This is a genomic window from Lysinibacillus sp. JNUCC-52 (genome assembly GCF_015999545.1).
Classification (GTDB): domain Bacteria; phylum Bacillota; class Bacilli; order Bacillales_A; family Planococcaceae; genus Lysinibacillus.
The window spans coordinates 3,452,060-3,509,730 of sequence record NZ_CP065546.1; the positions used below are offsets into that span (position 1 = coordinate 3,452,060).

Below are 57,671 nucleotides of genomic sequence, written 5' to 3' on the forward strand. Positions count from 1 at the left end.
ACTTGGTTGGACAGGTGATAACGGCGATGCAGACAACTTCCTTTACACATTATTAGACGCTGATAATATCGGCTCAAATAACTACACGTTCTATGACAACCAAGAGTTACACAAATTATTTGTTGCTGCACAAACAGAAGTAAATGAAGACAAACGTATTGAACTTTACAAACAAGCGCAAGCAATCATTTCTGAGGATGCTCCATGGGTTCCACTTGCACACTCAATTCCTATTTTAGCTGCAAGTACAAAAGTTTCAAATTACCATGCACATCCAACTGGCTCTGACCGTTTAGAAGCAGTAGATATGAATTAGACAATAGAGAAATGAAAATTGTCGCTTACTCATAGTGACGTAACAAGATTTTTACAGCTTTGGACTTTGTCTAGCGTTGTAAAAACGGGTTGTGACTATGTTGGTCGCAACCCGTTTTTCTGTATGAAAGACAAACTATCTAAACGGCTATCGTTTGTTGAAGGCTGTCCCTTTCTACAGTATGTGTATAGACTTCAATGCTTTTCATAGCAAAAGTATAATTAGAAAATTACAGAGAGGTGAAAAAGATGCTTCACTATATGGGAAGGCGTTTATTTCAATTAATCCCAGTTTTGCTTGGAATGACTTTTATCGTCTTTATGTTAATTCGTTTAATTCCTGGTAACCCCGCGCAAGTGATTTTAGGTCAGCAGGCGACGAAAGAGGCGGTTGAGGCATTAAACGCAAGTTTAGGATTAGACAAGCCATGGTACACACAATATTTTGGCTATTTAGGTGGTATTTTTCAGGGCGATTTAGGTGTTTCATTGCGTACAAAGTTACCTGTGTCACAAGAGATATTTCCTTATTTAGCGGCAACAGCAGAATTAGCCTTATTTGCAATGATTATTGCAATTGTTGTTGGAGTCAATGCAGGTATTATTTCAGCTTGGTTCCAAAATTCATGGTTTGATTATGTAGCGATGGTCATTGCTTTAATTGGGGTATCTGTGCCAGTCTTTTGGCTAGGTTTAATGGAACAATGGGCGTTTAGTATAAACCTTGGATGGTTCCCAACATCGGGACGTGATAATGTCCGTGACCCTATAACCGCCATTACGCATTTTTATTTGCTCGATACACTTCTTCAAGGGAGATTTGATCAGTTTACGGAAGTGTTAAAACGTTTAGTATTACCAGGGGTGGCACTTGCTACAATTCCAATGGCGATTATCGCAAGAATTACTCGCTCTTCCATGCTGGAGGTTATGCGCTCCGATTATGTTCGTACAGCTAGAGCAAAAGGACAAAAAATGTTTATTGTTGTTTATAAACACGCACTGAAAAATGCAGTTATTCCAGTGTTAACAGTAATTGGGTTACAAACAGGGTTACTGCTTGGTGGTGCCATTTTAACAGAAACCATCTTCAGTTGGCCAGGTATTGGTCGTTATATTTACGATGCCATTGGCTTCCGTGATTATCCAGTTATCCAATCAGGTATTTTAATCGTTGCGTTTATTTTCATTATGATTAATTTAATTGTCGATCTACTTTATACAGTGATAGATCCACGCATTAAATATAAATAGGAGGGAGATGCGATAATGACTGGTGCGATAGATATAAAAAAAGAAGCAGTAGCAAGTCGAGAGCGTGCGGCAGGTCCTTGGAGAGAAGGCTGGCGTAGCTTTAAAAAAAGTAAAATCTCCCTAGTTGGTGCTGGGATTGTAGTATTTTTTATACTTCTTGCTGTATTTGGTCCGTACATTGCACCACAAGGAATTAATGAACAGGATTTATCAAAGCGCTTATTGGCACCTTCAAGTGCGCATTGGTTTGGAACAGATGACTTTGGGCGGGATATTTTTTCTCGGATTATTCATGGTGCACGTATATCGTTAAGGATCGGATTTTTTGCCGTTATTCTTTCGGTAATTGTCGGAAGTACACTTGGAATTCTTGCAGGTTATTATGGAAAATGGATTGATACAATTATCTCTCGAATCTTTGATATTATGTTGGCGTTTCCTAGTATTTTATTAGCAATTGCTGTAGTGGCTGTACTTGGGCCGTCATTACAAAATGCTTTAATTGCGATTGCCATTATTAACGTACCAAACTTTGGGCGGTTAATTCGATCGAAAGTGTTAAGTGTAAAAGAAGAGGAATATATCGTAGCAGCAAAAGCCATAGGGATGCGAGATTCGCGTATTTTATTTTCTCATATTTTACCTAACTCTATGACGCCGATAATTGTACAGGGAACATTAGCAATTGCAACAGCGATTATTGAAGCTGCTGCACTAGGTTTCTTAGGATTAGGGGCACAGGCGCCAGCACCCGAATGGGGAAAAATGCTTGCGGATGCTCGAATCTACTTATTAAAAGCGCCATGGACAATGATTTTCCCAGGGTTGGCGATTATGTTAACCGTACTCGGCTTTAACTTAATGGGTGATGGTTTGCGAGATGCGCTTGATCCAAAAATGAAAAACTAATATTAAAATAGCCTTCTACTGAAAAGTTAGAAGGTTTTTTAATTGTTAAGATGAATAAATATCGTAAATAAAAATTTACAATTTCATCCTGGAGCCATTATTTGAATTTTATGTAATATTATTTTAGACTTAATTTATGCTGACATACATACTTTATTGACGTAACTACTGCTCTTTAATGGAGGGTTACAAGAAGCGTAAACCTAAAGTATTTAAAAGTTTATGCTGTAACACTGTAACAAGCCGTGTTGATTAGGAAAATATGTATGGATTAATCGTTATGCTATAAACTTTCTATAAAAATCTATGATTTATAGCAAAGGGCTATCACTTAGCGGAAAACCCCTTTACTATTAGTTTTATAATTGGATAAAATTAGTTAATAAACATATTAGATATTGTTAGTATTTTTTCAGCAGAGGTACATTCAATTAAGGAGGGCATTAAAAATGGGAATTAATTTACAAAAGGGACAGCGTGTAGATTTAACAAAAGGGAATGCTGGTTTAAATAAAATTAAAGTTGGCTTAGGGTGGGACCCTGTAAGCCAAGCAAAAAGTGGTGGCTTTTTAGGCGGCTTATTTTCTAGTGGTAAAACAGCAGGTAGAGATGTTGACTGTGATTCCTCAGTTTTAATGTTGCAAGATGATCGTATCGTTGCAGGAGATGATGTAGTTTACTTCGGCAAATTAGCAAGTAAATGTGGATCTGTTATCCATTCTGGTGATAACTTAACAGGAGACGGCGCTGGTGATGACGAAGTAATTACTGTTGAGCTAGGAGCAGTGCCTGCTCAATATAATAAATTAGTATTTGTCGTGAACATTTATGATGCAGCTGGACGTAAGCAACACTTCGGTATGATTCAAAATGCGTATATTCGCGTGTACGATGACAAGACAGGCAATGAACTAATTCGTTATAATTTATCTGATGATTACTCGAATTTAACAACACTAGTGTGTGGTGAAATTTATCGTCACGGTAACGAATGGAAATTTGCTGCTATTGGTAACGGTACAAATGATGTAAAACTTGGTGATGTAGTTCGAAGATATCAATAATTATAAATTTGAGGAGGAATACAAATGGGTATTTCATTACAAAAAGGTCAAAAGGTAGATTTAACAAAAACAAACCCAGGTTTATCGAATGTAATTGTAGGTTTAGGTTGGGATACAAACAAATATGATGGTGGACATGATTTTGATTTAGATTCCTCCATTTTTTTACTTGCGGATACAGGTAAAGTAGCAGATCAAAATGACTTCATCTTCTACAACAATACTATTGGTGGTAATGGCTCTGTTGAACACTCTGGCGATAACTTAACAGGAGTTGGCGAAGGGGATGACGAAATCGTTAAAGTTTCGTTAAAAGAAATACCTGCACATGTTCAACGCTTAGCTTTCACTGTTACAATCCATGACGCAGAAGCACGTAGCCAAAACTTTGGTATGGTGTCTAACGCATTTATTCGCATTATAAATGCTGCTACAAATGAAGAAATCATTCGCTATGATTTAGGTGAAGACTTTAGTATTGAAACGGCTGTAGTGGTAGGCGAACTATACCGTCACAATGGAGAATGGAAATTTAACGCGATTGGTGCTGGATACCAAGGCGGTTTAGCTGCACTTTGTAATGATTATGGCTTAAGCGTAAACTAACGGTTTAACTTTACACGAGAAAGGGAGTTTTTTTCTAATGGGTATTCAGTTAAGTAAAGGACAACGCATTGATTTAATGAAACAGGATCCAGGCTTAAATAATGTTGGGATTGGTTTAGGCTGGGATGTTAAACAATTCGATGGAGGAAGTGACTTTGACTTAGATGCATCTGTATTTTTATTGGATGCATCAGGAAAATGCCGGAATGAACAAGACTTTATTTTCTACAATAATCTAACAAGTCCTGATAAATCTGTCCAGCATATGGGTGATAACCGTACTGGTTTAGGTGACGGAGACGATGAAAAAATTCTTGTAAACTTAAAGCAAGTATCCCCTCAAATTGAAAAGATTGTTATAACAGTGACAATTTATGATGCTGAAGGTCGCCGTCAAAATTTCGGACAAGTTCTTAATGCATATGTTCGTTTAACGAACGAAGAATCTGGTTCAGAAGTTCTTCGCTATGATTTAGCAGAAGACTTCAGTATTGAAACTGCGGTCGTATTTTGTGAGCTATATCGACATAATGGCGAATGGAAATTTGCCGCTGTTGGCTCTGGCTATCAAGGTGGGCTCGCTTCGTTAATCAATGCTTATGGTCTAGAGTAATAAAAGGAAGATGGATATCAATAGTGGCCACTAGTAGGCATTAATTTATATCATGATGAACTTAACGGAAGGCACTGTATTAGTCTGTATAAACAGGTTGATGCAGTGCCTTTTTTACAAAGATCATTCTTTGATGAGGGAGAGAATTGGATGCAATATTTTGCAACAGAAGCGGAGACGATTTTTTATCAACGACCACGCACATTTACAAAACTAGATTCACCTGATATTTTATCGTATGCATTAGGTGCAACGTTATATATGCCTGCATCTAAGCCTAACATTATTGACATGGTACAATCACAAAAATATCAAGATTTAAAATCGTTTGTCATAGATTTAGAGGATGCAGTTGGGGATGCAGAGTTAGCGAGCTGTGAGCAAAAAATAATTGAAGATATAAGTGCTCTCTACACACTTTATGTCCATAACGAAATTTTACTTGAAGATTTGCCACTACTATTTATTCGTGTGCGAAGCGTTGAGCAATTTAGACTGTTGACTTCCGTATTAGGAAAGCGACAGGAAGTGCTTACGGGTTACGTATTTCCTAAGTTTACAGCTATCCAAGGAGCTGCCTACTTTGAATTGCTGGAGCAAACAATTGAACAGCATCAGCTAACATTGTATGGGATGCCTATTTTAGAAAGCCGAGATATTTTATACAAAGAGTCTCGAATGGAAGCTTTATTTGCAATTAAAGATGTGTTGCATCGATACAGAAAACGTGTACTTAATGTACGAATCGGTGCTACTGACTTTTGCGGGATTTATGGAATTCGTCGCCGAGTAGACTCAACAATTTATGATATAGCCGTTATTCGAGACTGCATTGCAGATATCGTCAATGTACTTGGTCGTGAGGATGAGGACTTTGTTATTTCTGGACCAGTATGGGAATATTTCAGCAATGAACGGGTATTGAAACCAACGCTAAGAGCAACACCTTTCAGTGAAAAGGGAGCTTTATATGCACGTAAGGCATTACTTGATGATTATTTGGATGGCTTGATGAAGGAAGTAATTTTAGATAGACAAAATGGCATTTTAGGTAAAACAATTATACATCCCAGTCACATTCGTATTGTCCATGCACTGTATGTTGTCTCTTATGAAGAATTTGTAGATGCCACTAGTATTATTGATAATGAAGGGCAAAAGGGTGTTTTAAAAAGCCAGTATGCCAATAAAATGAATGAAATGAAGCCACATATAAGATGGGCACAGAAAGTTTTACGCCAAGCACATATATATGGTGTATACAATGAATCTGCAGATTTTGCCTCTCTATTATTGAATGCAAGTGTAGGAGGAAATACGGATGACGAAACGCAACAACAAGTTGAACATTATTCAAGATTATAATATTGATATCAAGATTACCCACAACCTTTATAATTTTGCTATGACGGATTTATTCAAAATGGCGACACGTATTAATAAAAAGAGACAATTTTTATTTGTTAGTACTGTCCTTGGCAAACATTTAGCAGTTCGACCACAAGTGCCAATTCTTACTGGTACACTTTTAGCAATGATGTATCATGAAAAACTGGTTGGTCGTGAATCTTTATTAGTACAGCCAGTTGTACAGGCAATACAAAAGCAGCAAAACATGCAAGAGGTTTTACAGCAAGTAGAGGAGCAAAGACTGGAGCTATCGGAGGAAGTTTTATTTATCGGCTTTGCTGAAACAGCAACAGCTCTTGGGCATGCAGTTTTTAATGCTTTTAAGTCCAATGCAACGTATGTCCATACAACGCGAGAACTACTGCCAGAACTCGAGCCATTTGTCACTTTCGAAGAAGAACATTCACATGCGACGAGTCATCGCGTGTACTGTGAGCAACCTGAAAAATTACTTCAGGCAAAACAGATTGTGCTCATTGACGATGAAATAACAACGGGAAATACAGTGGTCAACATTATTGAAACACTACGCCAAAAATTCCCTACTGTTGAGCGTTATTCCGTTTTATCGATTTTAGATTGGCGTTCTCCACAGCAACAAGCAATGTTTGCGGAGCTAGAAGTTAAGTGGGGGGTAACGATTGATTTTGTATCGATAATGAGTGGTCAATTTATTTGTGAGGGTACACCACTATTAACAAATCATCAGGTACAAATTACATCGCAAGCAACAACTGAAATGAAGTTGCTTTCGGCGAATGAAACAGGTGCACAGAAACATTACTATTCTATCGCTGAAAACGGTGTGATAAATAAGGCTCCGTATATATTAGCAACAGGTCGTTTAATGCTAACGACTGAGCAACATGTGGTACATAAAAAGATGTATCAAACGATCGCAAACCAGTTACGTGCCCTTCGTACAGGGGGACCAGCACTTGTTATTGGTACAGGGGAGTTTATGTATGTGCCTATGCAAATAGCAAGTTGTTTAGGAGAGGATGTTTATTTCCAAGCGACGACACGTAGCCCAATTTATTGTGCAAATAATCCATCCTATACAATAACAGAAAAAATTGCTTTCGAAAGTCCAGAAAATAATGGTGTAGAAAATTACTTATATAATTTAAATAGCCATTCTTATTCAGAACTTTTTTTAGTTGTAGAACGTATAGCCAATAAAGAGGTAGTAGCACGTGCAGTACATGCATTAAAATCTGTTAGTAACGCAAATATATATGTGATTTGTATGCATGAATGGGGGACTGAATAATGCCTGAGATGAAGCAACCAGATAAAATGGGAAGCTATTCTGCAGAAGATGTTGTTTTTTTACTACGAGATATTAGTACCATTCACTTAGAAATAGCTAATGAACAGCGTGAACGACTTATTCAATCGGGTACCCACTATTCAGAAATGTTGCCAGTAGAGTATCTTCCTTCTGAAGCGTATATGAAGCTGTTTTATCTAACATTAGATGATTATGCACAACGTATTGCGCTTGCGGTTGGATTAGTAGCACAACAAATTGTAGAGCGTAGAGGCTTAGATAATTTAGTGCTTGTTAGTTTAGCGAGAGCAGGAACACCTATTGGCATTTTAATTAAACGTTATATAAAAATGCATTATAACGTGAGCGTTCCGCACTATACGATGTCGATTCTCCGAGGTCGGGGTATTGATGACTACGCTATACGATACATATATTCTCAGCACCCACTTGCACAAATACAATTTATTGATGGATGGACAGGGAAAGGCGCGATTACGAGAGAATTACAACAAGCTTGTGAAAGCTATAATGAGCAAAATAATGAACAATTGGATGCGACATTAGCGGTGCTTGCTGACCCAGGCCATTGTGCTGCAATCTATGGTACACGTGCTGATTTTTTAATACCATCGGCATGTTTAAATTCAACTGTGTCAGGCTTAGTTAGCCGCACAGTATGGAATGCACAGTTCATGGATGTAAATGACTTTCACGGAGCGAAATTTTATAAAGAACTTCAGCATGCGGATGTTTCCAATTTGTATATTGATCGTATTAGCGCCTATTTTTTACAAGTTGAGAAAGATGTAGAGCAACAGCTTCGAGCACGAATACCTTCTACTATTACATGGAAAGGGTTGGAATCGGTTATTGCAATTCAACAACATTATGGCATAACAAATAGTAACTTTGTGAAGCCAGGAGTTGGAGAAACAACACGGGTATTACTTCGCAGAGTCCCATGGAAAATATTAATTAACCCTACCTATGTGCATGAATTAGCACACATTTTACTTTTAGCAAAGGAAAAGAATGTTGAAATTGAGGAATATCCACAAATGTCCTATGCATGCTGTGGCTTAATAAAAGAAGTGTAGAGGAGGGAAGACATGCTACTATTTACATCTGATTTAGATCGTACGCTTATTTACTCTCAGCGCATGATGGATAAGTATCCACCCAATACAGCCCCAATTACGGTTGAGCGAAAAAATGGGGAAGGACTTAGTATGATGACAGAAGATACAATGTCATTATTGCAACAGGTTCACCAACAAACATTATTCGTACCTGTTACAACACGTGCATTACATCAATATGAACGAATACATGCAATAAAAGAGTTGTGTCCTACTTTTGCAATTACGAGTAATGGGGGTACAATAATAGAACAAGGACGCCCTAATGTGGAATGGGCCAAAATTTTACGCAAACGAATTGAAGATTCTTCCATTCCACAAGCAGATTTAGAACGCCAATTTAATAACATAAAATCACAATGTTGGCTTCAACAATCGTTCTATGTTGATGAGTTATTTTATGTACATTATGTGGATTGTCATATTTTGCAGCATGACGATGTGCAGGCTATGATTCAAGACTTTGCGGTACATGGTTGGCATGTACTCTTGCAAGGACGAAAATTGTACTTTATGCCAAAGGTGCTTACAAAAGAAGCCGCAATTTCGTATTTGAAGGAGCATTGTACATATACTATGCACTTGGCAGCGGGTGATTCCATAATGGATTATGGAATGCTCGCTTTGGCAGATAAAGGCTACACGCCATCGCACGGTGACTTAAAAGACAAACAACCACAAATACTAAAGAACACCCTATATTCGGCACATAGTGGTGAAGCATTTACAAAACATTTATTGGAAGATGTTTTACAATTGGCTGCCATGCAACCAATTGTGGAAGTATGATGTAAGGAGGTGATGCTTGTATGCAAACGGTCACAATTGAATCAGTATTAGAAAGAGATTCTTATGATTGGCTACAAGCCTTCCAAGAAGCAGCTAATGTGCGAGCAGTTTACGAGGTGACAGAACAACACGTTCGTTTTAGCCGTATTGCTGTACGTATATTAGGTGTCCCGCTAGAAGAAGATGAATATTTTAATTCTTTATATACAATGTCACAAAATCCAAATATCCATATTTTAAGCGAAGAATTAAATAAACATATTGAGCAAAAAGATTTTCAGGCATTGCAAACGATTATAGAGCAACATCAGCAATCCCCTAAAGGCTTGTCGATTAATCGACTAATTGCCATGATGTATGGTCACCAACTTATTCCTAAGCATGATGATCCTTCGATGAATCGTCATTTGCAGCTCGTGACGATGCGAGTAGTGGAGCGCTTCAGAGATCAGCAATCACTTGGATTACTAGCGAATGACTTTCGACGCTTTTTAATTGATATGGTGAAGTGGTTAAAAAACCATTGGATTCAGTGGACAAAAGCGATGAAGCCGACAGATGATTTCCCGAAGGTCATTTGGTATGGTGAAACAACAATTAGTCAGCGCTATTTCCTCCTATTATTAATGGAGCTTGGTTGCGATGTGTTAATCTTCCATCCAGCAGCGATTGATGAATTTGCTACAGTGGATTCAACAGATGCATTTTCTGTTACGCACTCCTATGTAAGTCAAACAACGCTACAGCCATTCCCTGATAAATTACGAGATCGTCAAGCAACAGTGGGCTATAGCTCTAGCCAACATTTTGAACAATTAATGCATGACCAGCATTCGGGTGTTTATCGACCATGGCAATTTAAAGACCATTTGCCGCGTTCACTAACACTACGTATGACATATTATGATATTTTTATTTATGAAAATGAAAAGGCGATGGTTCGTCCGAAATTTGAGGTGCTTAAAGATGAAGTCATCATTCCAGTAATTTTCGCAAAAGTTAGTGGCGTATCTAGTAACCGTGAAGAATATTGGGGAAATATGCATCGATTGCTTGCAAGCCCACAAGCGGTATTTGTGCAGGCGTTTCCATATGCGAAAACGAGTAGAGCTAATTTTCATTTTCATTATCAGCATTGTTTAGTGAATGGTGAACTATCTACAGAGCGGATTATGCAAAGTGATTGGTGGCAATATGAGGATTTGACATTGGAGCTACAATCAGCAATTGCTCATACAATGAAAACGTCCTGTGAGCAGCCTATGCTTAAACTGCAGCCAAATGAATCACAGTATGATTTGCAATTATTTATATTTAAGCAAATGACGATGATTCCAAAGGACATATTGCGCTTATTACAAAGTTTTGATTATGCTCAGGAAGTGCCAAAGCTAGTGCTCTATCAAGCACCGCAGCAGCCAGTATTATCTCGTGAAGATATTGCTTTATTAGCGTTTTTAAATCGTTTTGGTGTAGATATTATTTTTTACAATCCAACAGGTAAGCTTGATTTAGAAAAACATTTGCTAGAGGATACGTTTGATGGACATCGTTTAGAGCATATGGTGTTTGACTTACAATTTGAAGAGCCAAAGCAACAAAAGTCAAAGCCTGATAAAATGATTAAAAAATTATTTAACCGTTTCTTCTGACGGCTAGGAAAGGAAGGAGGAACATAATGTCAAGTAGAGCGATTGTACTTGAACGATTAACAGCTGAAACAGCAGAACAAACAAAACAACAGCTAAGTCATAGTCCAGAAGTACAGCATATTGCAAACCAAATCAATATAAAAAACAAGCTTGAATTGACGGAGCTCGGTAAGGAGCCAGCAGTTAAACTTTCACGTTTTTCAGACCAAATTTTAAGAACGATTGCCCATTCAAAAGTAAATGAATCCAACGAATTATTAAAGCAGCTCGAAGCCCTAATGTCTAAGTTTGATAAAAAGGAAGTCATTGAACAACAAGGCTTTTTAGGGAGATTGTTTAAACGTGCGCCGAAAAATAAGGAAGATTTATATGCTAAATATAATGTTCTTGGAAGAGATATTGAAAAAGTACATTATCAATTTGTCCTAATGGAAGAAGCATTGGCAAATGATAATCGAATGCTAGCTCGTCTTTATAACGAAAATTTGACTTATTATATGGAGCTTGAAAAATATATCGTTGCCGCTGAGATGAAACTAGATGAGATAAAGTCAACATTAATTCCAATGTATGAAAGACAAAGTGAAGCGGGCAATCAAATTGCAAAAATGGAGCTTACAACATTACAAGCAATTGCCGAAACATGTGCCCAAAAAATTGATGAGCTTGAGAAATCCAGAATGGTAGCGATTTTAGGGGCAACCCAAATGGATATGCTACGCAATGGCAATAGCGAGTTAATGGAGCAAATCAATGGAGCGTTTGTCACCACAATTCCTGTTTTTAAAATGGGGATTATGAATGCGGTGAATGAAAAGCGCCAACAGCTACAACAGGAATCTGCTGCTGCTTTTGAAAAGCGTATGAAGCAATTTGGTGAAAACAATAGTCATGCTGTTTTACAAAGTGTGGAATATGCTCAGCAAAGTGAGTCGACAATGACGCTCGAAGAAATGTGGGAAACGATTGTTACTGGTATTACAAGTTATCGTCAGTTACGTGCGGAACAAGCAACGAAGCGTCAACAAATAGAGCAGCAACTAATGGCTTTAAATAATGAAGCTTAAAAAAGCTGACACCATATTAAGGTGTCAGCTTTTTTAATAATTGTGTGAGTGCCTGGCACGCTAAGCGCCGCTAGTTGCAGCTTACATTAGGTGCGTTCCCACAGTTCAAAATTGTGTGAGTGCCTGGCACCTAAATAAACTCTTCTTCGATTTCCAAGTTGATTTCTTGGCCGTGATAGCTTTGATATGACACGATTAAAGTATCTAAGTGCTCTAAGTTTTCCTCGTAATCTAAAATCCGCGACAAAATATATAAAAGGTGATAGCTCGAAAATTCTGTATCGCCTTCTTGGTGTGCATATGTCACTTGATGGATAAAGATTTCCATTAACTGATTGCGTTGAATGTAGTCGATATGTGTGCTCCATTCGGAATGCTCAGGCTTTAATTTCCCTGTATATTTTAGCAACAGCTGCTCATGGTAGGTAAGCAGGAAGTCTAGACGCTCTTGAATCATTAAATGGAATTGTGTCGGTAAATGCGCTAATTCGTTTTCATGTTTATGCAGACGATGTAACAATTCTAGACTCTTTTTTGAAGTCGTAATCATTTGACGGTAAACCACTAATTTTCTTGCTTTAATGTATTTTTTGTTTTTAAAGTAATTTCGTTCTTCCTTGAAAAACTCATAGAGTGTATCGACTCTAAGCATACGTTCTCTAAATTTGTTTAAAGCAGTTTTAGTAGAAGTATGCTCAGACGCTTGACGAACAGCTAATCTCGTCCAGCGAATAATATCATCCTGTAAAAAGTAAATTTTACGGAAAAGCTTTACTTCGTATTTTGGTGGTAAAAACACAAGATTTACAACAAATGCTGCTAAAACCCCAACTAAAATTGTAAGAAAGCGAAATAAACTAAATGTAAGAAAGTCATCACCTTGAATCTCCATAATAGCGACAACGGAAACAAGTGCTAGAGAAAGTGATTTTTCAAGCTTGAATTTTAACATCAATCCTATTGCGATAATGACAGCAATACCTACAGCCACGACGTGATGGCCGAAAAGTAAACCGAAGATTACGGCAATGGAAGCTCCGATAATATTTGCTTGTACTTGTTCAACGATCGTTTGATAAGAGCGATAAATAGATGGCTGAATCGCAAAGATTGCTGCAATTCCAGCAAAAACTGGAGTTGGTAATTGCAGGAGCTCTGCAATAAATAGTGCAAAGACAATAGCTACGCCAGTTTTAAATACACGGGCACCTAATTTCATAATAAAATCGATGTCCTTTCTGTCTAATATTTTTAACTTGGCTCCTCTTTTAAAAGTGAGATTTAATCAAGTTAAAGGTCTCTGCGCAAGTCACAGAATTTAAAAGTAGCTTTTTTAAGAAAGCTCACAAAAATCTGGATACCATTATGCTAAGTCGTAATGAATGCTTCTTTACATTATAGAAGGAAGTTCTTAGAAAATACATAGATTTGTATATCATAATATAAAAAAGTTGACTTCTATTAATCATGCACAACATTGTTTAATCTACAAGCATAAAGGGAACAGCCAAAATGTCAACCCTCCCTTTAATATTAAACAAATTTTCGTGAATTGAAACCAAATAATCGTGTTGAAAGTGTACAACGAACATACATAAAGCTGTCGACAAAGACATTAGCATAAAGATTAATTGTTGCAAACAGTAGTCACTATTTAACGAAAATAATCTTTTTGAAGGTACTAGATGGCATATGTGAAATTTTGGAGATGAAAATTGGAGGGTTAAATGAATAATCAAAAATTTGATGAGTTTATTAAAATAGCTAAAAAACTAAATGATATTAAAATTATTCCATTGTTAATGGGTTCGGTTGGCTTAGAAGTAGTTACAGGGGAAAATTGGAAAGCTCAAGATTTAGATATTCATGTACCTGGAGATAAAAGAGGGTGGGAAGTTCCCCCTGAAATATCCATACATAACTGGATTGATATTGTGCAAATCATGGAATCAATGGAATATAGCTTAATTGATTTGCATGAACATGAATTCACTAAAGAGGGGCTATCAGTTCAGTTCGGTATTATTGACACTTTACCAAATTTCGCAGGAGTACAATTAGATGATTTAGAAATGCAGCAAAAGGAAGAGGTCAAATATTACTTATTAAATCCTGAGCAATATTTATATGTTTACAAGGCCTCATCTAAGGATAGTTATAGAGCAGACAAAAATAATAATAAAGATTTTATAAAAATAGATTTCTTAAAAAACATGGGATGCTAATTTAATTGTCCTAATAAGTGCTTTAATTGAAGAGATAACAAAATTGGCGTAGCAGTAAATTTGATTGCTGATGTACAAAAAGGATAGATGTAAGCAGGTATCCACCCGTTTCATCTATCCTTTCTTTTTTAGCTATATGTTGTTGGACATTATAACTATACTTTCATTATAACGTCCTTTGTAGTTTCTTAAAGTTGAGAAAATGCATAGTCGACAGCTTCGATTGTTTCACGAATATCTGCTTCTGTATGCTCAGTTGTTAAAAACCATGCTTCATATTTAGATGGTGCGAGGTTAATGCCTTGTCCAAGCATTAGTTTAAAGAATCGACCGAAAATTTCTCCGTCAGAATTTTCGGCTTGCGCATAGTTTTCTACTTTCACATCTGTAAAGTAAATCGTTAGTGCACCTTTTAGACGATTTAAAGTAATCGTTACGCCATGCTTTTTGGCAGCAGTTAAAATACCTTCTTCTAAAATCGCACCAAGTCGATCCATTTCATCGTAAACACCTGGAGTGGCTAATACTTCTAAGCAAGCTATACCCGCTTGCATCGATGCAGGGTTTCCAGCCATTGTCCCTGCTTGATATGCTGGTCCAAGTGGAGCAACTGTATCCATAATTTCTTTACGACCACCGTAAGCGCCGATTGGTAAACCACCGCCAATAACTTTTCCTAGTGCAGTAAGGTCTGGCGTTAAACCGAGTAGTATCTGTGCACCACCGTAATGGAATCGGAATGCCGTAATCACTTCATCATAAATTGTCAGTGCACCTTTTTCTTTCGCTGTTGCATGCACTAATTCTAAAAATCCAGGGTTCGGTTCAACAATACCGAAGTTGCCTACGATTGGTTCAATTAAAATCGCAGCGATTTGGTCACCCCATGTTTCCATCGCTTCTGTAAATGCTTGGGGATTGTTAAATGGTACCGTAATGACTTCTTCTGCTGTTGCAGTTGTTACACCTGCTGAATCTGGTGTGCCTAATGTAGCTGGACCAGAGCCAGCCGCTACTAATACTAAGTCAAAGTGTCCGTGGTAGCAGCCAGCAAACTTCATAATTTTTGTACGGCCAGTATAGGCACGAGCAACACGGATAGTTGTCATCACTGCTTCTGTACCTGAATTGTTAAAGCGTACTTTATCCATTGAAGGGATGGCTTCTTTTAGCATTTTAGCAAAAGTGACCTCATATTCAGTTGGCGTACCAAATAATGTACCGTTTTCAGCGGCATTAGAAATCGCCTTTGCAATATGTGGATGGCCATGACCTGTAACAAGTGGACCGTATGCAGCTAAATAATCAATGTAACGGTTGCCGTCAACATCCCAAAAATAAGCGCCTTTTCCTCGAGCCATTGCAACGGGCGAGCCCCCACCGACTGCTTTATATGAACGAGAAGGGCTGTTCACACCACCAACGATATGTAAAAGCGCTTCTGCGTGTACTGCTTCAGATTTTGAGTGATTCATAACTATGCCTCCTAAGTAATTATACTTAACCTATTGTAGACCTATCAGTGTAAGAAATCCAAAGAAAATAAGGGATATGACTTGATTTGTTACTTAGAGTAAAATAAGAAATGCAAAAGGAGGAGATTGTTATGACATTAGTAGAAGGACAGAAAGCACCGAATTTTTCACTTGTTAATGACAAAGGGGAGCATGTGCAATTAGCAGATTTTAGGGGCAAAAATGTCATTTTGTATTTTTATCCGAAAGACATGACACCAGGTTGTACAACAGAAGCATGTGATTTCCGCGATAAGCATGAAGACTTTAGCCAGTTAAATGCTGTTGTATTAGGCGTGAGCCCTGATAATGCACAAAAGCATACAAAATTTATTGATAAGCATGGGCTACCTTTTTCCCTTTTAGTGGATGAGGATCATGCTGTAGCGGAGGCTTATGATGTTTGGGTATTAAAGAAAATGTATGGACGCGAATATATGGGGATTGAACGTTCAACCTTTTTAATTGATACAGCTGGTAATCTTATAAAAGCGTGGCGCAAAGTACGCGTGAAAAATCATATCGAAGAAGTGTACACATATTTAGCAAATCAGGAGGAACATTCATGAGAATTTATTTTACATTTGAACCAAGACCCGATTTACGTGAACCGTTAGTAGAGGAATTTTCACAATGTGATTTCGTTTTTGAAAATGGTTTATCTACGGATGAACTTCAAAAAGCAGATGTACTAGTTACATATGGCGAAGATTTAAATGATGATAATATGCTGTATGCCACGAAACTAAAATGGATTTTCGTTGCTTCCGCAGGAGTAGAAAAAATGCCTGCTCAAGCAATTATTGATCGGGGGATTTTAGTATCTAATGTACGAGGTATTCATAAATCACCTATGGCTGAGTCGATGCTTGCTCATATTTTAGCCATTAAGCGTGCATTACCATGGTTATATGAGCATCAAAAGAAAAAAGAATGGTCGAAGAAAGGAAAGCAAACGGAATTACGAGATAATACAGCCCTTATACTAGGACCTGGAGCGATTGGCTCGGAAGTAGGTCGCTTATTACAAGCATTTGGTGTAACGACAATTGGTTGTAACCGTTCAGGTAAAGCTGCGCCTCATATGGATGAGATGGTAAGTTTCACTCAGCTAACAGAAGCTTTGCCAAAGGCAGATATCGTTATTTCCGTATTGCCAAAAACCGAAGAAACTACGCATTTATTGAAGGAAGAGCATTTTAGTGCAATGAAAAATGAAGCCATTTTCATGAATTTTGGACGCGGAAATTTAGTAGATGAAAAGGTTCTTATTCATGCTATGGAAACAGGTGAAATAGGCTATGCCGTATTAGATGTGTTTGAAAAAGAACCACTTAGTGCAAATAGTCCATTATGGACATGTCCGAATGTCATAGTATCTCCGCATGTTTCAAGTCATTCTTCTCGCTATGTAGAAAGAAGCTTAGCTATTTTTAAGCCGAGTTTGACAAAATGGTTAAATGGCGAGACAGCACTAGAAAATGTCGTGGATTTATCGAGAGGATATTAAAAAGTAATTTAATTTAGCTGATGCATAGGACGAAAGTTGACAGATGTTAGCTTAATTCGATACACTAATTGTAACAATTATAAATTAATAATACTTATGAAAAGGGGTGCATGACGATGTCTATACCGCATTTACAGGATGCACTTGACACGTTAAAAACAACTGGTGTACGCATTACTCCTCAGCGTCATGCTATTTTAGAATATTTAATTCAATCGATGACACATCCAACTGCGGATGAAATTTATAAAGCGCTTGAAGGAAAATTTCCAAATATGAGTGTGGCAACTGTCTACAATAATTTACGTGTTTTCCGTGAAGTAGGATTAGTAAAAGAGCTGACTTATGGGGATGCCTCTAGCCGTTTTGATTTTGTTACAAATGATCACTATCATATGATTTGTGAATGCTGTGGTAAAATTGTCGATTTCCATTACCCAGGTTTAGATGAAATCGAACACTTCGCCTCACAAGTAACAGACTTTGATGTGCATACACACCGTCTAGAGATTTATGGTACGTGTCCAGCGTGTAAAGATGTAGCAGCGAAAGTACAATAAGTTTTCTTGGAGTTTTTACGCAAGCGTATGAATGAATACGATTAAAAAGCAAGTGGGCAATTAGCTCGCTTGCTTTTTATTATGGCGTGCGAGAAATACTCTTAAAACAGACTGGAAATTTTCGATATTAATAATATGGGTGATGACACGAAGGTGAAGGGCTTTTTATTATACTGCGTCGAGGTTGTAGCTTATTAAACAAGTATCTCTTAAAACAATTAATTAGGAGGGATTTAATGAATGTACAATTAGGGAGTAGTAATTACTTTAGTACAGTAAAAAAAGAAGAACGATTGTCTGACAATTTATTTTTAGCAAACAAAAAAAGAAAAGCAACATACGAAATAATAAAAGAGAATGGTTATGTACGTCATATAGTAACGAAGGAAAATGGTGAAAAAGTAATTGTTAGAGAAGTGAAAATTCCAAAACATGAAATACAAGATCAATCCTCTGGTGACATCAACGATATGATTACGCAAAAGTTAGTAGCACAAATGATTAAATCGTTCGATGACAGACAGCACCTGCAAAATTCTTTTAAAACTGGCATAGCTGGTCAAAAGGAAAAACAAATTTCTAAATATAGAGTGAGCATATAATTCGGTTATTGCTATTAATAGTAGTGGTTGTAATACTAAAAAAATTCCTAGCTCTTATATGGGGCTAGGAATTTTTTGCTTTGTTATTATAAGATTGATCAAACTCTTTTCCTTCAAGTGTTGGATCTAGTGTTAATGGTTCGTTACAGTACATGCACATATCGACACGACCTAAAACTTTCGTATGCTTATGGCAATTTGGGCATTCTACTTGAACTGCTCTTGTTGAGAGAAGTCCGATCCAAGCATAGACAACTGTACTACCGATAATACATAGTAAACCAAGCGTCATGAAGATTAAGACAAGGATGGGATTGTTTTTGAAGAATATTCCCCCATACATAACAACAAAGCCGATGAAAATAAGTGCTAATGCAAAAGAACGGATTTTATTAATTTTACTTTTGTAAGGTTTCATACAATATCTTGCCTCCCAATCTAAAATCTACTATAACATATAAGAACAAAGTATTTTAGTTTTGACTAAAAGGCAAAGAAGGAATACTTTCAGAGTATGTCGAAATTTTAACGAAATAAAGTCATATAACAAATAGAGGAGGACTGAACATGGAGCAAGTTTTGCGCCCAATATATCAAGAACGTGCGAGTCAGTCTAATACGTTAGGTGTCATTTTAATGGAGAAGCGTGAGGAACAAAGTAATGTTACTGACACATTCGATACCATATTACTCATTATTGTAAAGGAAGCGGAGCAACCTGTTTTCTCAAAGCATTATTTATATGATGGGAATAAGGTGGCCTTACATACTGTTACAGAAAAATTGTTACGCAAGTGGTTACTAATTGGCTCTAACAAAAAAGTAGTTGATTGGATTTTCTTTGGCAGAGTATTGTTTGATCGTAATGAATTCCTTCATAAATTAAAAATTGAACTACAAGAGTTTCCGTTCAGCGGTAGGAAAATTAAGACGGGTATTCAATTTTCAAAGTTAATTCGACGCTATTTAGAAGGAAAAGAATATTTTGATAAGGGAAGCTATTTAGATGCCTACAATCATGTTGTTGATTCTTTGCATCACTTAGGGCGATTGTCCATTATAGATAGTGGGTTATATCCAGAAGTTACAGTATGGGCGCAAGTGAAAAAGATAGAGCCTGCTATTTATAAGTTATATGAAGAACTTGTTTTGAGCAGTGAGCCAATTGAAAAGCGATTAGAGCTTTTATTTTTAGCAAGTGAGTTTTTAATTCATTCACGAACACAGGATGGAGCTCAACATATATTAGAAGTCATGCAAACAAAAGAGACATGGACGATTCAAGAATTACATGATCATCATGAGCTTGTGAACTATTCTGTAGACTTAGAAGTATTTGTAGAGTATTTAGTGGATAAAGGCTACATACTTATTGAACCTGTCGTTGCAAAAAGCGAAATGATTTTCCATCGACACTATAAGGTGAACAAAGAGTCTATAGAATTTAAATAAGCCATATAGTATGCTAGTAATCGAGGTATAAAAAATACCTCGATATTTTTTCAAAAAAAGTATTGACGATTAATATATTGATATTGTATTATATTAATTGTCGCTAAGACATAACAAAAACACTTAGAAAAACGAGTGAAAAAACTTTATAAAAGTTGTTGACACAAAATGAGTGAGATGTTATTATAAAGAAGTCGCTGAAAAACGACGAACGATATGAACCTTGAAAACTGAACAAGCAAAACGTAATCAATATAGTTTTTAGTAGCTAACTTCGTTAGCGAACAAAACAAAATTTTGGACATCAAAATTGATGCCAGCAAAACAATTTGAGCTAATCAAATTTCTTTTATGGAGAGTTTGATCCTGGCTCAGGACGAACGCTGGCGGCGTGCCTAATACATGCAAGTCGAGCGGACAGATAAGGAGCTTGCTCCTTTGACGTTAGCGGCGGACGGGTGAGTAACACGTGGGCAACCTACCCTATAGTTTGGGATAACTCCGGGAAACCGGGGCTAATACCGAATAATCTTTTGTCTCTCATGAGACAATTCTGAAAGACGGTTTCGGCTGTCGCTATAGGATGGGCCCGCGGCGCATTAGCTAGTTGGTGAGGTAACGGCTCACCAAGGCAACGATGCGTAGCCGACCTGAGAGGGTGATCGGCCACACTGGGACTGAGACACGGCCCAGACTCCTACGGGAGGCAGCAGTAGGGAATCTTCCACAATGGGCGAAAGCCTGATGGAGCAACGCCGCGTGAGTGAAGAAGGATTTCGGTTCGTAAAACTCTGTTGTAAGGGAAGAACAAGTACAGTAGTAACTGGCTGTACCTTGACGGTACCTTATTAGAAAGCCACGGCTAACTACGTGCCAGCAGCCGCGGTAATACGTAGGTGGCAAGCGTTGTCCGGAATTATTGGGCGTAAAGCGCGCGCAGGTGGTTTCTTAAGTCTGATGTGAAAGCCCACGGCTCAACCGTGGAGGGTCATTGGAAACTGGGAGACTTGAGTGCAGAAGAGGATAGTGGAATTCCAAGTGTAGCGGTGAAATGCGTAGAGATTTGGAGGAACACCAGTGGCGAAGGCGACTATCTGGTCTGTAACTGACACTGAGGCGCGAAAGCGTGGGGAGCAAACAGGATTAGATACCCTGGTAGTCCACGCCGTAAACGATGAGTGCTAAGTGTTAGGGGGTTTCCGCCCCTTAGTGCTGCAGCTAACGCATTAAGCACTCCGCCTGGGGAGTACGGTCGCAAGACTGAAACTCAAAGGAATTGACGGGGGCCCGCACAAGCGGTGGAGCATGTGGTTTAATTCGAAGCAACGCGAAGAACCTTACCAGGTCTTGACATCCCGTTGACCACTGTAGAGATATGGTTTTCCCTTCGGGGACAACGGTGACAGGTGGTGCATGGTTGTCGTCAGCTCGTGTCGTGAGATGTTGGGTTAAGTCCCGCAACGAGCGCAACCCTTGATCTTAGTTGCCATCATTTAGTTGGGCACTCTAAGGTGACTGCCGGTGACAAACCGGAGGAAGGTGGGGATGACGTCAAATCATCATGCCCCTTATGACCTGGGCTACACACGTGCTACAATGGACGATACAAACGGTTGCCAACTCGCGAGAGGGAGCTAATCCGATAAAGTCGTTCTCAGTTCGGATTGTAGGCTGCAACTCGCCTACATGAAGCCGGAATCGCTAGTAATCGCGGATCAGCATGCCGCGGTGAATACGTTCCCGGGCCTTGTACACACCGCCCGTCACACCACGAGAGTTTGTAACACCCGAAGTCGGTGAGGTAACCTTTTGGAGCCAGCCGCCGAAGGTGGGATAGATGATTGGGGTGAAGTCGTAACAAGGTAGCCGTATCGGAAGGTGCGGCTGGATCACCTCCTTTCTAAGGATTTTAACGGAATGTTTCGTTTAGGACGAAACAATGATTACGTCTTTGCTGTTCAGTTTTGAAGGTTCATTCTTACGAATGAAATACTTCAAAATTTGTTCTTTGAAAACTGGATAAAACGACATTGAAATTGTAACAAACACATTTATTTTTTAAATTAAGTTTTTTAGGCTTAATAACTAGGTTAAGTTATTAAGGGCGCACGGCGAATGCCTTGGCACTAGGAGCCGAAGAAGGACGGCACTAACACCGATATGCTTCGGGGAGCTGTAAGTGAGCTTTGATCCGGAGATTTCCGAATGGGGGAACCCACTACGTTTAATCGCGTAGTATCTTGACGTGAATACATAGCGTCTTGAAGGCAGACCCAGGGAACTGAAACATCTAAGTACCTGGAGGAAGAGAAAGAAAAATCGATTCCCTGAGTAGCGGCGAGCGAAACGGGAAGAGCCCAAACCAAGAGGCTTGCCTCTTGGGGTTGTAGGACACTCTATACGGAGTTACAAAGGAATGAGTTAGATGAAGCGACTTGGAAAGGTCCGCCAGAGCAGGTAAAAGCCCTGTAGTCGAAAGTTTATTCCCTCCAGAGTGGATCCTGAGTACGGCGGAACACGTGAAATTCCGTCGGAATCCGGGAGGACCATCTCCCAAGGCTAAATACTACCTAGTGACCGATAGTGAACCAGTACCGTGAGGGAAAGGTGAAAAGCACCCCGGAAGGGGAGTGAAAGAGATCCTGAAACCGTGTGCCTACAAGTAGTTAGAGCCCGTTAATGGGTGATAGCGTGCCTTTTGTAGAATGAACCGGCGAGTTACGATTACGTGCGAGGTTAAGCTTTAGAAGGCGGAGCCGCAGCGAAAGCGAGTCTGAATAGGGCGAATTAGTACGTGGTCGTAGACCCGAAACCAGGTGATCTACCCATGTCCAGGGTGAAGGTGAGGTAACACTTACTGGAGGCCCGAACCCACGCACGTTGAAAAGTGCGGGGATGAGGTGTGGGTAGCGGAGAAATTCCAATCGAACTTGGAGATAGCTGGTTCTCTCCGAAATAGCTTTAGGGCTAGCCTCGTGATGAGAATACTGGAGGTAGAGCACTGTTTGGACTAGGGGGCCATCCCGGTTTACCGAATTCAGACAAACTCCGAATGCCAGATATTTATACACGGGAGTCAGACTGCGAGTGATAAGATCCGTAGTCAAAAGGGAAACAGCCCAGACCACCAGCTAAGGTCCCAAAGTAATCGTTAAGTGGAAAAGGATGTGGCGTTGCACAGACAACCAGGATGTTGGCTTAGAAGCAGCCATCATTTAAAGAGTGCGTAATAGCTCACTGGTCGAGTGACGCTGCGCCGAAAATGTATCGGGGCTAAACGATTCACCGAAGCTGTGGATTGACATCTACGATGTCAGTGGTAGGAGAGCGTTCTAAGTGCGTTGAAGTCAGACCGGAAGGACTGGTGGAGCGCTTAGAAGTGAGAATGCCGGTATGAGTAGCGAAAGACGGGTGAGAATCCCGTCCACCGTATGACTAAGGTTTCCTGAGGAAGGCTCGTCCGCTCAGGGTTAGTCGGGACCTAAGCCGAGGCCGATAGGCGTAGGCGATGGACAACAGGTTGATATTCCTGTACCACCTCCTCACCGTTTGAGAAATGGGGGGACGCAGTAGGATAGGGTAAGCGCGCCGTTGGTTGTGCGCGTCCAAGCAGTAAGGCGTGTGTGTAGGCAAATCCGCACACTGTAACGTTGAGCTGTGATGGCGAGTCCGTATGGACGAAGTTCCTGATTTCACACTGCCAAGAAAAGCCTCTATCGAGGTGAGAGGTGCCCGTACCGCAAACCGACACAGGTAGTCGAGGAGAGAATCCTAAGGTGTGCGAGAGAACTCTCGTTAAGGAACTCGGCAAAATGACCCCGTAACTTCGGGAGAAGGGGTGCTCTTGAGCGTGCAAGCGCACGAGAGCCGCAGTGAATAGGCCCAGGCGACTGTTTAGCAAAAACACAGGTCTCTGCAAAACCGTAAGGTGACGTATAGGGGCTGACGCCTGCCCGGTGCTGGAAGGTTAAGAGGAGTGGTTAGCGCAAGCGAAGCTGCGAATTGAAGCCCCAGTAAACGGCGGCCGTAACTATAACGGTCCTAAGGTAGCGAAATTCCTTGTCGGGTAAGTTCCGACCCGCACGAAAGGCGTAACGATCTGGGCACTGTCTCAACGAGAGACTCGGTGAAATTATAGTACCTGTGAAGATGCAGGTTACCCGCGACAGGACGGAAAGACCCCGTGGAGCTTTACTGTAGCCTGATATTGAATTTTGGTACAACTTGTACAGGATAGGTAGGAGCCAGAGATCTCGGAGCGCCAGCTTCGAAGGAGGCGTCGGTGGGATACTACCCTGGTTGTATTGAAATTCTAACCCATGCCCCTTAGCGGGGCAGGAGACAGTGTCAGGCGGACAGTTTGACTGGGGCGGTCGCCTCCTAAAAGGTAACGGAGGCGCCCAAAGGTTCCCTCAGAATGGTTGGAAATCATTCGTAGAGTGTAAAGGCACAAGGGAGCTTGACTGCGAGACCTACAAGTCGAGCAGGGTCGAAAGACGGGCTTAGTGATCCGGTGGTTCCGCATGGAAGGGCCATCGCTCAACGGATAAAAGCTACCCCGGGGATAACAGGCTTATCTCCCCCAAGAGTCCACATCGACGGGGAGGTTTGGCACCTCGATGTCGGCTCATCGCATCCTGGGGCTGTAGTCGGTCCCAAGGGTTGGGCTGTTCGCCCATTAAAGCGGTACGCGAGCTGGGTTCAGAACGTCGTGAGACAGTTCGGTCCCTATCCGTCGTGGGCGTAGGAAATTTGAGAGGAGCTGTCCTTAGTACGAGAGGACCGGGATGGACACACCGCTGGTGTACCAGTTGTCTTGCCAAAGGCATCGCTGGGTAGCTATGTGTGGACGGGATAAGTGCTGAAAGCATCTAAGCATGAAGCCCCCCTCAAGATGAGATTTCCCATTACGCAAGTAAGTAAGATCCCTCAAAGACGATGAGGTAGATAGGTTCGAGGTGGAAGTGTGGTGACACATGGAGCTGACGAATACTAATCGATCGAGGACTTAACCAAAAAAGTTTGTAACATTCAATGAACCGTTTATCCAGTTTTGAAAGAATAAAAAAGTATTTCTTAGATACTTGTAATTATAATACTATATGTTATAATAGGTAATGTCTTTCAAATAGTCTAGTGATGATGGCAAAGAGGTCACACCCGTTCCCATACCGAACACGGAAGTTAAGCTCTTTAGCGCCGATGGTAGTTGGGGGCTTCCCCCTGTGAGAGTAGGACGTCGCTAGGCTATACATAATAAAATCATTCCGAAGTAGCTCAGTTGGTAGTAGCACCTGACTGTTAATCAGGTTGTCGCAGGTTCGAGTCCTGCCTTCGGAGCCATTCTTGGAGAGTTGTCCGAGTGGCCGAAGGAGCACGATTGGAAATCGTGTAGGCGGTTAACACTGTCTCAAGGGTTCAAATCCCTTACTCTCCGCCAGCACTTACGATTCCAATTAGTAAGGCCCCTTGGTCAAGCGGTTAAGACACCGCCCTTTCACGGCGGTAACACGGGTTCGAATCCCGTAGGGGTCACCATTTATAACGAATACCCAGATGGAGGATTAGCTCAGCTGGGAGAGCATCTGCCTTACAAGCAGAGGGTCGGCGGTTCGAGCCCGTCATCCTCCACCATTTTATAAAATTAAATTAGTATTGTCGCGGGGTGGAGCAGTGGTAGCTCGTCGGGCTCATAACCCGAAGGTCACAGGTTCAAATCCTGTCTCCGCAACCAAATAAAGGTCCCGTGGTGTAGCGGTTAACATGCCTGCCTGTCACGCAGGAGATCGCCGGTTCGATCCCGGTCGGGACCGCCATTTTTCAAATAATAAATATGGGTCAGTAGCTCAGTTGGTAGAGCATTAGATTGAAGCTCTAAGTGTCGGCGGTTCGATTCCGTCCTGACCCATCGTTTTTTTGCCGGTTTAGCTCAGCAGGTAGAGCAACTGACTTGTAATCAGTAGGTCGTGGGTTCGATTCCTATAGCCGGCACCATGTTTTCCTGGAGGGGTAGCGAAGTGGCTAAACGCGGCGGACTGTAAATCCGCTCCTTAGGGTTCGGCGGTTCGAATCCGTCCCCCTCCACCAGTTTTTATTTAATAGGGGCATAGTTCAACGGTAGAATAGAGGTCTCCAAAACCTTTGGTGTGGGTTCGATTCCTACTGCCCCTGCCAATTAATTTTATGGCGGTTGTGGCGAAGTGGTTAACGCACCGGATTGTGGTTCCGGCATTCGTGGGTTCGATTCCCATCAGTCGCCCCATTAATATAAAATTAAAATTAAAATTAAAACTATAAAGCAATGGCGATTGTGGCGAAGTGGTTAACGCACCGGATTGTGGTTCCGGCATTCGTGGGTTCGATTCCCATCAGTCGCCCCATTGTTGGGGTATAGCCAAGCGGTAAGGCAACGGATTTTGATTCCGTCATGCCCTGGTTCGAATCCAGGTACCCCAGCCATTTATGCGGAAGTAGTTCAGTGGTAGAACACCACCTTGCCAAGGTGGGGGTCGCGAGTTCGAACCTCGTCTTCCGCTCCAATAATATGGCGGCATAGCCAAGTGGTAAGGCACAGGTCTGCAACACCTTTATCACCGGTTCAAATCCGGTTGCCGCCTCCATATTTTTTTCTTAATCGGATACTCCGATTTTTTTTATCTCTAAAGTATTATGCCGGTGTGGCGGAATTGGCAGACGCGCACGACTCAAAATCGTGTTCCTTTGGAGTGTCGGTTCGACCCCGACCACCGGTATCCAAAGTGAATTTAAAAGACTTCAACAACTTTGTTGAGGTCTTTTTTGTTTTTAAATAATGGCAGATTACAAGCGCAAAGTAATAGGTATTTGATATAATAAAGTTTGTATATTCAGAATTATTATATTTTTAGATGTTAGGTTTGGAGGTAATACTTATGAAAAATAAACTATTATCATTTTTACTACTCTTAGCAGCTATTTTTTTATTTCTAGATGCCTTTACAAATATATTTAGCGATTATGCAATGGTTAAAAAAATAGTTGCTATCGTGCTTATTTGTTTAGCAGGTACTTTCATCTATTTTTCTTTAATTTTTACAAGTGAAAAAAGGGGGAGATGAATTGGGTCGAGTAATAGGGTTTGAACTAAATAGTCAAGATCCTGAAAAAGCAGCGAATTTTTATTCTAAAGTTTTTGCATGGGAAATTGCGGAGCCTCGTTGGGATTACTGGGCTGTCACAACAGGTGCCAGCGAGCAAAATGGTATTGACGGTGGAATTGGTAAAGGTCCAAGCGATTATCCACATGGAGTACGTGTGCAAATTGAAGTAGATTCGATTGATGACTCTATTGCGAAAGCTATGGAGAATGGGGCTACTATTGTCCGAGAAAAAATGGAATTTAATGATTTTTTTCTTGCCTATTTAGTAGACCCTACTGGACTAGGTTTTGGTTTAATTCAAAATAAGTAAAATGAATAAGCTTTAACGCCTCTGCAAAGTTGCAGGGGGTTTTTTATTTTACAAGAGTTATGAAGTCTATTAGAAGTGTAAGCGTATTTTGAAACGGGTATGGAATGATTAGTGTTAATTGCAAGAAAACTATTAAAAATATCTTTTTAGTTAATATTTATTTTACTTGATGAATAGGATAACAAGGATGGGAGTAAATATAGGGGGAATAGCATGAAGAAAATAAGTAGGATCTTAATTGTAGTTGTGATTTTTGGGTTATTACAGATTCAGCCAGTATACGCAGCTAGTTTTAAAGATGTGTCATCTGATAATACGTTAAGTACCGAAATAGATTACTTAGTTGAGCGGGGGATTATTAAAGGTTATCCTAATGGCACTTTCAAACCAAATGACTATGTAACTAGGGCACAGGTAGCTGTCATGTTAACTCGTGCGGTAGGGTTGAAAACGACGAATGTTAAAAATCCAAAGTATCAAGATGTGCCGACTTCACATATCTATTATAAAGAAATCGCTGCTACCCAAAATGCGGGGATATTTGAGGCAACGAAAAAATTTAATCCGAATGGGACGCTGACGAGAGCAGATATGGCTGTTGTTTTGCAACGTGCATTTAAATTAAAGGGAGCGAGCCCTTATTATTTTACAGACGTTACAGAGAAGACGCCAGGCTATAAGGAAATATTAGCGGTAGCGAATAATAATATTACGAGCGGTTATCAGGATGGTTCATTTAAACCAAAATTGCCGTTAACACGTGCGCATTTTTCAGCATTTGTTGCACGTGCCATGACCCTTTCAAAGCCGAATTTACAAAAGGATCCTGCATATAAATACACTTATGCATTTTACTCACCAGATGATGGCTTACGATACACATTAAATTATCAATACAGCCATAATGATAATAAAAACGATGTTTGGTCAATTGCTAATACAACGAATAATAAGCAGTTTAATGATGAGTTATTATATTATGATGGCTCTGTATATGCACAAGCAATTGCTCAGGAATATAGCTCACATTACGACTTTTATATAGGGCTACCTCTTAGAATTGGTGTAATAGTTCACGAAGACGATGAAGGTCCAGTTAACGGCAATCGTATAACAGTTCAAACGACGGATGGAACGGTTCGAGCAGGTGGTGTTAATTATAAAAATGTAGCTGTATTAGAAGAAAGTTTTAAATATATTGATGTAGTGAAAACCTATTATTTTGTAGACGGTATTGGTTTAGTCAAGGAACTGCACAATGGCGAAGTAGTATATGAGTTGCTAAAACGAACAGCAAATTAAAAGCGTAAAAGGATGCATCCAACAATGCATCCTTTTTTTAAGTGATCGATATATGAAAATAACGTTCAAGTGCTTGTTGCCACTCTTTCTCAGTGTGGGTTGTATACGTAGTTAATGAGTGCCCTTCATATATACGGAATTCATTATTGAACATAGTATGTCGACCTGAAGAAGTGCGAATCATTGCGATTTTATTTTTTTGTTGAGAAAGTCGTGGGGCAAAATTAGCATCATTATCATTATCTGTGAAGTTATAAAGTAGGCGCCAATTGTGTGGTGTTTGCTCATAAAGCATCCATCCGTACGTGTCATCCCATTCAATTTTATATAGCTCTTTCCCTTCTCGATGTTCATGGTGAGCAATTAATGGAACTGGTTTACAAGGGGCTAGTGCACCTACTCCAACGTCCGAGATATAAGGTACGCCGTCAAATTGGACGAGAAGTAGCTGATGCATAGGAACTTCTTCAAGTGGTGTATCCGCATCCATATTGCGCCAAAATTGTGCATAGCGATTCGTTACAGAAAAACCGAGCTCACGAAGTAACCAGCTATATAAAATATTTAGCTCGAAGCAATTGCCTCCGCGTTGTTGAACGATAATTTTTTGAAAAAGATCAGGAATAGCAAAGGAGATGCCACGTTTCAAGGCAACGTCTATATTTTCATAAGGTATCGTATGTAGATGTTTTGTTTGTAATTGACCAAGTAGTTTTATAGACGGCTCTATAGATCCTTGAAATTGAAGATAATTTAAATATTGTTGTATTTGAGAATTCATAAAATCGCCTCACTTCCTTACTATTTAACATAACCGAAATAGCAATAGAATACACGTAAAAAAATTGATAAAGAAAATAATAGAAATGCAGCTAAATAACTTGTAAAATTAATATATTCACTACTAGATAGTAATGAATTTCCCATTTTTAGTTAAAAATAACGATTCTAAAGGTAGGTATATAAATGACGAATGCAATAAAGTGGATAGAAGTAAATTCTTACGATGAAATGAGTGAGGTAGCTGCACATATTTTTACTGAGCAACTACAAGCAAAACCAGCAAGCATTTTAGGACTAGCAACAGGTGGTTCACCAGTTGGAATGTATAAAGAATTAGTGAAGCATCAACAAGCTGGTAATATTTCCTTTAAGGAAGTTACAACATTTAATCTTGATGAATATGTAGGTATAGAACAAACTAGCCCTGCAAGTTACTGGACGTTTATGCATGAGAATTTATTTAATCATGTAGATATCAATGAGGAAAATATACATTTACCAAATGGTAAGGCAGAAGATTTGGCCGCTGAATGTGTAGCATACGATGCACGGATTGCAGAGGCTGGTGGAATTGATTTACAGCTGCTTGGTATTGGGGTAAATGGACATATTGGCTTTAATGAGCCTGGTACATCATTTGATTCGCTTACAAACATTGTAGAACTTACAGAATCAACTAGAACTGAAAATGCCATTTATTTTGATCGTCCAGAAGAAGTACCTACACATGCGATTACAATGGGTATTCAATCTATTATGAATGCAAAGGCAATTGTTTTAATTGCATTTGGGGAAAAGAAGCTAGAAGCTATTGAAAAGCTACGAAGTGGGGAAGTGACAGAAGCGTTCCCAGCTAGCAGATTATTAAATCATCCGAATGTTACTGTGATTTATGGTGGTACAAAATAAAAAACAAAGCGTAGACTTCATTTTGTAGTCTACGCTTTTTAATTTTAGTCTGATAAATGATGCGTATGCTAGAATGAGAGATAGAATTGGAGGGGGTAGTGTGATAAGTACAGTTGCACATTTAGAAAAAGGCGATACAGTTGGACTAGTATGTTTGTCCAGTGTTATGGAGCCAGAAAAATTAGGGGATGCATTAGCGTTTCTAGATGAGTTAGGCCTCCGCTATAAAATAGGGGACACGATTACGGCAAAGCATGACTACTTAGCAGGTAGTGATGATGTGAGACTTGCTGATTTTCATGCAATGGTTCAAGACCCTGAGGTGAAGGCAATTTTTTGTGTAAAAGGTGGATATGGCTCTGCTCGTATTGCTAGCAAAATTGATTATGAGCTATTAGCGGAAAATCCAAAAATTTTCTGGGGCTTCTCTGATCTTACTTATTTGCATTGTGCAATAAATGAATATGCAAATATCGTAACCTTCCATGGACCAATGCTAAAGGCTGCAAATAAAATGGATGAGTTATCGAAAAAAATGTTTTTACAGCTATTTTCTCCAATGGAAATACAGTATACAGAAAGTATTTCTCCATTAACAACGATTGCACCTGGGATAGCACGTGGACCTATTATTGGTGGTAATTTACGTCGCCTTGTCAGCACCTTGGGCACAAAATTTGAGGTTCGTACTGAAGGTAGAATTTTATTGATCGAAGACATTGGAGAAACGATTCCACGGATTGATTCGATGCTACAGCAGTTAAAGCAAGCAAGAAAGCTAGAACAATTAGCAGGTGTCGTTATTGGCTCATTTACGCAAACAGAAGCAAGTGACGATGGTCTGCTATTGTTAATGAAAGAGTATTTTAGCGACTTAGGGATACCAGTCGTCGCAGGTTTTAAAATCGGGCATGAAACAACGAATATTGCCATTCCATTAGGTGTCGAAGCCATTTTAGATGCACAGGAAAAAGTGCTCCGTCTTTTACCTGGTGTTTATTAAAATTGTTTGAGTGCCTGTCACTTTAATTTCAAAAGAAAGACGCAACCATCGCTAATGCGTGCTGGTTGCGTCTCACATTTTGTGTGTTCCCACAGGTGTCTAAATGAATCATTTTTGTTCTGAAAATTCAAAATTGTTTGAGTGCCTGACACTTTAATATGGTTCGGCATCGTGCCCTTTGTCGACAGCCTCTTTCGGTGCATTATCACCGTCAATATTACCGAGAGGCTTTGCAGAAGATGCATTTGTTTGCGCCATTTGTAAGCCTTCATTTAATAAGCGTCCGTATTCTTCATCGGCCTCAGAAGCTAATGCAATCATCGCCTCTTGAATAGCGGTATTACAAGTCGATAAATCTCTGATTAAGTTTTCCAGCAGTTCATCTCGTTCCCATTGCTCAAAATTACGATAGGTTTCACCTGCTTGTTTCGTATTGCTTTGGCGATCAATAGATTCTCGAACAAGATTTCCTTCAATAAATGGTGTATATTCCTTGGCCGTTTGAGCGGCTTCTTTTAAGCCATTTAACATCGATGGCTCGTAGTTAATATGTGGATTTTGTCCAGGTGCTAAATCACGTTTATACATCATTTGCCCACCACTCTGATTGGTTGCTACTCGCTTCTTAGGCGCATTAATAGGAAGTTGTAAATAGTTGGCACCAACTCGGTGACGCTGCGTATCAGAATAAGAGAAGGTACGCCCTTGGAGCATTTTATCGTCTGAGAAATCCAAGCCATCGACAAGGACACCCGTACCGAAAGTAGCTTGTTCGACCTCAGCAAAGTAGTCTTCAGGGTTTTTATTTAATACCATTTTTCCTACTGGATACCAAGGGAACTTGTCATTAGGCCAAAGTTTCGTATCATCCAGTGGGTCAAAATCAAGCTCGGGATGAGGACCGTCCTCCATAATTTGCACGTTTAACTCCCATTCAGGATAATCACCACGTTTAATAGCATCGTATAAATCTTGTGTAGCATGGTTGAAATTTTTCTGTTGGATTTCTTCTGCTTCTTTTTGTGTTAAGTTTTTAATGCCTTGTATTGGCTCCCAGTGGTACTTAACGAGAACAGCTTTACCCTCACTATTAACCCATTTATACGTGTTAACACCAGAGCCTTGCATCATCCGATAATTGGCCGGAATGCCCCAAGGTGAATACACAAAGGTTACCATATGGAAGGATTCTGGAGAACTTGCGCAGAAATCAAAGAAACGCTCAACATCTTGAATATTTGTAATCGGGTCGGGCTTAAACGCATGAATCATATCAGGGAATTTCATAGCATCACGAATAAAGAAAATTTTTAAGTTGTTACCAACCAAATCCCAGTTTCCATCTTCCGTATAAAATTTTACTGCAAAGCCTCGCGGATCGCGTAAAGTTTCTGGAGAATGCCCTCCATGGATAACTGTAGAGAAGCGGACGAAAACGGGTGTTTGTTTGCCTTTATCCTGAAAAACTTTTGCTCTTGTATACTTAGAAATGGGGTCATTACCGACAACGCCGTATGTTTCAAAGTAGCCATGTGCTCCTGCTCCACGAGCATGTACGACACGCTCAGGTACTCTCTCACGGTCAAAGTGACTTATTTTTTCAAGGAAATCATAGTTTTCAAGCGTCGCTGGCCCTCGATTTCCAACAGTTCGTAAATTTTGATTGTTTGTAATCGGGTGGCCTTGGCGATTTGTTAATGTATCATCTTTTTCATGAGAATGGTTCATTACGATTGCTCCTTCCAATTGTACTAAGCAAAGTTTGTCCAAGTGATTGGCAAAATAGACATAAAAAAACTCTCCTACACACAAGGTGCAAGAGAGCTTACGGATGGCGTTTTTTTAATGATTATATGCTCGAGTTTTGTTATGCCTTTGCCAATGGTTGGTTATAGGTCATCGGTCATAAAGTAACAGGTCACATGTTATTGGTTTATTCTAGTTGTCTACCTAAGTAGTTTTGAAAAAACAGCCATCCGACTCGGTTTGGAGTCTCACCGCCCCGAGCTTAGAAGTAGCGAGAATCGTCGAATTGTATTTCAACACTATAGTTTTTGGCATTAATTAAATTAGAGAGCTTATGTGCTTCTTTCTCAAGTTGAAGAGAACGTTCACGGTATGCATCAGGTTCGTACATAGCAATATCATAGAGCATTGTACTTTCGCCATAACCCATGCGTACACTTTCTTTCTCATGTGTGCCAAAATGTTTACATAGTTCTGCTTCCGCGCGAAGCTGTGAAGCCAATTCGATTGCCTCTACAAGTGCGAGCTTCTCGCCCTTAAAGTCTACCGTATTTTTAATATTCGCTTCATAGACAAGACGATCTAATGTCCGTATATCAAGACGTACTTGAGCTAGCTCACTTTCAACAACAGTCATGGGACGATTGCTCGTTTTAGGTGCTTGTCCTTTTTCAACAGTCACAAAGGCACTACGGTGTAACTCACTAATAAGTTCCTGAACCTTTTTGGCTAAAATGCTTTTAAGTTTAACTGCTTCTGCAAGATTAATCAAGAAAACACGTCCTTTTATAGAGTAGTAGATGGTGTTGTAGTCGTTAAAAGGGCAATTTGATAGTCTCCACCATGAATTTGGTTGAACATTTTACCAGCAGACGCAAGAAGCTTTTGCGCATCCTCAGTTGAAAGAGAGGGGCGAAGATAGAAAATATGTAGCGCTTCCGTTGTCGCCTCGGAGACCGCCGTACGTTTTGAATCGACGAAAGGTGAACCAAATGGTCCCACCTCATCACGGCTAAACATTATATTATTCAACGTATTAAAGCGTCCATTTAAGCCTTCATAGCTGGTTTCTTCATTGCCAAGTGCAATTTCAACGTTACCTTTGAGATGAGCTAAATCATAGATGCCAACGGGAATTTCATATTGAAGAGAGAAAAAATTATTTACATCTACACCTGAATGAAACGGTGTTAAATAATTTTGCTTACTAACTCTGCGCATTAAGCTTTCCGCTGAGTGACGATAACGGTTCGGATCTGCGCCAAGCTTTTTCCAAAGTTGTCGCCATTCTGCAATGCCTGAGCGCTCTGTTACAGGTTGTTCCTGCATTTCTAAATAGAGGTTTTCTTGATACAATTGCAGGCGACCTTTAATCATTTGGGGCGATTCTGCTACGACAATTTTGGTATAATGAATAATGCCGATTTTCAGCTCTGGAAGTTGCGTTAACAACGATGGATTAAGTGATACTTCCATAAAAAATCACCTACTTTATTTATTTTAATTATTATATCATGTAAGGAGTTGGAAATAAAATGAACATACATGAACTGCAACGAGAATTTGTGGCGTATGCAATGTCCATTGGCGTTGATAAAATAGGTTTCACAACGGCAGCTCCCTTTACAGAATTAAAGAATAGACTGCGTCGTCAACAAGAGCTCGGTTTCCAATCAGGCTTTGAAGAAAGTGATATTGAAAAACGAACGGAACCCCTTCGATTGTTAGACAGTGCAGAAAGTATAGTCGCTATAGCGGTCGCCTATCCTTCGCGGATGAAAGATGCACCTATTGGTAAAAAGGGCGCTCGACGCGGCATATTTTGCAGAGCTTCTTGGGGCATCGATTATCATACTGCATTACGAGAGCGTTTAACATTACTAAAAGCTTGGCTGGAAGAACGAGTACACAATGTGCGCATTGAGTCGATGGTAGATACAGGTGCGCTTTCAGATAGGGCAGTAGCAGAGCGTGCAGGTATAGGTTGGAGCGGGAAAAACTGTTCAATTATTACTCCAGAGTTTGGCTCATACGTGTATTTGGGAGAATTAGTGACAAATATCCCTTTTGCGCCAGACAAGCCAATGGAAGATGAATGTGGAGATTGTCGTTTATGCTTGGATGTTTGTCCAACAGGTGCGCTAATCGAAGGTGGGCAGCTAAATTCACAGCGTTGCATTGCCTTTTTAACACAAACAAAAGGGTATCTTCCAGACGAATTCCGCTCACATATAGGGAACCGCTTATATGGCTGTGATACTTGCCAAACCGTTTGTCCAAAAAATAAAGGGAAAATCAATTGGATACATGAGGAATTTAAACCTGATCCAGAGCTTGCAAAGCCTTTACTAACACCCCTTTTAACAATTTCCAATCGGGAGTTCAAAGAAAAGTTTGGACATGTATCGGGCTCATGGCGTGGTAAAAAGCCAATTCAACGCAATGCTATTTTAGCGTTAGCCCATTTTAAAGAGGAAGCGGCAGTACCTGATTTAGTTGGGCTTCTGGAAAAAGATGAACGACCAGTGATCCGTGGAACGGCAGCATGGGCATTAGGCAAGATTGGCGGGGAGCAAGCAGAAATAGCATTACTTGCTGCAAAGAAAAAGGAACAAGACGAGGAAGTCCTCGTTGAGATAAACAAAGGATTACAATTTTTTAGTTAAGGAAGTGTGTCGTTATGCCATTGCATATCGTTTTATATCAACCAGAAATTCCAGCAAATACAGGGAATATTGCACGTACTTGTGCTGGTACTAATACCTCACTACATTTAATTCGTCCACTTGGTTTTTCGACGGACGATAAAATGCTTAAACGTGCTGGCTTAGATTACTGGCATAGTGTCAACGTGGTGTACCACGATTCACTTGAGGATTTTTTAGATACATCTAAAAATGGTGATGTATATTTAATTGAAACATATAGTGAAGAACCATTTACAACGCATGATTTTAGTAATAAAGATCGGGACATTTACTTTATGTTTGGCAAAGAAACAACAGGGTTGCCTAAGGATTTTGCCTATGAGCGCAAAGACATGTGCCTACGAATTCCGCAAAGTGAACATGTCCGTTCATTGAATTTATCGAATACAGCTGCCATTGTTATTTACGAGGCTCTACGACAACAGGGCTATCCTGGTTTACAGTAAGAAAAGAAAAAAGTGTTAGATTGACTGCATTCAATCTAACACTTTTTTGCTTCAGCAGAGTGCATAAGTTGATGGTAGTAAAGGCGGTGATTCCTGCGGGAACGCATGCACCGTAAGACGCAACAAACCGCGCGTTAGCGAGGGTGGCGGCTTACGGTGTGCCCGCTGAAAGCATCCGCCATAGCGGACATCAACTATAGCAAAAACTATGAACATCTTTGCTCATGTGTCCTATCCTCTTTTTTACATTGATTTACTCTTTTAGTGCTTTATTGACCGCTGGCATAATGTGCGTGCCAAGTAGCTCAATGGATTTAGCTACTTGATTAAATGGAACTGCACCAATATCGAGCTGTGCCATAAAACGAGAGTGACCAAATAGTTCATGCTGCATTAATATTTTTTCTACAATTTCATTTGGACTACCAACAAATAGAGCGTTATGACCAGCCGTCATGCTATCAAAGCTTTCTTTAGATAAATGATACTGCATACCGCGCTGCGCATTAACATAATGCCAATAATTTGAGTAGTATGGATAAAATTCTTCCTTAGCTTGCGCTAAACTTTCAGCAAAGTAAGCGTGACCTGATACTGTGATTTTCGCTTTATCCATATCATGTCCTGCTGTGGCCAATGCTTCACGATAGACATCAACTAAATGTTTAAAGCGGCTTGGATCTCCACCTAAAATGGCTAAGTTTAAGCCAACTCCATAGCGTCCCGCGCGAATGGCGCTTTGCGGTGTTCCACCAACTCCAACATGAATAGGAATTTCACGACTAGCACGTGGTGCAATTTCAGCATTTTGAAGCGGTTTGCGATATTGACCACTCCACGTTACACGCTCTTCTTTGTTTAACTTTAAAAGTAATGCCAAGTTTTCCTCAAAGAGTGCATCATAATTATCTACATCATAGCCGAACAGCGGGAAAGATTCGATAAAGGCTCCTCGTCCAACGGCAATTTCTGCTCGACTATCTGATAATAAATCGAGAGTTGCGAAATCTTCGTATAAGCGTACAGGATCAACCGTACTAAGCACAGTCGTCGTACTCATTAATTGGATGTTTTTTGTTCGCTGTGATAGCGCTGATAATACAACGGGTACTGCTGAAATCGCATAATCTAAGCGGTGATGCTCTCCAACACCAAATACTTGAAGACCTGCTTCATCAGCAAGTTGCCCATATTGCATAACTTCTTCTAATCTTTCTTTAACGGTTGGCATATAGCCATTCACTGGATTTTGTCCGATATCTGCTAATGTATATACACCAAATTCCATAAGATAGCCTCCTTAAAATTGAAGTAAAATTACATTACCAGCAGGGTCCACTGTTTGGAAACCGCCATTCATATCAGTAACAGCTGCGCCAATTTGACGTAAGTTTGCTTTTATTTTATCTGCTTGCACTTCATTATCCAAACGAAGCGTATACGATTTTAAACCAATTTGATTTTCCCCAAGATTTGGTGCGCCTTCAGAATACCAAGTATTTAAGCCGATATGATGATGATAACGTCCCGTAGATATAAATAATGCTTGCTCACCATAGCGTGTGACAATGTCAAAGCCTAAGCCTTTTGTATAAAACACCTCAGCAGCAGCCAAGTTTGATACAGATAAATGAATATGTCCCATTACTGTATTAGCAGGAAGCCCTTCCCATGCCCCATTAACTTCGACTAATATCGAAGGAATATTAAGTGGCTCAGTTACCATATGCACTTGGTCGTTTCGCCAAGTCCAGTTATTTTCAGGACGATCTACATAAATTTCAATACCATTTTCGTCTGGATCTCGTAAATAAAGTGCTTCACTTACATCATGATCGGATGCGCCAAAATATACTCCTGATTGACGGAAATGAGTAATGATATTTGCTAAATCACGACGTGTTGGTAATAGTAATGCAAAGTGATAAAGCCCACTTGTAGTGCGCGATTTTTGCTCAACTGTTTCTAGTTGAACAATAGTTAGCAATGCAGTTTTACCATCAGCAGTTAAGGTAGCTCGAGTAGATTCCTGTTGTAAAACTTTAAAGCCTATAATTTCTTGATAGTATGCTAGTGAGCGATGTAAATCACTTACTTTAATTTCAACATTTGTAACATATGTGTTCGGTTTTTCATGAAAATGCATAGAAGTAAACCTCTGTTTTTTAGTTATGATTAATTATCAAGTTACTTTATGTAAGTAAGTATATTTAATAAAGTAGAGTAAGTCAAGTAATTACGAAGTCACAAAAAAAGAAGTAACCGCAATGGCTACTTCTGTAAAAATAAGAAAATCACTAAGTAGCATACTTAGTGATTTTCTTGAGCATTATTTGTCCGCTTTGTAGTCGCCTTCGTACCCAGCAGTGAAAATAGCAGCTAAGAAAGCAACAGTTACACCAATAATTAATAATAACTTCATGGAAGAACCCTCCTCATGTTTATAAGCAAATCTCTTTTTAGTATAGCCTATCTATTATAAAAATGAAACGACCTTGCTAAATAAAATATGTCAGAAATGGTTCAGACTTTAATATTTCGGGAAAACTATTATAGAGGTGATAAAAATGGAAAAAAAGGTTCCAAATATAGAAAACGGCACAATGGCGAGAAATTTTAAAGAGCTGCAAGATCTCGGTAAACAAATGGAGCATCTTCGTGATGGACAAGAACTTGCTGAGGATGACCGTATTGCAGACCCGATTCAGGTAGATGAAGAACCCGAAGACAAGCAATAGGAAAGCGACTCTCACAGTATGCGTGGTTAGCTATGGTAAAAGTTGATTCCGCGGAGCAGCGAGAGGTTTCTGCTGAGCAGGGCGAGGCGTGGATTCCGCGGAGCGGGGCAAGGATTCCGCGAAGCAAGGGGAGAATTCCGCGAAGCAAGGAGAGAATCCCGCGAAGCAATGCGAGGATTCCGCGAAGCAATGCGAGGATTCCGCGAAGCGGAGCAAGGCAAGGATTCCGCGAAGCAGAGCGAGGAGAGGCAAGGATTCCGCGAAGCAATGCGAGGATTCCGCGAAGCGGGGCAAGGCAAGGATTCCGCGAAGCGGGGCAAGGATTCCGCGAAGCAATGCAAGGCGTGAATTCCGCGAAACAATGCAAGAATTCCGCGAAGCAAGGAGAGAATCCCGCGAAGCAAGGCAAGGATTCCGCGGAGCAAGATGAGAATCCCGCGAAGCGGGGCAAGGATTCCGCGAAGCAAGACTATAATCCCGCGAAAACGTTGCAAAATACCCGCGCGACAAAAAACATTATTTTTAATCCAATTTTTTGTATAATGTAACTAGGGAAAGAAAGGGGCTGATGTTTTTGAATTTACAATCTACAAAAACGTTAACAAATGGTATTGAGATGCCTCGTTTTGGTCTAGGCGTATACAAAATGACAGAACGTGATGAAACGTTACAGGCTATTGATAAGGCGTTGAAAGTGGGCTATCGTGCAATTGATACTGCTTCGTTATATGGTAATGAGGCAGAGGTAGGTGAGGCGATTCGTCACTCAGGCATTAAACGTGAGGATATTTTTGTGACGACAAAGGTTTGGAATACTGACCAAGGGTATGATGCAACGCTGCGTGCTTTTGAAGTATCATTGAAAAAATTAAATATGGATTATTTAGATTTATATTTAACGCATTGGGCAGTGCCTGAAACATTTGAGGAAACATACAGAGCGATTGAACGTTTGTATGATGAGAAGTTACTGCGGGCAACAGGTGTGTCGAATCATCATGAACATCATCTACAAAAACTATTATCAAAAGCCAATATTGCGCCAATGGTCAATCAGGTAGAATTGCACCCATACTTACAACAAGATGCACTTAAAACATTTTGTGCAGAGCATGGAATTGCTGTAACAGCATGGTCACCGTTAGGTCGTGGAGGGGTGCTTGATAATTCAACAATTCTTGAAATTGCACAAGAGCTAGGGAAGTCTGCTGCACAAGTAGTGCTTCGTTGGCATTTGCAAAAGGATACATTGATTATTCCAAAATCAGTGACACCAAGTCGTATTGAGGAAAATGCACAAATTTATGATTTTGAATTAACGCAGGCACAGATGGATAAAATGGCAACGCTAAATAACAATCAGCGTTTTGGTCAAGATCCTGATAATTTTAAATTTAATTTTTAACGATAAAAATCCCGCTATCAAACTTGCTGAAGCGGGATTTTTTGTCGTATTATTTAGATTCTTTTACATAAGGAATGTAGTTAGAAAGCATTTTTGCCATATGTGCACGTGTAGCATTGTTATTCGGCATGAATTTGCCATTTGAACCGCTAGCAATTTTTAAATCTTGCATAAGTGCGATAGCGTTTTGTGTTTCTTCATTGTATTTAGAAATATCGCTGAAATCAGCAGTTAATCCAGTTTTTGCATCATGTTGTAAGTTATAAGCACGTGCAAACATTAAAGCAAGCTGAGAACGAGTTACTTTTGCTGTAGGATTGAATTTGCCATTTTGACCTTGAACAATTCCTGCTTCAGCAAGTGCAGTAATCTCTTTTTGTGTCGCTGCTTCTAAACTAGTAATATCTGAGAATGTTGCTTCACCTTTAGCTTCAAGTTTTAAGACACGTGCAATAAATGATGCAGCTTGTGCACGAGTTAAGTTAGCATTTGGTGAATATGTTGTTGCAGATGTACCTTGTGTTAAATCACGGTAGTAAAGATCACGAACGTAACCTTCAGTTTCAGAACCTTTTGCAATATCAGTAAATGGAATTGTAGCAATAATGCGACCTTCTACTTTAGCATCTACTTTTTTAAGTGTGTTTAAATGATTGATGAACATTTCAAAGTCAACTGTACCAGGTTCACTTACACGACCATCTGCATATGCTTTTGCTAATGTTTCGTAGCCGTCTCCACCTTTAGCAGTGAATGTGTTTGTTGCACCTTTATAGTAAGCTGCTTTATCTAGTTCTTTACCATTTAATTTAATAGATTTCACACGTTTGCCTGCTGGTGCTTTACCATCAAATTCTACTTGTAGACCAGAGAAATGAAGGAAGCCACCTGATTCTTTCGGGAACTCTTTCACACTATGTTCAGCAATTTCATAGAGTTCAGCACCAGTTAATTTTACGATACCAAGTGCATTACCGAAAGGCATTACTGTCATTACTTCACCAACAGTGATGTCGCCAGCGTCAATGCTCGCACGGATACCGCCACCGTTTTGGAATGCGAATTGTACTTCAGGATCAATCTTTTTAGCTCCAGCAAGCATACCATCAGTAATAACGTTACCTAGATTCGTTTCACCTGCACGTACACCCCAAAGTCCACGTTTACCATCAAGTTCTGTAACAGCTGTAGTGCCTGTTGATTGTTGTTTAACTGCTTCGATTTTTGCACTATATGGTGCTAATAATTTAGTTGCTTCAGCGTCTGCTGCTACAGGATTTTCTTTATCATTTAAAGCATGTAATTGGCCGAAGTATTCAACAACAGCACCATTATCATCGAAAGTTAAATCAAGCTCACCTAAGTTTTCGCTGTATTGACCAGTTTGTACGATAATTGTTGGGTTTTTGAATGATGTTTCTGCTTTCACAGCTTTATCTAATTTCGTATGTGTATGACCACCAACGATTACATCGATACCTTCTACTGCTGCTGCAAGTAATTTATCATTATCCCAATCAGTAGAATCGTCATAGCCGATATGAGTAAGTGCAATAATTTTATTTACGCCTTGTTTTTCAAATTCAGCTACTGCTTTTTTCGCAGAGTCGATATAGTTAGCAAATTGTACGTTTGCAACACTTGAAATTGAAGGTGTTTCTTCAGTTGTTAAGCCGAAAATACCCACTTTTTCTCCATCGATTTCTTTAATAATACCGTCATAGATTTTACCGTTTTGGAAATCTTCTACTACTGTTTTGAATTGTAAGCCATCAAATAATGAATCTTTAGAGAAATCTAAGTTGCCACCAAGTAATGGGAATTCTGCACCTTTAACAAATTTTGCAAGAGCAGCATGGCCTTCTGGGCTTGACCCTAAATCGAACTCATGGTTACCAAATGTCATTGCATCGTAGCCCATTAAGTTCATTAACTTCATTTCAACTTCTCCAGTAAATTCGTTAAAGTAAAGCGTACCAGTTAATGCGTCACCTGCATCTAATAGTAGTGAATTTGGATTTGCTGCACGTAACTCTTTTATTTTTGTTGTACGTTGCGGTGCATATTCTGCGTGTGAATGTGTATCATTGGAATGTAAAATTGTTAAATTGAAACCGTCCTTTGTAGCAGTTGGCGCAGATTCTGCCGCATGTGCAGCAAATCCAGGTGTAGCTAGTAAACTTGCAGCTAGAGTTGTTGCTGCAATACTTTTAACCCATTTCATAATAATGATTTCCTCCCTCATTTATATGTCAGATGACTGACAATTTACTCTATTCTAACATGAAAGAAATCTATCGTCATTACCAATATTGGAAAATCAATATTAAAATTATTGTAAAAAACATATGAAGTAAATGTGAATTCGTAATTTTATACTTTAAATAGAAACAAAGTAAAAAAAAGGTTTATACATAAACGACTCATAATCAATAAATATACCAAAAAGTGATATTTTCCATAAAAAAAGTACAAACCCTGAAAGTGGTTTGTACTGTAGCATTATAGCTATTCTTTATCTTTTACTATAATTAATTTATTTAAAAACGGGTGGTCAAATTCTAATTGAATGGCATGTAGTTCATAATCACCGCTAGCTGTTTCGCGTGCACCATACATCGTATCGCCGATAATCGGATGACCGATATGCGCCATGTGAACACGAATTTGGTGTGTACGACCTGTTTCTAAAACAAGGTGGACAACACAAGAATGTTTATAGCGTGCAACAACCTCATAGTGTGTTACAGCATGCTGACCTGTGTTTGATACGACACGTCGTGTGGGATGATGACGGTCTTTACCAATAGATTCAGCAATAGTTCCCGATGTAGTACGAAGGTTTCCTTGCACCTCTGCAGCGTACGTACGAATAATTGTCTTTTCTTCAATCATGCGATCAAAAATGGATTTTGCAAGTGGATGCTTTGCAACTAAAAGTAAACCTTCTGTTCCTTTATCAAGGCGATGAACATGTTCTGCATAGTCTCGACCTTGCTCTTTCATATGAGCCATAACGTGATTCATACAAGTGTGCGTATCGCGCTCATCATTAGGATGAGTGGACATGCCCTTTGGTTTAGAAACAATTAAACAGTGATCATCTTCATACACAACATCAATTGCACAAACAGGCGTCGGCTTATAGCTAGAGGCAGGGATAGGAAATGAAAATTTAATGATTGTTCCTGCAGGAAGTGGGTCCTTCCATTGTAATGGTTCTCCTTCAAGTGACGTGACTGCCTTCTCCATACGTAATTCGTGAACTAGCTTTTTCCCTAGGCGCCAATTAGTACGTAGCAGCTCCTCAATCGTTAGATGATTGTCTTTTATTTCATATTGAAACATCTATTTTCCTCCATGGAATGAGCGTTATCGAACACCCTTGTCATTTTTTTAGACAAAAAAATCCGCTCCCTTTCTGCACAAGGACGATTCACAAAATACCAGATGTTAAAGCCACAGCATAATCTGGCTTGAATCGCTATCCCGCAGGCATATCGCGAATTTTTTGTCGGACACTATGTGGTAAATCAAAAAATACTTATCGCATTATTTAGCAGTTTTTGAAGCTTTAATTAAATACAAGCTTGCGCCAACAATTAAAATAAATGCTGTTAATGCTAAAAACGGGATGGTAATGAAACCAAGCCAGTTTATGTATTGACCAGTGCAAGACACGGCACCACAAGAAGGTGCAGAAGCAGCTAAAAAGCTTAGTTTCTGAATTCCATAATGATAAAGTGATACAGAGCCACCAATTACGGCAAATACTGCCGTTGTTACAGCGATACGAGCATTTTTTTGAATAAAGGCAATAGTAGTCATTATTGCTATAGGATACATAAAAATACGTTGGATCCAACACATTTTACAGGGCTCGTAGTGACGAATTTCAGAAAAATATAATGAGCCTAGTGTTGCAACGACAGAGACAATCCAAATAAACAATAAGCTATTTTCCTCTTTTTTTGACATATAAAAACTCCCTTTATGCTAACGATGTACTTGTTACGATTATAGGTGTTTTGAATTTAGAAGTAAAATGTTTCAATTATAGAGTTTATCTAATGCTGTCTCGTTAGTATATTCACACAATTATATATAAAAACAATGGAATTTCAGTCTAAAGTATGAACGGCTCAGGCAGACACCTTTGACTTGGAAATGTTATCATTAAAATACGTAATGCCAATAAAAAGAGGTGTTTTTGTGAGAGAGAACGAGCACTCCAATATTAGTATTTTAAAGGAAATTGCTGAGTTATTGAATGAAGAAACAGAAATCAACACTACATTAAAAGGCGCGCTTGTAAAGTTTTTAAATGGTACGAATTTTGAAACGGGCTGGATATTTTTTATTGATGAAAAGGGACGATCAGAGCTTGTTGTCCATGAAAATTTACCAGAGGCACTTGAACATAATAATTGCCATTATTTAAAAAAAGGAGGCTGTTGGTGTGTATCTCGTTATCGTAATGAAGAATTAAAAAAAGCTTCTAACATTATTGAATGTCAACGTATCGAAAGTGCAATTGCTGCAAATGTTGGCGATCACGAAGGAATTACACATCATGCTACGGTACCGCTACAATCAGGACAGGAACGTTTTGGTGTTTTAAATGTAGCATCCAAAAATACAGTGCGGTTTTCAGAGGAAGAGCTTGCCTTACTGGAATCGGTTGCCTTTCAAATGGGCTCTGCCATTAAGCGCATATTATTGACTAAGCAGGAGCAGGAAATGGCGCTCGTGAAGGAACGTAATCGTCTGGCACGGGACTTACATGATTCAGTAAATCAGCTTCTTTTCTCTGTAACATTAACGGCGAGGGCTGGCATTGAGATGAGTAACGACACTGAGGTAAAAGAAACATTTAAGGAGATACAGCATTTAACACAAGATGCTTTAACAGAAATGCGTGCACTCATATGGCAACTAAGGCCAAAAGGGTTAGAGAATGGACTGTTAGAGGCGATAAAAGTATATGCTGAAATGCTTGGATTAAAGCTTCATGTAACCGTATCTGGTGTTTTACAGTTTCCATCTCGTATTGAGGAAACGTTATTTCGTGTTGCACAGGAGGCGCTTAATAATGTGCGTCGCCATGCTGGTGTACTTGAAGCGGCACTTTATATTACGGTAACAGCCACTGATATATTATTAGTTATTCGTGACGAGGGACGAGGCTTTGTTATTGATCATAATACTAAGCTCCTATCCATAGGCTTGCAATCGATAAAAGATCGAGCTAAATCGGTGGGGGGGACAGCTGACTGGGTAAGTGAAATTGGTAAAGGCACGGAGCTGCTAATCCGCTTGCCATATTAAGGGGGGAATAAAATGATTCGTGTTCTAATTGCAGATGATCATCATGTAGTCCGACGAGGATTATTATTTTTTTTAAAGACACAGAAAGATATTGAGGTTGTTGGGGAAGCAAAAAATGGTGTGGAAGCAGTTGCGCTAGCCGAAAGCATACAGCCCGATATTATCTTAATGGATTTAGTAATGCCTGAAATGGATGGTATACAAGCAACGAAGCGCATAAAATCTAAGTTTCCGCACATTGAAGTTTTAATGCTAACGAGCTTCTCTGATCGAGATCATGTTGTCCCCGCAATGGAAGCAGGGGCAGCAGGATATCAGCTAAAGGATATTGAACCTGATGAGTTAGTATCATCGATTCGTCGCATTATGCAGGGGGAACATACTTTACACCCAGAAGCAACTTCAACACTTGAGATGGATCGTCAAGAATCGGAAAATGCATTACATGTTTTAAATCCATTAACTCCACGGGAGCAAGATGTACTTGCAGAGCTTACAAAAGGAAAAAGTAATCGAGAAATTGCTTCATCTTTATTCGTTACTGAAAAAACAGTAAAAACGCATATTTCTAATATTTTTACGAAGCTACAAGTACAGGATCGAACACAAGCCGCTCTCTATGCAGTAAAGCATGGATTGACTGAAGGCAGCGGCCAGTAGGCAATCAATAAACGTGGCTGGGACAAAAGAGAAAAAGTGTTAGATTGACTGCAATCAATCTAACACTTTTTTGCTATGCCGTTGATGTCCGCTACGGCGGATGCTTTCCGCGGGCACCCCGTAAGCCGCAACCCTCGCTAACGCGCGGATTGTTGCGTCTTTCGTTGCGTGCGTTCCCGCAGGAGTCACCGCCTTCGCGACCATCAACTAGTGCACGCTGCTAATTTATTATTCTTACAAAAGAAAGAGATGTGGATTTCAGATAATCTAACACTTTTTTGCTATGCCGTTGATGTCCGCTATGGCGGGTGCTTTCCGCGGGCACCCCGTAAGCCGCAACCCTCGCTAACGCGCGGATTGTTGCGTCTTACGTTGCGTGCGTTCCCGCAGGAGTCACCGCCTTCGCTACCATCAACTAGTGCACGCTGCTAATTTATTATTCTTACAAAAGAAAGAGATGTGGATTTCAGATAATCTAACACTTTTTTGCTATGCTGTTGATGTCCGCTACGGCGGCTTTCCGCGGGCACCCCGTAAGCCGCAACCCTCGCTAACGCGCGGATTGTTGCGTCTTACGTTGCGTGCGTTCCCGCAGGAGTCACCGCCTTCGCTACTATCAACTAGTGCTATTTGAGAAAATTATCTATTGCTAAGGATAATGAATAGCTAAAGTTCTTTACCATAGTAAATAGCAGCAAAAAATACGAATGTTTTGCTACTGTTTCTAAATTTAAAAAGGTTGGCATGCTTTTCTTTCCATGTAATTTATTGATTATAACTAAATAATTTCTTCGACATTTCTAGTAAAGTGGAGCTCGGAGTAAGTGCTAAGTCTTCTTTTAATTTTTGTTCATAGGATAAAAAAATAGTGTATGCCTGTGTATGAAATCCCGCATTAATTAACAACTGTAAATATTGTTCAAGCTTATGGTCATTATAAGGATCAAACTCTATTAAACGTTTGAGATAGTCAATAGCTTTTTCCGTCTCAGTTGCTATGCTCGTTTGAAATCCTTTCTCTAATAACTCTATGTATGATTTAGTAAGCTTATCTCTATCAGAGGTAGCCCATTCATAATCATCAAATACGAGTAAGCCGTCCTTATAAATAGCAAGACATTGGTTAATTAATGTAATCGGAGGATAATCGGACTTCTTAAAATCATTAAAACAATCTTGGAATTCGTATAAATCACACAAAATATTTGGTTTCTCAAAAATGTAATATTTATTAGAAAATATTATACAGTTCGTATAGCCCATATTATTTAATGTTTTTCTTAAATAAGATAGTGCTGTATGAAGATTAGATTTGGCACGAACATAATCTAAATTAGGCCACAGAATTTCAATTAACACATCTCGATGAATAGGCATGTTAGGATGCAATATAAAATAGGCGAATAATTCTTTTGTTTTCTCCGTTTTAAAGGAAACGAGACTATTGTTGCTATAGGTAGCAAATTGATTAAAGCATTGGACGTTTAAAATCGTATTAGAAGTTTGTTGTACCAACTGTTGCATAGAAAATTCATGTTCAATACGTGATATTGTTTTTTGTAAGCGTGCTTGGCTAATCGGTTTAAGTAAATAATCAAGTCCTCCTATTTCATATGCTTGGATTGCAAATTCTGAATACGAAGTTATAAATATAACAATTACATGTGGATGATTGCTTTTTATAATATCAGCTACTTCAAGTCCATTCAGTTCATCAAGCTTTATTTCTAAAAAAATTACTTCAAATTCCAGTGATGGAAGGCTATTTAAGAATAGCTTTACACTAGTGAAGGTTTTGATAACCTCTATTTGTTGAAAGTTTTGTAGCTTATTTTGAAAATAGTGTAAAGCTAGAGGTTCATTGTCTATTAAAACGGCTCGAATCACATCAAAATCTCCTTTATACAATTAAATTGAAAACCATTAAACTCTAGTACATTGTTTTTGAAAAGGTCTCCCCATTATATAGAGGATAAAAGTTTTTTATGTAGTGTTAAGAGAATTGAAATAATTGTATAAGCGTTTATTATTAAACTATTTTACAAAAAGAGAGTTGCGATAGTTAAACTAGAAAATTGACTGAAGGGATTTAAAGTTTCTTTTTTCTTATTTTGTAAAAACATTCTAATGAATGTATTATGTAATAGCGGTTATTATAGTACATTTGACTTAAAGAAAACTCAAAAGGTACTTAAAAAATACTTAAAAATAATAGGATATAAGTAATTGAAAATTACTTTGTTGTGGAAAAGTAGTGTGTGTTTTAAAAATATGTACAAAGTTGAGGAATTAGACAAATGAAATTAGACCGTTTATTAACGATGACTATGATTTTAATTAATCGTAAAAAAGTAAGAGCTCAAGAATTGGCAGATTTATTTGACGTATCCGTTCGCACAATTTACCGCGATGTTGAAACCCTCAGCTTTGCAGGGGTACCTGTTGTAAGTCAGCAAGGAGTAAATGGAGGAATTAGTTTAATCGATGGATATAGAATGGATAAGCAAATTTTAACGAAGGAGGAACTAACCTCTCTATCGATTGCGCTCAAAAGTGCCTTGACGTCATATGAGGATACACATGCTAAAGCCGTTTTAGAAAAATTAACGGGGATAGCAGATGACAAAGTGAAAAAATCGATGGACCATGTATTTATTGACCTCAGCCCTTGGGGACAAAACGTTATATTAAAAGAACAAATAACGTTATTGAAAAAGGCAATTGAGGACGAGCAATGTGTCAGCTTCTTGTATTCAACTGCGCATGGGACGATGACAAAACGCTTAATAGAGCCACATACTTTAGTACAGAAGGGGAAAGTGTGGTATATCTATGGCTATTGCACATTAAGAAATAGTTTTCGGTTATTTAAAATTTCAAGAATGAAGGATATTAAAGAGGCATTCGTATGTTTTGAACGGAAGGCAGTTCATTTAGCAGAACTTCCTTGGGATAAAGCTTGGCAGCAACCACACAACTTAGTGGCAATCACGCTGTCATTCGATGAATCAATTCGAACACTAGTGGAAGAAACATTTGGAGCAGAACATATAGATAATGAAAAATCAATCGTGCAAGTGTCATTGCCTGAAGATGAATGGCTCTATGGATTTTTGCTGAGCTTTGGGAATCGAATAAAGCTTATTGATCCACCTTATTTAGTTGATATTGTGCACAAACGGGCACAGGAAATTGTCGCATTATATCAGGAAACAAAAGGTGAGAAATAACCTTTCAATTGATGACATACAGATGTCAAGTTTGCTTTGTTATAGTGAATACAAATGAACGAAGGGTGGAAGTAAAAGATGCAAAGTTATTGCCAAAGCTGTGGAATGCCATTAGTGAGCGCGGAATTATTAGGAACAGAAAAGGATGGACAAGTATCTCAGGATTATTGCATATATTGCTACGAATTAGGAGAGTTTAAACAGCCAAATATAACTGTTGATACGATGATTTCTTTATGTGTACCGCATTTAAAAGAAGAAGGTATGGTAGAAGAAGAGGCACGACAAATGTTAGCTTCGTTTTTACCTAATTTAAAAAGATGGCGAACACGAGAGGTCAAACAACCAGTTGTAAAGGAAAAACAAAGTTTCCAAATAGTAGGGATAACAGCACGCACAAATAATGCGAATGAATTAACTGCTACAGCGAAAATACCACAATTATGGACAGATTATTTTCAGCAAAATGTTGCGGGTCAACTGTTCAATCAAGTGAATGAGGGCGTTATGTATGGACTGTATTCGGATTATGAAACAGATGTTAACGGAGATTATTCAATAACGCTTGGAGTGGAAGTATCAACTGACAAAGATGTGCCAAAGGAGATGTCCGTAAAAACAGTTCCTGCCTCTAAATATTTAGTCTTTAGTTCCGAAAAAGGATCAATGCCAGACATTGTTATTAAAGCTTGGCAAGATATTTGGGCTTGGTTTGCAAATGCAGAAGTGGAACGAACGTATACTGGTGACTTTGAGGTATATGATGAACGATGCCAACCTAATGAGGCTCAAGTCGATATTTATATAGCAATTAAGTAATTTTTTAGAGCGAAGCGAAATATTACAAAAAGCCAGACTCTTACCATCAAGTGGTAGGAGGCTGGTTTTTGTGTGTAGGCGGCAAATCTTCGATGTGTGGTTCAATATGCACGAGTACGTGACAGAAGTGATTTTCCCGCATAATTGTTCGTTCAATTTCTTCAGTAATACGGTGGCTTTCAAAGACATTTAAGTAAGGATTCACTGTCACAGTTACATCTATAAAGTACATATTGCCATGTGCGCGTCCTTTGAAATCTAAAAGCTCAATAACGCCGCTTACATTGCGAATTAAAACCGATAAAGTCTCGACTTCATCGATATCAAATGCATCTGTAAGACTTTGAACAGCTTCCCAAAATATTTCCACGGCCGTTTTTAGTATAAGAAAAGCTACAACAAGTGCTGTCAATGTATCTATGATTGGGAAGCCGAAAATTGCACCGAATATCCCGATAGCTGTACCAATGCTGACAAGTGCATCTGAACGATTGTCATAAGCGGCAGCTTTGACAGCAGCACTGCGAATTTTTTTTGATAAAGCTAAATTATAACGATAAACAATATACATTACTCCAGCACTCCCAATTGCGACAAATGCTGTTAACATAGATGGAGTTGTGCCACTTGGCTCCCATAGCCCTTTTAAAGACGCAATCAAAACTTGTAAGCCGACAACAAGCATAATGAATGATGCAACAAGTGAAGCAACCGTCTCAGCGCGCAGATGGCCATATTGGTGATTTGAATCTGGTGGTCTTTGGGCAATACGCAAGCCGATTAATACGGCAATAGATGCAATAATATCCGTTGTATTGTTTAATCCATCTGCTTTTAAAGCTTCAGATGTTCCAATGTAGCCAATTGTTAGCTTTGTCGAGCTCAGAATTAAGTAAGTAGCGATAGATAACCAAGCGCCTTTTTCCCCTTGACGTAAATTTGTATAGAGCTCCATTTTGTTTCCTCCTCGCAAAACTTTCGGGCATTATAAAACGACCCCCTTATATGAAAGGGAGCCGTCTTAGCTGTGTTATTTATAGTCTTTCGATTCTTCGATGTCATTTACTAAATCAAGTTCAGGTAATTTCAGAACTTCTAAGTATAATATGTGGTGACCGTCTAGTTCTTTAGCTGTGAATTCAAAACCTTGCTCTTCAATGCTATCACCTTCAACAGCATCGAAACGCTTCGTCATGAACCAACCACCAATCGTATCGATATCATCATCTTCTATGTCAGTACCTAGCATATCATTGACGTTTTCTAGTAGCATTTTTGCATCTAAAATAAAATGATTTTCTGCAACTTCTTGTACTTCAGGGATTTCATCTTCATCAAACTCATCTTGAATGTCCCCGACAATTTCCTCGATAATATCTTCAATGGTTACAAGACCCGATGTTCCACCATACTCATCCATTAAAATAGCCATATGAATACGTTCACGTTGAATCTTGAGTAATAATTCATTAATTTGCGTTGTTTCCATAACGCGAATAATCGGTTGCATATAGTCAATCACTAGTTTATCACCATTTGCTGGGTCTTTAATGTAAGCAGTTAATAAATGCTTCATATTGACTAAGCCAATAATATGGTCTTTATCACCGTCGATAATTGGATAACGAGTATATTGCTCGACACCCATTAAATCGAATACTTCTTTAATCGTAAGCTCTTTCTCAATTCCGACGATTTCAGTACGTGGCACCATGATTTCTTTTGCAAGGCGATCTGAGAACTCAAAAATACTGTTTACATATTCATATTCTGCGTTATTAATTTCTCCACCTTTTAAACTATCCGACAAAATCATACGCAATTCTTCTTCAGTATGCGCAACTTCTGATTCTGACATCATTTTAAGACCAAATAGACCTGTTAAACCACGAGCAGAGCCATTTAATAATTTAATGATTGGATACGTAATGTTATGGAATAAAATTAATGGACCAGACAAGTTTAATGTAACAAATTCTGCTTTTTGGATGGCTAAAGTTTTTGGCGCCAATTCCCCGATAACTACATGCATAAACGTTACAATAGAGAATGCAAGTATAAATGAAAGGATAGATGTTATGCTACCGTTCAGATTTAGAAACTCGAACACTGGATGTAAAATGATTTCAAACGTTGGTTCACCTAGCCACCCAAGTCCAAGTGCTGTAATTGTAATACCTAACTGACAAGCGGATAAGTACTCGTCTAAATCCGATACAACACGTTTTGCATTTTTCGCTTTTTTATGGCCTTCTGCGACTAATTGATCAATACGGGTAGTTCTCACTTTTACGATTGCAAATTCAGTTGCAACGAAAAATCCTGTCATTATGATTAGTAGGGCGAATGCCGCCAACCTTATGGTTATTTCCAATATGTCTCCGTCCAAATAATTCCTTTGTCCCCGCCCGAATGAGGGAAGTAAACAAAGTGTACACCTCCTATGATTTAAAAAATTGTTGGATGTTTTAATCATAAGTTATTTATAACTAAAACACAAATATTGACAACGACTTTTTTATACTATTTTATGAAGCCATTACTTTTAAAAAAAATGAACATTATCTAGATGACAAATGATTGAAAATCAATATGCATTATGCTAACTTTATATGGAGCAAGGATAGTTTATTTAGAGAAAGAAGCATTTGCATCTCATATAAAACGACACGTCAAAAATCTCAAGAGTGCTTTACTTGTGGATTTTTTTAAATGAATTATTTTTAATATGCAACAAAAAAAGAGGTTGTCTCCGTATAGGAGATAACCTCTTTTTTGCGTTGATATGTATCGAAAAAATTATTGTTGGAAACGTAATTTAAGACAAGCCTTTTCTACATCATGCACAGACTCTTTTATAGGGATGGCGCCTGAAAAAGTTGAAATGATGATAGGTGCTTTATCTGTTAGCCCTTGTTGGGTAAGAATATAATGATTGCCATTGTAAATTAAATACATTTGTTTATTGGCACGTTTTCCTATTCCAGTTGGAGATTCAAAAATAGCTTTTAATTGGCTACAATACTCACTGTAAAAATTACTGCTAAAGCCAGATAGTGCTTCAAATTTTTTACTATCGATAGTGCTAGCCTCATCGACTAATCCGAAAATTTTTGCGGAAAATTCAGAAAAAAGTTCTTTTACTTTTGCACGAATTAATGCTTTCGAATTATAGTTGTTTAAGTCATCAGAAAGTGCGACTTTACTCATTGAAATAGCCTCCTGCATAAAAAACATTATAGAAATAAATTCTTTTATTAAATGTATAAGAAAAATACAGGAATATCAATATAAATAAGCACTTTTCGTATAATAGCAGTGATTTTACTAGTAAATATTAGGTATTTTTAAGTGGATAAAAGCAAAAAAATATCGTTATTATTAGTCATAAATATGGAAAAGCATAAGTTCGTGAATCATTTTTTTAACATCTTCTTCATTTGGAGGAATAGGTCCAATCCATTGGATAACGCCGTCCTTTAAATATTCTGCAGCGTAACGTTCACGTTGATAGAAAAACGAAATGGCCCATCCAGGAAGCTGTGTATTTTCAAATAAAGGTTTAAAGCTAAAATGCTGAATCATATACAAACCCCATTTCTAATGATATGTATTTAATATTATTCAAGGATAGCAGGCATTTTGCAACTAAACAATTTGTAATGTATTAAAGATAGGTACAATTATGCTTTATCGTAATTAAATGGAGGGTATTTCTTTCGTTGGATTTCATTGCTCTGCTATAATGAGTCCAATAGGCGACAAAATACGCCAAAAGTGAATATGATTGAAATGAGAGGATGCTAATGGACAATTTTATAGTGACATTATTATTTATGGCAATCATCGGTGCTGCAATCGGAGGTATAACAAATCACTTAGCAATTAAAATGCTATTTCGACCTCATGAAGCGATCTATATTAAAAATTGGCGTGTGCCATTTACACCTGGTCTTATTCCAAAAAGACGTGATGAATTAGCGAAGCAGCTTGGATTGACTGTCGTCAATTATCTACTGACACCTGAGACCTTTAGGAAAAAGTTTTTCTCAAAAGATATTCAAGATAAAGTAGAACAATTTGTACAAACAAAAGTAGAAGAAACATTTTTTACGGAAGATAAAACGATTCAAGATTGGTTAACTTTAGCTGGTTTCTCCAATATGCCTGTCACGATTGAACAAAAGGTAGAGCAAATTGTAGCCGGACAATTTGAATCAGTTAAGAATACATTATCAACGAGAACAATTCGTACACTGTTATCGGAGGACATTCAACAGACGATTGATGCTAAAATTCCAGTAGCAGTGGGGCATATTTTGCAGAAAGGCGAAGATTATTTTTTATCGCCAGCTGGAGAAATGACGATAAAGGCAATGATTGATGACTTTTTATCGTCAAAAGGATCACTAGGCGGTATGCTTAATATGTTTTTAGGTGATTCTTCGTCACTTATGGGTAAAGTACAACGTGAGCTTGTGAAGTTTATACAGGCTCCTGGAACAACAGCGCTGCTAACGAACATTTTCACACAGGAGTGGGAAAAATTAAAGGATCGTCCAGCAATGGATTATTTAGAGGATATTGATTTTGAACCGATATTAGCAAATTTACAAAGCTATGTAAAAGATCAATTAGCAGTTGCAGAACGCTTACAGCATCCTATTTCATATTACTGGCCTAGCGGTAGTACTTGGATGAGGGAAACAATCGTGCCTCAAATGATTGAAAAGGCATTTACTAGAGCAGAAGATAAATTAGAAGATGTGTTAAAACGCTTAAATTTACAAGAAGTCGTACGTGAACAAGTCGATTCGTTCCCAGTATCGAAACTTGAAGAGCTTGTCCTTGGCATTTCCAAGCGTGAATTTAAAATGATTACTGTACTTGGTGCCGTTCTTGGTGGTCTAATTGGTATTGTGCAAGGTTTAATCGTCTACTTTATTTAGAAAGGGGAAAAAGAAATAATGGTTAATATTTATAATGAGATTAATGCTTTGGAGGCAACTTTCCGCAAAACGGAGGAATTTAAAGCATTAGAAGAGGCAGTAGCAGTCGTAAAGGCGGATGAGGATGCAATTAAGCTATTCCAAAACTTCCGTAAGATTCAAATAGATTTACAGCAAAAGCAAATGGCTGGGGAAGATTTACAGGAAGATGAACTACTGTATGCTCAAAAAACAGCTCAGCTTGCGCAACAAAATGAGAAAATTGTAGCAATGCTTGAAGCAGAGATGAAGCTAAGTGGTGTTATCGAAGAAGTAAATCGTATTTTAGTAAAACCAATCCAATCATTGTACGAGGGTATGTAAGTAAGCATGTCTATCAGCAACATACCGTTAATGATGTTGAGGAATAAATAATCGTATATTTGCACATATAACAAAGTAAGAAGGAAAACGTGTCTCGGCTATTCGAGACACGTTTTCACTTATGGAGGGAATTGTATGCATGTTTTAATTGAATGGACTTATAAAACACCAAAGGGTGCTGGAACGATTTTACGGTCAGAAGAAATGCCTGGAGCTCAAGCGTTATTATTGGCGGAAGATATGGAACGTACAGGACGTGTTAAATCCTTACAATTTATCGATCGACAAGATACGAACTGGTCTATTAAGGAGCTAAAAGCATATCTAAAAGAAGTTGATACGGAACCCCATAATATTACTGTCTATTTTGATGGAGGCTTTGATCGTACAACTAAACAATCAGGGCTTGGGTGTGCCATTTATTATGAGCAAAATGGTAAACCTTATAGGCTAAGAAAAAATGCCTTTTCCGCGGAGCTTAAATCTAACAATGAGGCTGAATATGCAGCGCTTTATTTAGGGCTAGTGGAGCTTGAATTATTAAATGCTCATCATTTACCGATTAGCATTATAGGGGATTCACAAGTCGTTATTAATCAGCTAAACGGAGAATGGGCCGCATTGGAAAAGGATTTAGCAGGTTGGGCAGACAAAATTGACGCAAAATTAAGTGAGCTAAGCCTTCGACCAGACTATAAACTGATTTCAAGGAAAGAGAATGCCGAAGCAGATAGACTTGCAACACAAGCATTAAACGGAATTGATATTACAGGGTTGAGTGAAAGGTTAAAGGAATAACAGTGAGGGAGGCGCCGAATACTACTGACGCCTCCCTTTTGTTAAAAACTTGTCCTATGGAAAAAACAGTTTATTGGCCGTATATTTTGGATATTTTTTGGCGAACTGCTGGAAGTTTATCTTGAAATGAGTAGTATTCATGAAGTTTCGTGCTAATCGTAATTCGTCAGAGTATAAAAGGATATGGTGGAAATGCTGTTGAATAAAGTTCCTTGCATGTTTATAATGCTCGTTGATAGAGATAGCCCCGTACATTTCTTGATGATTCATAATATAAATAAAATCACAAAGAACTTTTTGTTCGCGATATTTAAAAAATATGGTGAAATACATTGTCTTTTCGTCACACCGTTGTAAATCAAAATGATGGAAGGCAACTTCTATTTGCTGAATAAAGCTAGAAACAGAAGAACCGTTTTCTATTAATACACCCACTATCAACACCACCTTTCCTAAAAATTATAGGTAATAATAAATAAATTGTCTATAATTAGTCTAAATATTCTGTTAATTATAACTTGAAAATAGTAGCTTTGCTTATACTGATAAAAATTTGTTAAACTATTGAGGCAATCATTAATTTAGTAATGTACATTGGAATATTGAAAGAAGAGAGCGAAAACAATGAAAATTATTCAAATAGATCGAAAGTATCCTGAGGATTGGATTCGCGTATTAAATCATATTGCGAATTTGTTTTTTGAGGATTCAAAGTTAAGTACGACTGCGCAGGAAGCCGATATGTCCGTTGCTTTCAGCTACCGAGTTGATGAACATTTTTCTATCTATACTAGCGCGGTGCTTGAGGTAGATGGTAAACGTTACACGAATGATTACCATATTGATTATGCGATGGAAGCGGTTGGTCGTGAGCAAAATATTCGACTGAAACGTGCACTATCACATGTGTTTTTAAATGTGCTAGAACAGCATACGGGTATGCATCAGCAATGGGGGATTTTAACAGGTGTGCGCCCGACAAAGCTTTACCATAAATTCCGCCAGGCAGGTATGGATGATAGAGAAATTGAGGAGGTACTCGTACGTGACTTCCGTTTGTCAGAGGAAAAAGTAGCAC

The 57,671-nt window shown here is 38.9% G+C and carries 53 protein-coding genes, 16 tRNA genes and 3 rRNA genes (2 of these 72 running past the window's edge); 54 read left to right on the forward strand and 18 right to left on the reverse strand.

Annotated features, from left to right (window positions below):
- From JNUCC52_RS17010 to JNUCC52_RS17065, 12 genes are all read left to right on the forward strand, one after another.
- Positions 1–316, forward strand: the 3' end of a protein-coding gene (locus tag JNUCC52_RS17010) for an ABC transporter substrate-binding protein (RefSeq protein ID WP_173479559.1). It extends 1,301 nt beyond the left edge of the window; only the last 316 of its 1,617 coding nucleotides appear in the window; the start codon falls outside the window, past its left edge; it ends in the stop codon at positions 314–316.
- 248 nt (positions 317–564) lie between these two features.
- Positions 565–1,569, forward strand: a complete 1,005-nt coding sequence (locus tag JNUCC52_RS17015; RefSeq protein ID WP_173479558.1) for an ABC transporter permease — start codon at positions 565–567, stop codon at positions 1,567–1,569.
- Between the two features lie 15 nt (positions 1,570–1,584).
- On the forward strand, positions 1,585–2,478 hold the full coding sequence (gene nikC, locus JNUCC52_RS17020) for a nickel transporter permease (protein WP_173479557.1): 894 nt from the start codon (positions 1,585–1,587) through the stop codon (positions 2,476–2,478).
- A 449-nt stretch (positions 2,479–2,927) separates the two neighbouring features.
- Positions 2,928–3,542 carry a TerD family protein gene (locus JNUCC52_RS17025; protein ID WP_173479556.1) on the forward strand — a complete coding sequence of 205 codons (615 nt, stop codon included), beginning with the start codon at positions 2,928–2,930 and terminating at the stop codon, positions 3,540–3,542.
- 24 nt (positions 3,543–3,566) lie between these two features.
- On the forward strand, positions 3,567–4,148 hold the full coding sequence (locus JNUCC52_RS17030; protein ID WP_139859557.1) for a TerD family protein: 582 nt from the start codon (positions 3,567–3,569) through the stop codon (positions 4,146–4,148).
- 37 nt (positions 4,149–4,185) lie between these two features.
- Positions 4,186–4,761, forward strand: coding sequence for a TerD family protein (locus JNUCC52_RS17035; protein ID WP_139859559.1), 576 nt, complete (start codon positions 4,186–4,188; stop codon positions 4,759–4,761).
- 150 nt (positions 4,762–4,911) lie between these two features.
- A complete protein-coding gene (locus JNUCC52_RS17040; RefSeq protein ID WP_337980398.1) occupies positions 4,912–6,126 on the forward strand; it encodes an HpcH/HpaI aldolase/citrate lyase family protein in 1,215 nt (404 codons plus the stop codon).
- Positions 6,083–7,444 carry a phosphoribosyltransferase family protein gene (locus JNUCC52_RS17045; RefSeq protein WP_337980399.1) on the forward strand — a complete coding sequence of 454 codons (1,362 nt, stop codon included), beginning with the start codon at positions 6,083–6,085 and terminating at the stop codon, positions 7,442–7,444. The genes JNUCC52_RS17040 and JNUCC52_RS17045 overlap by 44 nt, the downstream gene beginning before the upstream one ends.
- Complete coding sequence (locus tag JNUCC52_RS17050) at positions 7,444–8,544, forward strand: cysteine protease StiP family protein (RefSeq protein WP_337980400.1); 1,101 nt, start codon at positions 7,444–7,446, stop codon at positions 8,542–8,544. The genes JNUCC52_RS17045 and JNUCC52_RS17050 overlap by 1 nt, the downstream gene beginning before the upstream one ends.
- Positions 8,545–8,556: 12 nt before the next feature.
- Complete coding sequence (locus JNUCC52_RS17055) at positions 8,557–9,375, forward strand: HAD family hydrolase (RefSeq protein WP_337980401.1); 819 nt, start codon at positions 8,557–8,559, stop codon at positions 9,373–9,375.
- 20 nt (positions 9,376–9,395) lie between these two features.
- Entirely contained in the window at positions 9,396–11,027 is a 1,632-nt protein-coding gene (locus JNUCC52_RS17060; RefSeq protein WP_337980402.1) for a YceG family protein, read from the forward strand.
- Positions 11,028–11,053: 26 nt separating this feature from the next.
- Positions 11,054–12,094 (forward strand): toxic anion resistance protein, encoded by a 1,041-nt coding sequence (locus JNUCC52_RS17065; RefSeq protein ID WP_173479554.1) that lies wholly within the window; start codon positions 11,054–11,056, stop codon positions 12,092–12,094.
- Positions 12,095–12,224: 130 nt separating this feature from the next.
- Here JNUCC52_RS17065 and JNUCC52_RS17070 read toward each other — a convergent pair whose 3' ends face one another.
- Positions 12,225–13,313: an FUSC family protein gene (locus JNUCC52_RS17070; protein WP_139860018.1), complete on the reverse strand. Its 1,089-nt coding sequence runs from the start codon at positions 13,311–13,313 to the stop codon at positions 12,225–12,227.
- Positions 13,314–13,821: 508 nt separating this feature from the next.
- On the opposite strand from JNUCC52_RS17070, the gene JNUCC52_RS17075 reads away from it, so the two are divergent.
- Positions 13,822–14,319, forward strand: a complete 498-nt coding sequence (locus tag JNUCC52_RS17075) for a phosphoribosylanthranilate isomerase (RefSeq protein ID WP_337980403.1) — start codon at positions 13,822–13,824, stop codon at positions 14,317–14,319.
- A gap of 188 nt (positions 14,320–14,507) precedes the next feature.
- On the opposite strand, the gene JNUCC52_RS17080 is transcribed toward JNUCC52_RS17075, so the two are convergent.
- Positions 14,508–15,794, reverse strand: a complete 1,287-nt coding sequence (locus JNUCC52_RS17080) for a glutamate-1-semialdehyde 2,1-aminomutase (protein WP_337980404.1) — start codon at positions 15,792–15,794, stop codon at positions 14,508–14,510.
- 131 nt (positions 15,795–15,925) lie between these two features.
- On the opposite strand from JNUCC52_RS17080, the gene bcp reads away from it, so the two are divergent.
- From bcp to JNUCC52_RS17100, 4 genes are all read left to right on the forward strand, one after another.
- Entirely contained in the window at positions 15,926–16,402 is a 477-nt protein-coding gene (bcp, locus tag JNUCC52_RS17085; RefSeq protein WP_337980405.1) for a thioredoxin-dependent thiol peroxidase, read from the forward strand.
- Positions 16,399–17,343 carry a D-2-hydroxyacid dehydrogenase gene (locus JNUCC52_RS17090; protein ID WP_337980406.1) on the forward strand — a complete coding sequence of 315 codons (945 nt, stop codon included), beginning with the start codon at positions 16,399–16,401 and terminating at the stop codon, positions 17,341–17,343. The genes bcp and JNUCC52_RS17090 overlap by 4 nt, the downstream gene beginning before the upstream one ends.
- A gap of 116 nt (positions 17,344–17,459) precedes the next feature.
- Positions 17,460–17,903, forward strand: coding sequence for a peroxide-responsive transcriptional repressor PerR (gene perR, locus JNUCC52_RS17095; protein ID WP_173479551.1), 444 nt, complete (start codon positions 17,460–17,462; stop codon positions 17,901–17,903).
- Positions 17,904–18,139: 236 nt separating this feature from the next.
- Positions 18,140–18,505 (forward strand): hypothetical protein, encoded by a 366-nt coding sequence (locus JNUCC52_RS17100; protein ID WP_337980407.1) that lies wholly within the window; start codon positions 18,140–18,142, stop codon positions 18,503–18,505.
- 64 nt (positions 18,506–18,569) lie between these two features.
- On the opposite strand, the gene JNUCC52_RS17105 is transcribed toward JNUCC52_RS17100, so the two are convergent.
- The gene (locus JNUCC52_RS17105) at positions 18,570–18,923 is read right to left on the reverse strand and encodes a YgzB family protein (protein WP_173479549.1); all 354 of its coding nucleotides are present in this window, start codon (positions 18,921–18,923) and stop codon (positions 18,570–18,572) included.
- 149 nt (positions 18,924–19,072) lie between these two features.
- Here JNUCC52_RS17105 and JNUCC52_RS17110 point away from each other — a divergent pair, with 149 nt between their 5' ends.
- The 23 genes from JNUCC52_RS17110 to JNUCC52_RS17220 all read left to right on the forward strand — a co-directional run bounded on the left by JNUCC52_RS17110 (position 19,073) and on the right by JNUCC52_RS17220 (position 28,708).
- Positions 19,073–19,957 (forward strand): nucleotidyltransferase-like protein, encoded by an 885-nt coding sequence (locus JNUCC52_RS17110; RefSeq protein ID WP_173479548.1) that lies wholly within the window; start codon positions 19,073–19,075, stop codon positions 19,955–19,957.
- Positions 19,958–20,305: 348 nt separating this feature from the next.
- Positions 20,306–21,857: ribosomal RNA gene (locus JNUCC52_RS17115) — 16S ribosomal RNA — on the forward strand.
- Between the two features lie 188 nt (positions 21,858–22,045).
- Positions 22,046–24,973 (forward strand): 23S ribosomal RNA (locus JNUCC52_RS17120).
- A 116-nt stretch (positions 24,974–25,089) separates the two neighbouring features.
- Positions 25,090–25,205 (forward strand): 5S ribosomal RNA (rrf, locus tag JNUCC52_RS17125).
- Together the 16S, 23S and 5S rRNA genes with 16 tRNA genes alongside form the textbook arrangement of a ribosomal RNA operon.
- A gap of 18 nt (positions 25,206–25,223) precedes the next feature.
- Positions 25,224–25,300 (forward strand) — tRNA-Asn (locus JNUCC52_RS17130).
- 5 nt (positions 25,301–25,305) lie between these two features.
- Positions 25,306–25,397 (forward strand) — tRNA-Ser (locus JNUCC52_RS17135).
- 23 nt (positions 25,398–25,420) lie between these two features.
- Positions 25,421–25,495 (forward strand) — tRNA-Glu (locus JNUCC52_RS17140).
- Positions 25,496–25,515: 20 nt separating this feature from the next.
- A tRNA-Val gene (locus tag JNUCC52_RS17145) sits at positions 25,516–25,591 on the forward strand.
- 25 nt (positions 25,592–25,616) lie between these two features.
- A tRNA-Met gene (locus tag JNUCC52_RS17150) sits at positions 25,617–25,691 on the forward strand.
- Positions 25,692–25,697: 6 nt separating this feature from the next.
- A tRNA-Asp gene (locus JNUCC52_RS17155) sits at positions 25,698–25,773 on the forward strand.
- A gap of 19 nt (positions 25,774–25,792) precedes the next feature.
- Positions 25,793–25,865 (forward strand) — tRNA-Phe (locus JNUCC52_RS17160).
- 10 nt (positions 25,866–25,875) lie between these two features.
- Positions 25,876–25,951 (forward strand) — tRNA-Thr (locus tag JNUCC52_RS17165).
- Positions 25,952–25,960: 9 nt separating this feature from the next.
- Positions 25,961–26,044: transfer RNA gene (locus JNUCC52_RS17170), tRNA-Tyr, on the forward strand.
- Between the two features lie 13 nt (positions 26,045–26,057).
- Positions 26,058–26,131 (forward strand) — tRNA-Trp (locus JNUCC52_RS17175).
- A gap of 12 nt (positions 26,132–26,143) precedes the next feature.
- Positions 26,144–26,219: transfer RNA gene (locus JNUCC52_RS17180), tRNA-His, on the forward strand.
- A gap of 42 nt (positions 26,220–26,261) precedes the next feature.
- Positions 26,262–26,337 (forward strand) — tRNA-His (locus JNUCC52_RS17185).
- A gap of 4 nt (positions 26,338–26,341) precedes the next feature.
- Positions 26,342–26,416, forward strand: a tRNA-Gln gene (locus tag JNUCC52_RS17190).
- A 5-nt stretch (positions 26,417–26,421) separates the two neighbouring features.
- Positions 26,422–26,496: transfer RNA gene (locus tag JNUCC52_RS17195), tRNA-Gly, on the forward strand.
- 7 nt (positions 26,497–26,503) lie between these two features.
- Positions 26,504–26,577 (forward strand) — tRNA-Cys (locus JNUCC52_RS17200).
- 51 nt (positions 26,578–26,628) lie between these two features.
- Positions 26,629–26,709 (forward strand) — tRNA-Leu (locus JNUCC52_RS17205).
- Positions 26,710–26,868: 159 nt separating this feature from the next.
- A complete protein-coding gene (locus JNUCC52_RS17210) occupies positions 26,869–27,054 on the forward strand; it encodes a hypothetical protein (RefSeq protein WP_337980408.1) in 186 nt (61 codons plus the stop codon).
- A 1-nt stretch (position 27,055) separates the two neighbouring features.
- Entirely contained in the window at positions 27,056–27,406 is a 351-nt protein-coding gene (locus JNUCC52_RS17215; protein ID WP_139860770.1) for a VOC family protein, read from the forward strand.
- A 213-nt stretch (positions 27,407–27,619) separates the two neighbouring features.
- Positions 27,620–28,708 carry an S-layer homology domain-containing protein gene (locus tag JNUCC52_RS17220; protein WP_337980409.1) on the forward strand — a complete coding sequence of 363 codons (1,089 nt, stop codon included), beginning with the start codon at positions 27,620–27,622 and terminating at the stop codon, positions 28,706–28,708.
- Positions 28,709–28,745: 37 nt separating this feature from the next.
- Here JNUCC52_RS17220 and JNUCC52_RS17225 read toward each other — a convergent pair whose 3' ends face one another.
- Positions 28,746–29,489: an arylamine N-acetyltransferase family protein gene (locus JNUCC52_RS17225; RefSeq protein WP_337980410.1), complete on the reverse strand. Its 744-nt coding sequence runs from the start codon at positions 29,487–29,489 to the stop codon at positions 28,746–28,748.
- Between the two features lie 197 nt (positions 29,490–29,686).
- On the opposite strand from JNUCC52_RS17225, the gene nagB reads away from it, so the two are divergent.
- Both nagB and JNUCC52_RS17235 read left to right on the forward strand, forming a co-directional pair.
- Entirely contained in the window at positions 29,687–30,400 is a 714-nt protein-coding gene (gene nagB, locus JNUCC52_RS17230) for a glucosamine-6-phosphate deaminase (RefSeq protein WP_173479851.1), read from the forward strand.
- Positions 30,401–30,500: 100 nt separating this feature from the next.
- Entirely contained in the window at positions 30,501–31,403 is a 903-nt protein-coding gene (locus tag JNUCC52_RS17235) for a S66 peptidase family protein (RefSeq protein ID WP_337980411.1), read from the forward strand.
- Positions 31,404–31,556: 153 nt separating this feature from the next.
- Here JNUCC52_RS17235 and JNUCC52_RS17240 read toward each other — a convergent pair whose 3' ends face one another.
- The 3 genes from JNUCC52_RS17240 to JNUCC52_RS17250 form a co-directional block, all read right to left on the reverse strand.
- Positions 31,557–33,131 (reverse strand): catalase, encoded by a 1,575-nt coding sequence (locus JNUCC52_RS17240; protein ID WP_337980412.1) that lies wholly within the window; start codon positions 33,129–33,131, stop codon positions 31,557–31,559.
- A 280-nt stretch (positions 33,132–33,411) separates the two neighbouring features.
- Positions 33,412–33,921, reverse strand: coding sequence for a hypothetical protein (locus JNUCC52_RS17245; RefSeq protein ID WP_173479846.1), 510 nt, complete (start codon positions 33,919–33,921; stop codon positions 33,412–33,414).
- A 14-nt stretch (positions 33,922–33,935) separates the two neighbouring features.
- On the reverse strand, positions 33,936–34,625 hold the full coding sequence (locus JNUCC52_RS17250; protein ID WP_337980413.1) for a B3/B4 domain-containing protein: 690 nt from the start codon (positions 34,623–34,625) through the stop codon (positions 33,936–33,938).
- 59 nt (positions 34,626–34,684) lie between these two features.
- Between JNUCC52_RS17250 and queG the strand changes: the two genes are divergently transcribed.
- Entirely contained in the window at positions 34,685–35,815 is a 1,131-nt protein-coding gene (gene queG, locus JNUCC52_RS17255; RefSeq protein ID WP_173479845.1) for a tRNA epoxyqueuosine(34) reductase QueG, read from the forward strand.
- Between the two features lie 14 nt (positions 35,816–35,829).
- Positions 35,830–36,303: a tRNA (uridine(34)/cytosine(34)/5-carboxymethylaminomethyluridine(34)-2'-O)-methyltransferase TrmL gene (gene trmL / locus JNUCC52_RS17260; protein ID WP_173479844.1), complete on the forward strand. Its 474-nt coding sequence runs from the start codon at positions 35,830–35,832 to the stop codon at positions 36,301–36,303.
- A 253-nt stretch (positions 36,304–36,556) separates the two neighbouring features.
- On the opposite strand, the gene JNUCC52_RS17265 is transcribed toward trmL, so the two are convergent.
- Together JNUCC52_RS17265 and JNUCC52_RS17270 are read right to left on the reverse strand one after the other, a co-directional pair.
- On the reverse strand, positions 36,557–37,591 hold the full coding sequence (locus JNUCC52_RS17265; protein ID WP_337980414.1) for an LLM class flavin-dependent oxidoreductase: 1,035 nt from the start codon (positions 37,589–37,591) through the stop codon (positions 36,557–36,559).
- A 12-nt stretch (positions 37,592–37,603) separates the two neighbouring features.
- Positions 37,604–38,449 (reverse strand): VOC family protein, encoded by an 846-nt coding sequence (locus JNUCC52_RS17270; protein WP_337980415.1) that lies wholly within the window; start codon positions 38,447–38,449, stop codon positions 37,604–37,606.
- Positions 38,450–38,870: 421 nt separating this feature from the next.
- Here JNUCC52_RS17270 and JNUCC52_RS17275 point away from each other — a divergent pair, with 421 nt between their 5' ends.
- Both JNUCC52_RS17275 and JNUCC52_RS17280 read left to right on the forward strand, forming a co-directional pair.
- Positions 38,871–39,041: a hypothetical protein gene (locus JNUCC52_RS17275; protein ID WP_173479841.1), complete on the forward strand. Its 171-nt coding sequence runs from the start codon at positions 38,871–38,873 to the stop codon at positions 39,039–39,041.
- A gap of 574 nt (positions 39,042–39,615) precedes the next feature.
- The gene (locus JNUCC52_RS17280; RefSeq protein ID WP_305068700.1) at positions 39,616–40,446 is read left to right on the forward strand and encodes an aldo/keto reductase; all 831 of its coding nucleotides are present in this window, start codon (positions 39,616–39,618) and stop codon (positions 40,444–40,446) included.
- A gap of 49 nt (positions 40,447–40,495) precedes the next feature.
- Here JNUCC52_RS17280 and JNUCC52_RS17285 read toward each other — a convergent pair whose 3' ends face one another.
- The 3 genes from JNUCC52_RS17285 to JNUCC52_RS17295 all read right to left on the reverse strand — a co-directional run bounded on the left by JNUCC52_RS17285 (position 40,496) and on the right by JNUCC52_RS17295 (position 44,424).
- Complete coding sequence (locus JNUCC52_RS17285; protein WP_228134168.1) at positions 40,496–42,670, reverse strand: 5'-nucleotidase C-terminal domain-containing protein; 2,175 nt, start codon at positions 42,668–42,670, stop codon at positions 40,496–40,498.
- Positions 42,671–42,954: 284 nt separating this feature from the next.
- Positions 42,955–43,794: an RluA family pseudouridine synthase gene (locus tag JNUCC52_RS17290; RefSeq protein ID WP_337980416.1), complete on the reverse strand. Its 840-nt coding sequence runs from the start codon at positions 43,792–43,794 to the stop codon at positions 42,955–42,957.
- Between the two features lie 204 nt (positions 43,795–43,998).
- Positions 43,999–44,424, reverse strand: a complete 426-nt coding sequence (locus tag JNUCC52_RS17295; RefSeq protein ID WP_173479836.1) for a disulfide oxidoreductase — start codon at positions 44,422–44,424, stop codon at positions 43,999–44,001.
- 234 nt (positions 44,425–44,658) lie between these two features.
- On the opposite strand from JNUCC52_RS17295, the gene JNUCC52_RS17300 reads away from it, so the two are divergent.
- Complete coding sequence (locus JNUCC52_RS17300) at positions 44,659–45,774, forward strand: GAF domain-containing sensor histidine kinase (RefSeq protein ID WP_173479835.1); 1,116 nt, start codon at positions 44,659–44,661, stop codon at positions 45,772–45,774.
- A 12-nt stretch (positions 45,775–45,786) separates the two neighbouring features.
- Positions 45,787–46,434 (forward strand): response regulator, encoded by a 648-nt coding sequence (locus JNUCC52_RS17305; RefSeq protein ID WP_173479834.1) that lies wholly within the window; start codon positions 45,787–45,789, stop codon positions 46,432–46,434.
- 765 nt (positions 46,435–47,199) lie between these two features.
- Here JNUCC52_RS17305 and JNUCC52_RS17310 read toward each other — a convergent pair.
- On the reverse strand, positions 47,200–48,321 hold the full coding sequence (locus JNUCC52_RS17310; protein WP_337980417.1) for a response regulator: 1,122 nt from the start codon (positions 48,319–48,321) through the stop codon (positions 47,200–47,202).
- A gap of 410 nt (positions 48,322–48,731) precedes the next feature.
- Here JNUCC52_RS17310 and JNUCC52_RS17315 point away from each other — a divergent pair, with 410 nt between their 5' ends.
- Together JNUCC52_RS17315 and JNUCC52_RS17320 are read left to right on the forward strand one after the other, a co-directional pair.
- Positions 48,732–49,664, forward strand: a complete 933-nt coding sequence (locus tag JNUCC52_RS17315) for a helix-turn-helix transcriptional regulator (RefSeq protein ID WP_337980418.1) — start codon at positions 48,732–48,734, stop codon at positions 49,662–49,664.
- A 78-nt stretch (positions 49,665–49,742) separates the two neighbouring features.
- A complete protein-coding gene (locus JNUCC52_RS17320; RefSeq protein ID WP_337980419.1) occupies positions 49,743–50,483 on the forward strand; it encodes an effector binding domain-containing protein in 741 nt (246 codons plus the stop codon).
- Between the two features lie 46 nt (positions 50,484–50,529).
- On the opposite strand, the gene JNUCC52_RS17325 is transcribed toward JNUCC52_RS17320, so the two are convergent.
- The 4 genes from JNUCC52_RS17325 to JNUCC52_RS17340 all read right to left on the reverse strand — a co-directional run bounded on the left by JNUCC52_RS17325 (position 50,530) and on the right by JNUCC52_RS17340 (position 54,068).
- Entirely contained in the window at positions 50,530–51,438 is a 909-nt protein-coding gene (locus tag JNUCC52_RS17325; protein ID WP_337980420.1) for a cation diffusion facilitator family transporter, read from the reverse strand.
- 75 nt (positions 51,439–51,513) lie between these two features.
- Positions 51,514–52,812, reverse strand: coding sequence for a hemolysin family protein (locus tag JNUCC52_RS17330; RefSeq protein WP_337982234.1), 1,299 nt, complete (start codon positions 52,810–52,812; stop codon positions 51,514–51,516).
- A gap of 470 nt (positions 52,813–53,282) precedes the next feature.
- Positions 53,283–53,693 carry a hypothetical protein gene (locus tag JNUCC52_RS17335; protein WP_173479829.1) on the reverse strand — a complete coding sequence of 137 codons (411 nt, stop codon included), beginning with the start codon at positions 53,691–53,693 and terminating at the stop codon, positions 53,283–53,285.
- Between the two features lie 171 nt (positions 53,694–53,864).
- Entirely contained in the window at positions 53,865–54,068 is a 204-nt protein-coding gene (locus JNUCC52_RS17340; protein WP_173479828.1) for a YheE family protein, read from the reverse strand.
- A gap of 221 nt (positions 54,069–54,289) precedes the next feature.
- On the opposite strand from JNUCC52_RS17340, the gene JNUCC52_RS17345 reads away from it, so the two are divergent.
- The 3 genes from JNUCC52_RS17345 (at position 54,290) to JNUCC52_RS17355 (ending at position 56,593) form a co-directional block, all read left to right on the forward strand.
- On the forward strand, positions 54,290–55,432 hold the full coding sequence (locus JNUCC52_RS17345; protein WP_337980421.1) for a DUF445 domain-containing protein: 1,143 nt from the start codon (positions 54,290–54,292) through the stop codon (positions 55,430–55,432).
- Positions 55,433–55,450: 18 nt separating this feature from the next.
- Positions 55,451–55,795, forward strand: a complete 345-nt coding sequence (locus JNUCC52_RS17350; RefSeq protein WP_173479826.1) for a YlbF family regulator — start codon at positions 55,451–55,453, stop codon at positions 55,793–55,795.
- A 135-nt stretch (positions 55,796–55,930) separates the two neighbouring features.
- The gene (locus JNUCC52_RS17355; RefSeq protein ID WP_173479825.1) at positions 55,931–56,593 is read left to right on the forward strand and encodes a ribonuclease H family protein; all 663 of its coding nucleotides are present in this window, start codon (positions 55,931–55,933) and stop codon (positions 56,591–56,593) included.
- Positions 56,594–56,647: 54 nt separating this feature from the next.
- Here the strand turns inward: JNUCC52_RS17355 and JNUCC52_RS17360 are convergent, their stop codons facing one another.
- Positions 56,648–57,028: a hypothetical protein gene (locus JNUCC52_RS17360; RefSeq protein ID WP_228134167.1), complete on the reverse strand. Its 381-nt coding sequence runs from the start codon at positions 57,026–57,028 to the stop codon at positions 56,648–56,650.
- Positions 57,029–57,217: 189 nt separating this feature from the next.
- On the opposite strand from JNUCC52_RS17360, the gene JNUCC52_RS17365 reads away from it, so the two are divergent.
- Positions 57,218–57,671 carry the start of a coproporphyrinogen III oxidase gene (locus JNUCC52_RS17365; RefSeq protein ID WP_173479824.1) on the forward strand. Its footprint extends 1,052 nt past the window's final position, so only the first 454 of its 1,506 coding nucleotides appear in the window; it begins with the start codon at positions 57,218–57,220; its stop codon lies off the right edge, out of view.

Bases quoted from the DNA above. Each gene is read 5' to 3' on its own strand.
- JNUCC52_RS17015 (WP_173479558.1), top strand. From the start codon at position 565: ATGCTTCACTATATGGGAAGGCGTTTATTTCAATTAATCCCAGTTTTG.
- nikC (WP_173479557.1), top strand. From the start codon at position 1,585: ATGACTGGTGCGATAGATATAAAAAAAGAAGCAGTAGCAAGTCGAGAG.
- JNUCC52_RS17025 (WP_173479556.1), top strand. From the start codon at position 2,928: ATGGGAATTAATTTACAAAAGGGACAGCGTGTAGATTTAACAAAAGGG.
- JNUCC52_RS17030 (WP_139859557.1), top strand. From the start codon at position 3,567: ATGGGTATTTCATTACAAAAAGGTCAAAAGGTAGATTTAACAAAAACA.
- JNUCC52_RS17035 (WP_139859559.1), top strand. From the start codon at position 4,186: ATGGGTATTCAGTTAAGTAAAGGACAACGCATTGATTTAATGAAACAG.
- JNUCC52_RS17040 (WP_337980398.1), top strand. From the start codon at position 4,912: ATGCAATATTTTGCAACAGAAGCGGAGACGATTTTTTATCAACGACCA.
- JNUCC52_RS17045 (WP_337980399.1), top strand. From the start codon at position 6,083: ATGACGAAACGCAACAACAAGTTGAACATTATTCAAGATTATAATATT.
- JNUCC52_RS17050 (WP_337980400.1), top strand. From the start codon at position 7,444: ATGCCTGAGATGAAGCAACCAGATAAAATGGGAAGCTATTCTGCAGAA.
- JNUCC52_RS17055 (WP_337980401.1), top strand. From the start codon at position 8,557: ATGCTACTATTTACATCTGATTTAGATCGTACGCTTATTTACTCTCAG.
- JNUCC52_RS17060 (WP_337980402.1), top strand. From the start codon at position 9,396: ATGCAAACGGTCACAATTGAATCAGTATTAGAAAGAGATTCTTATGAT.
- JNUCC52_RS17065 (WP_173479554.1), top strand. From the start codon at position 11,054: ATGTCAAGTAGAGCGATTGTACTTGAACGATTAACAGCTGAAACAGCA.
- JNUCC52_RS17070 (WP_139860018.1), bottom strand. From the start codon at position 13,313: ATGAAATTAGGTGCCCGTGTATTTAAAACTGGCGTAGCTATTGTCTTT.
- JNUCC52_RS17075 (WP_337980403.1), top strand. From the start codon at position 13,822: ATGAATAATCAAAAATTTGATGAGTTTATTAAAATAGCTAAAAAACTA.
- JNUCC52_RS17080 (WP_337980404.1), bottom strand. From the start codon at position 15,794: ATGAATCACTCAAAATCTGAAGCAGTACACGCAGAAGCGCTTTTACAT.
- bcp (WP_337980405.1), top strand. From the start codon at position 15,926: ATGACATTAGTAGAAGGACAGAAAGCACCGAATTTTTCACTTGTTAAT.
- JNUCC52_RS17090 (WP_337980406.1), top strand. From the start codon at position 16,399: ATGAGAATTTATTTTACATTTGAACCAAGACCCGATTTACGTGAACCG.
- perR (WP_173479551.1), top strand. From the start codon at position 17,460: ATGTCTATACCGCATTTACAGGATGCACTTGACACGTTAAAAACAACT.
- JNUCC52_RS17100 (WP_337980407.1), top strand. From the start codon at position 18,140: ATGAATGTACAATTAGGGAGTAGTAATTACTTTAGTACAGTAAAAAAA.
- JNUCC52_RS17105 (WP_173479549.1), bottom strand. From the start codon at position 18,923: ATGAAACCTTACAAAAGTAAAATTAATAAAATCCGTTCTTTTGCATTA.
- JNUCC52_RS17110 (WP_173479548.1), top strand. From the start codon at position 19,073: ATGGAGCAAGTTTTGCGCCCAATATATCAAGAACGTGCGAGTCAGTCT.
- JNUCC52_RS17210 (WP_337980408.1), top strand. From the start codon at position 26,869: ATGAAAAATAAACTATTATCATTTTTACTACTCTTAGCAGCTATTTTT.
- JNUCC52_RS17220 (WP_337980409.1), top strand. From the start codon at position 27,620: ATGAAGAAAATAAGTAGGATCTTAATTGTAGTTGTGATTTTTGGGTTA.
- JNUCC52_RS17225 (WP_337980410.1), bottom strand. From the start codon at position 29,489: ATGAATTCTCAAATACAACAATATTTAAATTATCTTCAATTTCAAGGA.
- JNUCC52_RS17240 (WP_337980412.1), bottom strand. From the start codon at position 33,131: ATGAACCATTCTCATGAAAAAGATGATACATTAACAAATCGCCAAGGC.
- JNUCC52_RS17250 (WP_337980413.1), bottom strand. From the start codon at position 34,625: ATGGAAGTATCACTTAATCCATCGTTGTTAACGCAACTTCCAGAGCTG.
- queG (WP_173479845.1), top strand. From the start codon at position 34,685: ATGAACATACATGAACTGCAACGAGAATTTGTGGCGTATGCAATGTCC.
- trmL (WP_173479844.1), top strand. From the start codon at position 35,830: ATGCCATTGCATATCGTTTTATATCAACCAGAAATTCCAGCAAATACA.
- JNUCC52_RS17265 (WP_337980414.1), bottom strand. From the start codon at position 37,591: ATGGAATTTGGTGTATATACATTAGCAGATATCGGACAAAATCCAGTG.
- JNUCC52_RS17270 (WP_337980415.1), bottom strand. From the start codon at position 38,449: ATGCATTTTCATGAAAAACCGAACACATATGTTACAAATGTTGAAATT.
- JNUCC52_RS17275 (WP_173479841.1), top strand. From the start codon at position 38,871: ATGGAAAAAAAGGTTCCAAATATAGAAAACGGCACAATGGCGAGAAAT.
- JNUCC52_RS17285 (WP_228134168.1), bottom strand. From the start codon at position 42,670: ATGAAATGGGTTAAAAGTATTGCAGCAACAACTCTAGCTGCAAGTTTA.
- JNUCC52_RS17290 (WP_337980416.1), bottom strand. From the start codon at position 43,794: ATGTTTCAATATGAAATAAAAGACAATCATCTAACGATTGAGGAGCTG.
- JNUCC52_RS17295 (WP_173479836.1), bottom strand. From the start codon at position 44,424: ATGTCAAAAAAAGAGGAAAATAGCTTATTGTTTATTTGGATTGTCTCT.
- JNUCC52_RS17305 (WP_173479834.1), top strand. From the start codon at position 45,787: ATGATTCGTGTTCTAATTGCAGATGATCATCATGTAGTCCGACGAGGA.
- JNUCC52_RS17315 (WP_337980418.1), top strand. From the start codon at position 48,732: ATGAAATTAGACCGTTTATTAACGATGACTATGATTTTAATTAATCGT.
- JNUCC52_RS17320 (WP_337980419.1), top strand. From the start codon at position 49,743: ATGCAAAGTTATTGCCAAAGCTGTGGAATGCCATTAGTGAGCGCGGAA.
- JNUCC52_RS17325 (WP_337980420.1), bottom strand. From the start codon at position 51,438: ATGGAGCTCTATACAAATTTACGTCAAGGGGAAAAAGGCGCTTGGTTA.
- JNUCC52_RS17330 (WP_337982234.1), bottom strand. From the start codon at position 52,812: ATGACAGGATTTTTCGTTGCAACTGAATTTGCAATCGTAAAAGTGAGA.
- JNUCC52_RS17335 (WP_173479829.1), bottom strand. From the start codon at position 53,693: ATGAGTAAAGTCGCACTTTCTGATGACTTAAACAACTATAATTCGAAA.
- JNUCC52_RS17340 (WP_173479828.1), bottom strand. From the start codon at position 54,068: ATGATTCAGCATTTTAGCTTTAAACCTTTATTTGAAAATACACAGCTT.
- JNUCC52_RS17345 (WP_337980421.1), top strand. From the start codon at position 54,290: ATGGACAATTTTATAGTGACATTATTATTTATGGCAATCATCGGTGCT.
- JNUCC52_RS17350 (WP_173479826.1), top strand. From the start codon at position 55,451: ATGGTTAATATTTATAATGAGATTAATGCTTTGGAGGCAACTTTCCGC.
- JNUCC52_RS17355 (WP_173479825.1), top strand. From the start codon at position 55,931: ATGCATGTTTTAATTGAATGGACTTATAAAACACCAAAGGGTGCTGGA.